Origin of the sequence: Massilia soli (genome assembly GCF_016809835.1) — a bacterium.
Taxonomy (GTDB): Bacteria; Pseudomonadota; Gammaproteobacteria; order Burkholderiales; family Burkholderiaceae_D; genus Telluria_A; species Telluria_A soli.
Genome location: NZ_JAFBIL020000002.1, coordinates 512,416 through 569,027 on the forward strand (window position 1 = coordinate 512,416; position 56,612 = coordinate 569,027).

The 56,612-nt window shown below is 62.5% G+C and carries 49 protein-coding genes, 1 tRNA gene, 1 other RNA gene and 1 riboswitch (2 of these 52 only partly in view); of the genes, 30 read left to right on the forward strand and 21 right to left on the reverse strand.

Annotated elements, in window-relative coordinates; genetic code table 11:
• Nucleotides 1-663, reverse strand: partial view of an SDR family oxidoreductase gene (locus tag I4X03_RS06790; protein WP_223467388.1) — the 5' portion only. 87 nt of this gene lie to the left of the window's left edge; 663 of the gene's 750 nt are visible here — the first part of the coding sequence; the start codon lies at nucleotides 661-663; its stop codon lies off the left edge, out of view.
• Nucleotides 664-791: 128 nt separating this feature from the next.
• Nucleotides 792-901, forward strand: a riboswitch (ZMP/ZTP riboswitch).
• Nucleotides 902-1,001: 100 nt separating this feature from the next.
• Here I4X03_RS06790 and glyA point away from each other — a divergent pair.
• The 10 genes from glyA (at nucleotide 1,002) to I4X03_RS06845 (ending at nucleotide 11,316) form a co-directional block, all read left to right on the forward strand.
• Nucleotides 1,002-2,249, forward strand: coding sequence for a serine hydroxymethyltransferase (glyA, locus tag I4X03_RS06795; protein ID WP_223467390.1), 1,248 nt, complete (start codon nucleotides 1,002-1,004; stop codon nucleotides 2,247-2,249).
• Between the two features lie 68 nt (nucleotides 2,250-2,317).
• Nucleotides 2,318-2,785, forward strand: coding sequence for a transcriptional regulator NrdR (gene nrdR / locus I4X03_RS06800; protein WP_223467392.1), 468 nt, complete (start codon nucleotides 2,318-2,320; stop codon nucleotides 2,783-2,785).
• Nucleotides 2,786-2,873: 88 nt separating this feature from the next.
• A complete protein-coding gene (gene pilV, locus I4X03_RS06805; RefSeq protein WP_223467394.1) occupies nucleotides 2,874-3,437 on the forward strand; it encodes a type IV pilus modification protein PilV in 564 nt (187 codons plus the stop codon).
• Complete coding sequence (locus tag I4X03_RS06810; RefSeq protein ID WP_223467396.1) at nucleotides 3,434-4,375, forward strand: PilW family protein; 942 nt, start codon at nucleotides 3,434-3,436, stop codon at nucleotides 4,373-4,375. The genes pilV and I4X03_RS06810 overlap by 4 nt, the downstream gene beginning before the upstream one ends.
• Nucleotides 4,372-4,998 (forward strand): pilus assembly PilX family protein, encoded by a 627-nt coding sequence (locus I4X03_RS06815; protein WP_223467398.1) that lies wholly within the window; start codon nucleotides 4,372-4,374, stop codon nucleotides 4,996-4,998. The genes I4X03_RS06810 and I4X03_RS06815 overlap by 4 nt, the downstream gene beginning before the upstream one ends.
• Nucleotides 4,995-8,591, forward strand: a complete 3,597-nt coding sequence (locus tag I4X03_RS06820; protein ID WP_223467400.1) for a pilus assembly protein — start codon at nucleotides 4,995-4,997, stop codon at nucleotides 8,589-8,591. Before I4X03_RS06815 ends, I4X03_RS06820 begins: the two co-directional genes overlap by 4 nt.
• A complete protein-coding gene (locus tag I4X03_RS06830; RefSeq protein ID WP_267874031.1) occupies nucleotides 8,588-9,037 on the forward strand; it encodes a type IV pilin protein in 450 nt (149 codons plus the stop codon). The genes I4X03_RS06820 and I4X03_RS06830 overlap by 4 nt, the downstream gene beginning before the upstream one ends.
• Nucleotides 9,025-9,576 carry a GspH/FimT family pseudopilin gene (locus I4X03_RS06835; RefSeq protein ID WP_223467402.1) on the forward strand — a complete coding sequence of 184 codons (552 nt, stop codon included), beginning with the start codon at nucleotides 9,025-9,027 and terminating at the stop codon, nucleotides 9,574-9,576. The genes I4X03_RS06830 and I4X03_RS06835 overlap by 13 nt, the downstream gene beginning before the upstream one ends.
• 41 nt (nucleotides 9,577-9,617) lie before the next feature.
• The gene (gene ribD, locus I4X03_RS06840) at nucleotides 9,618-10,694 is read left to right on the forward strand and encodes a bifunctional diaminohydroxyphosphoribosylaminopyrimidine deaminase/5-amino-6-(5-phosphoribosylamino)uracil reductase RibD (RefSeq protein ID WP_229428109.1); all 1,077 of its coding nucleotides are present in this window, start codon (nucleotides 9,618-9,620) and stop codon (nucleotides 10,692-10,694) included.
• A 7-nt stretch (nucleotides 10,695-10,701) separates the two neighbouring features.
• Nucleotides 10,702-11,316, forward strand: coding sequence for a riboflavin synthase (locus tag I4X03_RS06845; RefSeq protein WP_223467407.1), 615 nt, complete (start codon nucleotides 10,702-10,704; stop codon nucleotides 11,314-11,316).
• A gap of 70 nt (nucleotides 11,317-11,386) precedes the next feature.
• Here the strand turns inward: I4X03_RS06845 and I4X03_RS06850 are convergent, their stop codons facing one another.
• Nucleotides 11,387-14,203: a M16 family metallopeptidase gene (locus I4X03_RS06850; RefSeq protein ID WP_223467409.1), complete on the reverse strand. Its 2,817-nt coding sequence runs from the start codon at nucleotides 14,201-14,203 to the stop codon at nucleotides 11,387-11,389.
• Between the two features lie 238 nt (nucleotides 14,204-14,441).
• Between I4X03_RS06850 and ribBA the strand changes: the two genes are divergently transcribed.
• From ribBA to nusB, 3 genes are read left to right on the forward strand one after another with little or no spacing between them, the layout of a single operon-like run.
• On the forward strand, nucleotides 14,442-15,551 hold the full coding sequence (ribBA, locus tag I4X03_RS06855) for a bifunctional 3,4-dihydroxy-2-butanone-4-phosphate synthase/GTP cyclohydrolase II (RefSeq protein WP_223467410.1): 1,110 nt from the start codon (nucleotides 14,442-14,444) through the stop codon (nucleotides 15,549-15,551).
• Between the two features lie 44 nt (nucleotides 15,552-15,595).
• Entirely contained in the window at nucleotides 15,596-16,075 is a 480-nt protein-coding gene (gene ribH / locus I4X03_RS06860) for a 6,7-dimethyl-8-ribityllumazine synthase (protein ID WP_223467412.1), read from the forward strand.
• A 30-nt stretch (nucleotides 16,076-16,105) separates the two neighbouring features.
• A complete protein-coding gene (gene nusB / locus I4X03_RS06865; protein WP_223467414.1) occupies nucleotides 16,106-16,573 on the forward strand; it encodes a transcription antitermination factor NusB in 468 nt (155 codons plus the stop codon).
• Between the two features lie 190 nt (nucleotides 16,574-16,763).
• Here nusB and I4X03_RS06870 read toward each other — a convergent pair whose 3' ends face one another.
• A complete protein-coding gene (locus I4X03_RS06870) occupies nucleotides 16,764-17,678 on the reverse strand; it encodes a transglycosylase SLT domain-containing protein (RefSeq protein ID WP_370660489.1) in 915 nt (304 codons plus the stop codon).
• Nucleotides 17,679-18,159: 481 nt separating this feature from the next.
• Here I4X03_RS06870 and ubiD point away from each other — a divergent pair, with 481 nt between their 5' ends.
• The 7 genes from ubiD (at nucleotide 18,160) to I4X03_RS06905 (ending at nucleotide 25,216) form a co-directional block, all read left to right on the forward strand.
• Nucleotides 18,160-19,644 carry a 4-hydroxy-3-polyprenylbenzoate decarboxylase gene (gene ubiD, locus I4X03_RS06875; RefSeq protein ID WP_223467416.1) on the forward strand — a complete coding sequence of 495 codons (1,485 nt, stop codon included), beginning with the start codon at nucleotides 18,160-18,162 and terminating at the stop codon, nucleotides 19,642-19,644.
• A 40-nt stretch (nucleotides 19,645-19,684) separates the two neighbouring features.
• An RNA gene (gene ffs, locus I4X03_RS06880) (signal recognition particle sRNA small type) lies at nucleotides 19,685-19,783 on the forward strand.
• Between the two features lie 252 nt (nucleotides 19,784-20,035).
• The gene (locus tag I4X03_RS06885; RefSeq protein WP_223467418.1) at nucleotides 20,036-22,192 is read left to right on the forward strand and encodes a DNA polymerase III subunit gamma/tau; all 2,157 of its coding nucleotides are present in this window, start codon (nucleotides 20,036-20,038) and stop codon (nucleotides 22,190-22,192) included.
• A gap of 56 nt (nucleotides 22,193-22,248) precedes the next feature.
• Nucleotides 22,249-22,575, forward strand: coding sequence for a YbaB/EbfC family nucleoid-associated protein (locus I4X03_RS06890; RefSeq protein WP_223467420.1), 327 nt, complete (start codon nucleotides 22,249-22,251; stop codon nucleotides 22,573-22,575).
• A gap of 8 nt (nucleotides 22,576-22,583) precedes the next feature.
• A complete protein-coding gene (gene recR, locus I4X03_RS06895) occupies nucleotides 22,584-23,174 on the forward strand; it encodes a recombination mediator RecR (protein ID WP_223467422.1) in 591 nt (196 codons plus the stop codon).
• A gap of 160 nt (nucleotides 23,175-23,334) precedes the next feature.
• Nucleotides 23,335-24,474 carry a glycosyltransferase gene (locus I4X03_RS06900; protein ID WP_223467425.1) on the forward strand — a complete coding sequence of 380 codons (1,140 nt, stop codon included), beginning with the start codon at nucleotides 23,335-23,337 and terminating at the stop codon, nucleotides 24,472-24,474.
• On the forward strand, nucleotides 24,461-25,216 hold the full coding sequence (locus tag I4X03_RS06905) for a DUF2334 domain-containing protein (RefSeq protein ID WP_223467426.1): 756 nt from the start codon (nucleotides 24,461-24,463) through the stop codon (nucleotides 25,214-25,216). Before I4X03_RS06900 ends, I4X03_RS06905 begins: the two co-directional genes overlap by 14 nt.
• Here I4X03_RS06905 and I4X03_RS06910 read toward each other — a convergent pair.
• Nucleotides 25,207-25,494, reverse strand: a complete 288-nt coding sequence (locus I4X03_RS06910; protein WP_223467429.1) for a hypothetical protein — start codon at nucleotides 25,492-25,494, stop codon at nucleotides 25,207-25,209. The genes I4X03_RS06905 and I4X03_RS06910 overlap by 10 nt on opposite strands.
• Nucleotides 25,495-25,686: 192 nt before the next feature.
• Between I4X03_RS06910 and I4X03_RS06915 the strand changes: the two genes are divergently transcribed.
• Nucleotides 25,687-28,089: a penicillin acylase family protein gene (locus I4X03_RS06915; protein WP_223467431.1), complete on the forward strand. Its 2,403-nt coding sequence runs from the start codon at nucleotides 25,687-25,689 to the stop codon at nucleotides 28,087-28,089.
• Nucleotides 28,090-28,122: 33 nt separating this feature from the next.
• On the opposite strand, the gene I4X03_RS06920 is transcribed toward I4X03_RS06915, so the two are convergent.
• The 4 genes from I4X03_RS06920 to I4X03_RS06935 form a co-directional block, all read right to left on the reverse strand.
• Nucleotides 28,123-30,231: a putative bifunctional diguanylate cyclase/phosphodiesterase gene (locus I4X03_RS06920; protein WP_223467433.1), complete on the reverse strand. Its 2,109-nt coding sequence runs from the start codon at nucleotides 30,229-30,231 to the stop codon at nucleotides 28,123-28,125.
• A 1-nt stretch (nucleotide 30,232) separates the two neighbouring features.
• Nucleotides 30,233-33,064 (reverse strand): hybrid sensor histidine kinase/response regulator, encoded by a 2,832-nt coding sequence (locus tag I4X03_RS06925; protein WP_223467436.1) that lies wholly within the window; start codon nucleotides 33,062-33,064, stop codon nucleotides 30,233-30,235.
• 339 nt (nucleotides 33,065-33,403) lie between these two features.
• The gene (locus I4X03_RS06930) at nucleotides 33,404-33,601 is read right to left on the reverse strand and encodes a YbdD/YjiX family protein (protein WP_169466982.1); all 198 of its coding nucleotides are present in this window, start codon (nucleotides 33,599-33,601) and stop codon (nucleotides 33,404-33,406) included.
• Nucleotides 33,602-33,604: 3 nt separating this feature from the next.
• Nucleotides 33,605-35,659, reverse strand: coding sequence for a carbon starvation CstA family protein (locus I4X03_RS06935; RefSeq protein ID WP_223467438.1), 2,055 nt, complete (start codon nucleotides 35,657-35,659; stop codon nucleotides 33,605-33,607).
• Between the two features lie 205 nt (nucleotides 35,660-35,864).
• On the opposite strand from I4X03_RS06935, the gene I4X03_RS06940 reads away from it, so the two are divergent.
• The 3 genes from I4X03_RS06940 to I4X03_RS06950 all read left to right on the forward strand — a co-directional run bounded on the left by I4X03_RS06940 (nucleotide 35,865) and on the right by I4X03_RS06950 (nucleotide 38,022).
• Complete coding sequence (locus I4X03_RS06940) at nucleotides 35,865-37,232, forward strand: cache domain-containing protein (protein WP_223467440.1); 1,368 nt, start codon at nucleotides 35,865-35,867, stop codon at nucleotides 37,230-37,232.
• The gene (locus tag I4X03_RS06945; RefSeq protein ID WP_223467442.1) at nucleotides 37,229-37,864 is read left to right on the forward strand and encodes a response regulator transcription factor; all 636 of its coding nucleotides are present in this window, start codon (nucleotides 37,229-37,231) and stop codon (nucleotides 37,862-37,864) included. Before I4X03_RS06940 ends, I4X03_RS06945 begins: the two co-directional genes overlap by 4 nt.
• A gap of 68 nt (nucleotides 37,865-37,932) precedes the next feature.
• Nucleotides 37,933-38,022: transfer RNA gene (locus I4X03_RS06950), tRNA-Ser, on the forward strand.
• Between the two features lie 55 nt (nucleotides 38,023-38,077).
• Here the strand turns inward: I4X03_RS06950 and I4X03_RS06955 are convergent.
• From I4X03_RS06955 to I4X03_RS06975, 5 genes are all read right to left on the reverse strand, one after another.
• Nucleotides 38,078-38,410 carry an antibiotic biosynthesis monooxygenase family protein gene (locus tag I4X03_RS06955; RefSeq protein WP_223467444.1) on the reverse strand — a complete coding sequence of 111 codons (333 nt, stop codon included), beginning with the start codon at nucleotides 38,408-38,410 and terminating at the stop codon, nucleotides 38,078-38,080.
• A 21-nt stretch (nucleotides 38,411-38,431) separates the two neighbouring features.
• On the reverse strand, nucleotides 38,432-39,427 hold the full coding sequence (locus tag I4X03_RS06960) for a zinc-dependent alcohol dehydrogenase family protein (protein WP_223467446.1): 996 nt from the start codon (nucleotides 39,425-39,427) through the stop codon (nucleotides 38,432-38,434).
• Nucleotides 39,428-39,488: 61 nt separating this feature from the next.
• Nucleotides 39,489-39,791, reverse strand: coding sequence for an ArsR/SmtB family transcription factor (locus I4X03_RS06965; protein ID WP_223467448.1), 303 nt, complete (start codon nucleotides 39,789-39,791; stop codon nucleotides 39,489-39,491).
• 246 nt (nucleotides 39,792-40,037) lie between these two features.
• Nucleotides 40,038-41,945: a glycoside hydrolase family 13 protein gene (locus tag I4X03_RS06970; protein WP_223467450.1), complete on the reverse strand. Its 1,908-nt coding sequence runs from the start codon at nucleotides 41,943-41,945 to the stop codon at nucleotides 40,038-40,040.
• Nucleotides 41,946-42,150: 205 nt separating this feature from the next.
• On the reverse strand, nucleotides 42,151-42,552 hold the full coding sequence (locus I4X03_RS06975) for a VOC family protein (RefSeq protein ID WP_223467452.1): 402 nt from the start codon (nucleotides 42,550-42,552) through the stop codon (nucleotides 42,151-42,153).
• A 125-nt stretch (nucleotides 42,553-42,677) separates the two neighbouring features.
• Between I4X03_RS06975 and I4X03_RS06980 the strand changes: the two genes are divergently transcribed.
• Nucleotides 42,678-42,992, forward strand: a complete 315-nt coding sequence (locus I4X03_RS06980; protein ID WP_223467455.1) for a hypothetical protein — start codon at nucleotides 42,678-42,680, stop codon at nucleotides 42,990-42,992.
• Between the two features lie 90 nt (nucleotides 42,993-43,082).
• Here the strand turns inward: I4X03_RS06980 and I4X03_RS06985 are convergent, their stop codons facing one another.
• The 4 genes from I4X03_RS06985 to I4X03_RS07000 are packed head-to-tail and all read right to left on the reverse strand — an operon-like array spanning nucleotide 43,083 to nucleotide 47,409.
• Nucleotides 43,083-44,411 (reverse strand): M24 family metallopeptidase, encoded by a 1,329-nt coding sequence (locus I4X03_RS06985; RefSeq protein WP_223467457.1) that lies wholly within the window; start codon nucleotides 44,409-44,411, stop codon nucleotides 43,083-43,085.
• Between the two features lie 19 nt (nucleotides 44,412-44,430).
• Nucleotides 44,431-44,631: a hypothetical protein gene (locus tag I4X03_RS06990; protein WP_223467459.1), complete on the reverse strand. Its 201-nt coding sequence runs from the start codon at nucleotides 44,629-44,631 to the stop codon at nucleotides 44,431-44,433.
• Between the two features lie 7 nt (nucleotides 44,632-44,638).
• A complete protein-coding gene (locus I4X03_RS06995) occupies nucleotides 44,639-46,069 on the reverse strand; it encodes an aldehyde dehydrogenase family protein (RefSeq protein WP_223467462.1) in 1,431 nt (476 codons plus the stop codon).
• Nucleotides 46,066-47,409: an alpha-amylase family glycosyl hydrolase gene (locus tag I4X03_RS07000; RefSeq protein WP_223467464.1), complete on the reverse strand. Its 1,344-nt coding sequence runs from the start codon at nucleotides 47,407-47,409 to the stop codon at nucleotides 46,066-46,068. Before I4X03_RS07000 ends, I4X03_RS06995 begins: the two co-directional genes overlap by 4 nt.
• 267 nt (nucleotides 47,410-47,676) lie before the next feature.
• Between I4X03_RS07000 and I4X03_RS07005 the strand changes: the two genes are divergently transcribed.
• Together I4X03_RS07005 and I4X03_RS07010 are read left to right on the forward strand one after the other, a co-directional pair.
• Nucleotides 47,677-48,528, forward strand: coding sequence for a porin (locus I4X03_RS07005; protein ID WP_223467467.1), 852 nt, complete (start codon nucleotides 47,677-47,679; stop codon nucleotides 48,526-48,528).
• Nucleotides 48,529-48,603: 75 nt separating this feature from the next.
• Nucleotides 48,604-49,023 carry a hypothetical protein gene (locus I4X03_RS07010; RefSeq protein ID WP_223467470.1) on the forward strand — a complete coding sequence of 140 codons (420 nt, stop codon included), beginning with the start codon at nucleotides 48,604-48,606 and terminating at the stop codon, nucleotides 49,021-49,023.
• Between the two features lie 100 nt (nucleotides 49,024-49,123).
• On the opposite strand, the gene I4X03_RS07015 is transcribed toward I4X03_RS07010, so the two are convergent.
• Both I4X03_RS07015 and I4X03_RS07020 read right to left on the reverse strand, forming a co-directional pair.
• On the reverse strand, nucleotides 49,124-50,008 hold the full coding sequence (locus I4X03_RS07015) for a dienelactone hydrolase family protein (RefSeq protein ID WP_223467472.1): 885 nt from the start codon (nucleotides 50,006-50,008) through the stop codon (nucleotides 49,124-49,126).
• Nucleotides 50,009-50,147: 139 nt separating this feature from the next.
• Entirely contained in the window at nucleotides 50,148-50,360 is a 213-nt protein-coding gene (locus I4X03_RS07020) for a hypothetical protein (RefSeq protein WP_131422779.1), read from the reverse strand.
• Between the two features lie 141 nt (nucleotides 50,361-50,501).
• On the opposite strand from I4X03_RS07020, the gene I4X03_RS07025 reads away from it, so the two are divergent.
• Both I4X03_RS07025 and I4X03_RS07030 read left to right on the forward strand, forming a co-directional pair.
• Nucleotides 50,502-51,215, forward strand: a complete 714-nt coding sequence (locus I4X03_RS07025) for a phosphatase PAP2 family protein (protein ID WP_223467474.1) — start codon at nucleotides 50,502-50,504, stop codon at nucleotides 51,213-51,215.
• Nucleotides 51,216-51,309: 94 nt separating this feature from the next.
• Nucleotides 51,310-52,146: a metallophosphoesterase family protein gene (locus tag I4X03_RS07030; RefSeq protein WP_223467476.1), complete on the forward strand. Its 837-nt coding sequence runs from the start codon at nucleotides 51,310-51,312 to the stop codon at nucleotides 52,144-52,146.
• Nucleotides 52,147-52,203: 57 nt separating this feature from the next.
• On the opposite strand, the gene cls is transcribed toward I4X03_RS07030, so the two are convergent.
• Nucleotides 52,204-53,598: a cardiolipin synthase gene (gene cls, locus I4X03_RS07035; protein WP_223467479.1), complete on the reverse strand. Its 1,395-nt coding sequence runs from the start codon at nucleotides 53,596-53,598 to the stop codon at nucleotides 52,204-52,206.
• Complete coding sequence (locus I4X03_RS07040; protein ID WP_223467589.1) at nucleotides 53,595-55,688, reverse strand: site-specific recombinase; 2,094 nt, start codon at nucleotides 55,686-55,688, stop codon at nucleotides 53,595-53,597. The genes cls and I4X03_RS07040 overlap by 4 nt, the downstream gene beginning before the upstream one ends.
• A 180-nt stretch (nucleotides 55,689-55,868) precedes the next feature.
• Between I4X03_RS07040 and I4X03_RS07045 the strand changes: the two genes are divergently transcribed.
• Nucleotides 55,869-56,612, forward strand: partial view of a branched-chain amino acid aminotransferase gene (locus tag I4X03_RS07045; RefSeq protein ID WP_223467481.1) — the 5' portion only. It continues 93 nt past the right edge of the window; the window shows 744 of its 837 coding nt (coding positions 1-744); its start codon is at nucleotides 55,869-55,871; the stop codon falls past the right edge of the window.

Sequence of the window (56,612 nt, forward strand, 5' to 3'; positions counted from 1 at the left end):
GGTCGCGATCCAGTAGGCGGTGTCGGCGATGTCCTTGGCGGTGAGCGGGGTCGTGCCTTCGTAGACCTTGGCCGCGGCGGCGTCGTCGCCCTTGAAGCGCACGTTCGAGAACTCGGTGCCCCCGCATAGCCCCGGCGCCAGGTTGGTCGCGCGTACGCCGGTGCCGACCAGGTCGGCACGCAGGTTCAGCGTGAATTGTTCGACGAAGGCCTTGGTTGCACCGTAGACGTTGCCGCCCGGGTAAGGGTAGTGGCCTGCCACCGAGCCGAGGTTGATGACCAGGCCGCTGCCGCGCTCGACCATCGCCGGCAGCACCGCGCGCGTCAGCCGGACCAGGCCGGTGCAGTTGGTGCCGATCATGGTTTCCCAGTCTTCCAGCGGCGCTTCGTGCGCCGGCTTGGTGCCCAGCGCGAGGCCGGCATTGTTGATCAACACGTCGATCTGCCGCCACGATTGCGGCAGCAGCGCCAGCGCGTTGGCGATCGAGGCCGGGTCCGTGACGTCGAGCGCGATCGGCAGGGCGTTTTCGCCCAGCTCGGCTGCCAGCGCTTCGAGCCGGTCAGTGCGACGCGCGCTGATGACGACCTGATGGCCATTTTTAACGAAGGTTCGCGCCATTTCTGCGCCGAAACCTGCCGAGGCGCCGGTGATAAATACGATCATGTCATTGTCCTGGAGTGGGATGGGCTTTCCAGATTGTAGCCGAACTGGCTATATAAGCTGGAAACCCTCTTGTTTGCTTGGCCATTCCTTGCCCTAATCATTGACTTAACTTACAATTTGGCCTCCATTTCGTCTCACATGACTGGCGAAAAGCCGCGGCATAACGTGCCTGTCGGCGAAAGGTGGACATCCACCGGGGAATGTGAGATTTCAAACGCCGTTCGCCTGGGCAGCCCGCGATGGAAGCGCACGACGAGGCTGTCCGCCGTCTTTTCCGGCCCCTCATTCGATCCACAATCAGCCAGGTGCAGCGCACCGTTATCGATTGGAGTTTTTTCATGTTTGCTAAAGATCACACGCTTGCCAATGTCGACCCGGATTTGTGGGCCGCTATTCAGAAGGAAAACACCCGCCAGCAGGATCACATCGAACTGATCGCGTCCGAGAACTACACGTCGCCAGCCGTGATGGAAGCCCAGGGTTCGCAGCTGACCAACAAGTACGCTGAAGGTTATCCAGGCAAGCGTTACTACGGCGGCTGCGAGTACGTCGACATCGCCGAACAACTGGCGATCGACCGCGTCAAGCAGCTGTTCGGCGCCGAAGCGGCCAACGTGCAGGCGAACTCCGGTTCGCAGGCCAACCAGGGCGTGTTCTTCGCCATGCTCAAGCCGGGCGACACCATCATGGGCATGTCGCTGGCCGAAGGCGGCCACCTGACCCACGGCATGGCGCTGAACATGTCGGGCAAGTGGTTCAACGTGGTGTCGTACGGCCTGACCGAACAGGAAGACATCGATTACGACGCAATGGAGCGCCTGGCGCACGAGCACAAGCCGAAGATGATCATCGCGGGCGCCTCGGCGTTTTCGCTGAAGATCGATTTCGAGCGCTTCGCCAAAGTCGCCAAGGCGGTCGGCGCATACTTCATGGTCGACATGGCGCACTACGCCGGCCTGATCGCGGCCGGCCTGTATCCGAACCCGGTTCCTCACGCCGACTTCGTCACGTCGACCACGCACAAGTCGCTGCGCGGCCCGCGCGGCGGCATCATCCTGATGAAGGCCGAGCACGAGAAGGCGATCAATTCGGCGATCTTCCCTGGCATCCAGGGCGGCCCGCTGATGCACGTCATCGCCGGCAAGGCAGTGGCGTTCAAAGAGGCGCTGAGCCCGGACTTCGTCGAATACCAGAAGCAGGTTGTGAAGAACGCCGACGCGCTGGCAAAGGCGCTGATCGCGCGCGGCCTGCGTATCGTTTCCGGCCGCACCGAGTCGCACGTGATGCTGGTTGACCTGCGCGCCAAAGGCCTGACCGGCAAGGAAGCCGAAGCCCTGCTCGGCGCCGCGCACATGACCTGCAACAAGAACGGTATCCCGAACGATCCGCAGAAGCCATTCGTCACCTCGGGCATCCGCCTGGGCAGCCCTGCGTTCACCACGCGCGGCTTCAAGGAAGACGATGCGACCATCGTCGGCAACCTGATCGCCGACATCCTCGACAACCCGAACGACGCCGCGGTCACCGAGCGCGTCAAGCAGGAAGTCAAGAAACTGACCGACAAGTATCCGGTCTACGCGTCGTAATCGCTGTACCAGCCGGGCCTTCGATGCCGAAGGCCCGGATCTAAATTGAGTAGTCCACGGCGGCCCCCATGAAATGTCCGTTCTGTCAGCATGAAGACACCCAGGTCCTCGATACGCGTGTATCGGAGGAGGCCGACGCCATCCGCCGGCGCCGGAAATGCGGCAAATGCGATAAACGATTTACCACGTATGAGCGGATCGAATTGTCGATGCCGATCATCGTCAAGAAAAACGGCAGCCGTACCGAATTCTCGTCGGCCAAGCTGCGCGGCAGCCTGATGCTGGCGCTGCGCAAGCGCCCGGTATCGGCGGAAGCCATCGACACCGCCGTCGCCACCATCGAAGAAAAGCTGCTCACCAGCGGCCGCCGCGAAGTCGACACCGTCTACGTCGGCGAACTGGTCATGCAGGAGCTCAAGCGCCTCGACAAGATCGCCTACATCCGCTTCGCATCGGTCTACAAAAACTTCGAAGACCTGGCCGAGTTCCAGGAAGCCATTGCCGAAGTCGGCCACGAACGCAAACCCCGCAAGTAGTTCCCCCGCATTGCCCCTGCACAGTTGAGGTAACTCAGGCGTGAGTTGACGCCGCCTGATAACTTGGGCCTTCGATACGGAGGCGCCGGTGCATTCACGTTACGTCAGCGGCTTTACGCTCATTGAAGTGCTGGTGGCCGTGTTCGTGCTGGCCGTAGGCGTGATGGGCGCGCTGGCGGCGCAAACCGTCGCCCTGCGCACGCGCCACGAATCGGCGCTGATGTCGCATGGCGTGCAGCTGGCCACGTCGTTCGCCGACCGCATGCGCGCCAACAGCGCGCAGATGCGCGTACCCGACGCCGTCAATCCATACCTGCGCATCGACTACGACGCGGCCAGTGACGGCGCGCCTGATGCGCCGGCGCAGCCTTGCCAGTACCGCGCGCCATGCGACAGCGCCGCCATGGCGTCGTTCGACACCTACGAGCTGCAGCGCGAATTGCACGCCGCGTTTCCCGCGCCGCGCCTGCTGGTGTGCCGTGACGCCGTAATGTGGAGCGAGGCTGAGGACAGCCTGTCATGGGACTGCACCGGCGGCGCCGCCGACCCGGTCGTCATCAAGCTAGGCTGGCGCCTTCGGCCGTCAGGCGAGGGTGCCGAGGCGGCCCATGTCCCCATCGTCGCCATTCTCGTATCGGGAGACCCGGCATGACATGCGCCCGCCAACGCGGCTTGTCGATGGCGGAGCTGATGGTCGCGGTCGCCGTCGGCTTGCTGGTGCTGCTGTTCGCCGGCGCCATGCTGGTCTCGGCCAACCGCGGCCACGCGGCGCAAGAGGAGTCCGCGCGGCTCGATGACAGCGGACGCTTCGCGCTCGAAGCGATCGCCCGCGCTGTTCGGCAGACGGCATACGTCAACTGGGACCGCGCCGACGCCGGCATTGCCGACGACCCCGCCGCGCCGGCGCGCATCGCCGGACTGGATAACCGGTCGCTGGTAAAGACCGCCGACTTCATTTCCGATCCGCGGCCGGATGTCGCCAATGGCAGCGATGTGCTCGCGCTGCGCTTCGCCGGCGCAGGGCCGGGGCCAGATGGCGATGGCAGCATGACCAGCTGCGCGGGGTTCGGCGTCAACGAGCTGGAAGATGGATGGAGCATCTTCTATGTCGGCCGCAGCGCGAGCGGCGACGCTGAACTGCGCTGCAAGTATCGCGGCAGCGCGAGCTGGGGCGCGGACGCCATTGTTGGCGGCGTCGATTCATTCCAGGTGCTGTATGGCCTCGATACCGATGTGCCGGAAGATGGCATCGCCAACCTGTTCGTCAACGCCAGCGTCGTCGCCGCGCTCGACGACGAGCTCGACCTCGACGGCGCCGACGAGGCCGAGCGCGAGCTTGACCTGCGCCGCAAAACCCACTGGAAGCGCGTCGCCAGCATCAAGGTCGGCCTGATCCTGCACGGGCAAAAGCGCGTGCGGGTCAACGCGCAGCCGGTCACCTTCGACGTGTTCGGGCCAGTGTACGCCGACGCCCATGGCAGTGCCGACCCCGGCACACGCATCAGCGAAAGCGATATGCCAGGCAGCCTGCGCGAGCGTGAGCGGCGCTTGTTCTCGTCAACCATCATGCTGCGTAATCCGCCCAAATGATCGCGCCAACGGTCTTTGCCCGCCAGGCGCGCGCCGGCGGCGCCGCACTGGTCACCGTGATGTTCGTCCTCATCGCGGTGCTGATCGTCGCGGTATCGGCGGCGACGGCGGCTTTGAACGCCGAGAAATCGGCGCGCAACGAACGTGACCGGCACATCGCCCTTCAAGCGGCGGAAGCGGCGCTGGCCGACGCCGAGCGCGATATCGCGGCGCTTGATCCCGCCTCTGCGCGCGCCGCGATGTTCGCGCCCGGCAGCGTGCTTGGATTCGTCGACGGCTGCGGCCAACGCGCGGATGATCCGAGCCTGGGCTTGTGCAGCCGGGTGGAGGCGCCTGGCGTACCTGCATGGATCGGCGCGGCGCTGGCGGACGGTGGCGATGGCGTCCCGTACGGCAGCTTCACCGGAGCGCTCATGCCCACGGGAGCAGGAACGCTGCCGGCGCGCCCGCCACAGTACATCATCGAACTGATGCCGTTTCCGCGCGCAGGCGAAGACGCCAGCGAGCCCGTGACTAACTTCTATCGGGTCACGGCCATCGGATTCGGCTCGCGCGATGCGACCAGGGTCGTACTGCAGTCGTTCTATCGCAAGCCCACGCCATCGGCGGGAGCGGCGCCATGAAGGCCGCCTTGCTGGTCCTGGCATCCGCCTGCGCGCTTGCCGCCCAGGCAGCGCCCCCGCTACTGTCCATCCCAGGCGGCCAGCTCGGCCTTCCTGGGAGCCGCGTTGCGCCAAACCTGCTGCTGCACTTGTCGCTGACCGTCGCCGACACCGGCGCTGCGTATCGGGACGCGTACCGCGGGTCGATCGAATACCCTGGCTACTTCAATCCGCGCCTGTGCTACGCCTATCCCTACAAGACCAAGGCCGGCGCGCAGCAGCCCGACCTTGGCGATAACAGCGGATACTTCTCGCCCGTCAAGCGCGCCGACCCGACGCGCCAGTGCGGCGGCGATTCCTTCAGCGGCAACCTGCTGAACTGGGCAAGCATGTCGCGCCTTGACCTGCTTCGCCTCGCGCTGACGGGAGGCGATCGGGTGATCGACAACAAGGACCTGACGGTGCTGCAGCGCGCATGGCTGCCCGAGAAGGTCGAGAACTTCCCGCCCAGGCCGATCGGCGCGGCGGACGCGGTAACGCCATTCGGCGCTGCCATGGTCTATGTCGCCTCGTGCCGCAATCGGCTGCTGTTCAGCGAATCGCCGGCCGAACCAGATTGCGGCGCGCCGCCGCCCCGTGAGTTCAACGCCCGTGTCAAGGTCTGCGACAAGGCCGACACCGAACTGCGTCCGCAACTCTGCGTCGCTTACGCAGGCGGCAACAAGCCCCAGGGCGCCGTCCAGGCGAACGCTGACCTGATGCAAATGGGTGCGATGGGCTACCTGTCCGAGCTGGCCGCTGACGACCCGAATTTCTACGGCGGCGTGCTGCGTGCGCCGCTCAAGTTGATCGGCCACCTTAAGGCCGGACCGCTTCGTCCCGAATGGAACCTTGCCACCGGCGTGCTTGAAGCGGACCCGGACAAGGCGGGCGGCGCCGCCAGTGGCCTGATCAACTTCATCAACCTGTCCGGAAGGCGCGGCGTCTACAAAGCTGCCGATCCGGGCGCGGAGCTATTCTACGAAGGATTGCGCTACCTGCAGGGACGCCAGCCCAGCACCGGCAGCGGCGACGCGGCGTCGGACGACGGGCTTGCCGTGTGGAGCACGCGCAATGACCCGTCCTCGCAAAGCTGCCAGCGCTCGACCGCGGCGGTGATCGGCCACTCCAGCTTTGTGCGCGACCGCTACCTGCCTGGGAATACCCGCGCCTTGCTTGGCGATGCCGTACGTGCCGCTGATGGTTTCAGCGGTACGTTCGACGCCATGCAGGCGACGCGGCGGATCGGCGCGCTGGAGGGCGGTGACCTGGCGAACCTGGACACGCAGGCCGATGGTCCCGGCGGCGAGGGCAGTTACCTGCTCGCGGGGGCCGCATACTGGGCGCATACCAATGCCTTCAGGGGCGACTCGGATGCGCGGCTCGATACCTTGACCCTCGAGCTGGATGCCGCCCTTAGGCCACTTGCCAGCCCGCTGTACCTCGCAGCCAAGTACGGCGCGTTCCTTGACCGCAATGGCGACAAGAACCCTTTCATCACAACGGCTGGCGAGGCCGCGGACAGCGAGTGGCGTTTCGAGGGGCAGGCCGCTGCCGGCTATTTTTCCGCCGCCGATCCGCATGCCATCGGGCCTGCTGTGCGCGAGCTGTTCGCGGCTGCGCGTCAGCCCCGTGGCGAGGTGATGGGGAAGGCCGCCAGCTCGGGCAGCTATTTGATACAGGCAAGCTACGACCGGCAGCAGTCGAGCGGCACGCTGCGGCGCTACGAGATCGGCAGCCCGAAGCCGGTCTGGGACGCGGCGCGCGCCATGTACGCACACGACAAGCGGAAAATCTACAGCGCGGCCGGCGACCCCGAGGGCCGCGCGACCACCATCGAGCTGACATGGACAAGCCTGACCGAGCCGCAGCGCGCACTGTTTGACCCTGCCGGCGATGGCCTGGGCGAAGCGCGTCTGAACTTCCTGCGCGGTGACAGAACCCGCGAGACGGGGCAGCCCGGCGGCGTGTTCCGCCGCCGCGCCAGCGCGCTGGGTGACATCGTCCACAGTGCGCCGGTGATCGTCAATGCGCCTTCCGTATCGGTGGTGGGGGCCCGGTACGCGCAGTTCCATGCAAGTGCCAGCAAGCGTCGCGGCGCCGTGTATGTGGGCGCGAACGACGGCATGCTCCATGCGTTTGACGTGGCGACGGGCGCCGAACTGTTCGCCTATGTTCCGCGTGCGCTCCTGCCGGATCTCGTCAAGCTAAGCGAACCAGGCTACATGCAGCGGCCTTACGTCGACGCCAGCCCCGGGGTCGGCGAGGCGCTGGTGGGAGGCACATGGCGCAGCATCCTGGCCTCCGGCATGGGAATGGGTGCGCGCGGCGTGTTTGCGCTGGATGTGACCGACCCTGCCAATTTCGCTTCGGGATCGGGCGCGCTGTGGGAATTTACCGAGCAGGATGATCCGGCGATCGGCCATGTGCGCGGCGCGCCGCTGATCGCCAAGCTGAAGGTCGCGGTGAAAGACCTTGTTCCCGAATACCGCTACTTTGCGGTCGTCGCCAGTGGCCTGAATAATTACACCGACGGCGATGGCGACAACGCGGCGCGCGGGGCCTTGTTTCTTCTCTCCCTCGATAAACCGGCATCCGAACGCTGGGAGCACGGCGTCAACTACTACAAGCTGGTGACGCCGCTGTCCGAGTCGAAGGTCGCAAATGCACTGGCGCCGCCTGCATTCGCGCTGGCGCCTGATGGAAGTGTCCGATTCGCCTATGCGGGCGATTTACAGGGCAATCTGTGGCGCTTCGACTTTACCGGCAAGCCGCCCTGGTCCAAAGCGGTGGGGCCGGGCGCGCTCGGGGAGCCGTTGTTCGTGGCACGCGACGATGCCGGCAATCGCCAGCCGGTTACCCACGCGCCGCGCGTGGTGCATGCGCCCGGCGGTGGCTACCTTGTCCTTTTCGGTAGCGGACGGTTGCTGGAGAATGCCGATCTTGAAGCGGCAAGCCACGTCGGGCAGGCGTTCTATGCGATCCGCGACAGCGTTGCCAAGCCCGCCGTCCTGGTGGCCGGCAGGAGCGAACTCGCATCCCGGAGCGCTGGCGGAACAGGGCCTTACCTCATCAGCGGAGATGCCCTGCGCTTCGACGGCAGCGGTGCCAAAAAAGGCTGGTACCTCGATTTTCCTAACTGGCGTACCGAAGGCGAGCGCGCGGCCGGGACGGCGTTCCTGGCCTCGGGCGCGGTGATGTTCGACTCCGTGGCGCCTGGTGCAAGTGCGTGCGCCGACATGCTTACCAGGTCGTACGTCGTCGACGCGCTGACCGGCTTGGCCTACACCAGTGCGGGCGTGTCCGGGGCCGGGCAGGTCACCGGCGAGGTGATTGAGAACGCAGCCTCGCTGTCGCCGCCGCTGCTGTTCGACATGGGCATGGTTGCCGGGCAGCGCAGTGCGACAGGTGCGAGCGTTGCCACCCATACGGTGAATATCGTCCGGATGCGCGGAGAGGGCAGGGCGCCGCTGTCCAGGCCAATCACCGTCAAGACCAGGTCCGGGCGGCTTAGCTGGCGCGAGGTCGCCAACTGGCTGGAACTGCACCAGGCAGCGAAACGGGAGAAAAAATGAAGCGCAACGGCGGGTTCACGCTGGTGGAGATCATGATCGTGCTGGCGATCATCGGCATCCTCGCCTCGATCGCCTACCCGGGCTACGCCGGCTACATCGCGCGCTCGCGGCGGATCGAAGGGCAGATGGCGCTGCTCGACATCATGCAGCAGCAGGAACGGTTTTACGCGCTTCACAACACGTATGTCGCGTTCTCGGCAGAATCCGACGACCCGGCAGCGCAGCGCTTCAAGTGGTGGTCGGGTGGCGAAGCATCCGCCAGCGCCTACGAACTGCGCGGCGAGGCTTGCCCGAACCGGGACATCAGCGATTGCATCGAGGTGAAGGCGATTCCGGGCACCGGGCAGGTCGATGCAACGTTCCGCGACGCGCAATGCGGCACCCTGACACTGAACAGCATTGGCAGGCGCGGGCCATCCGGCGGGTCGGTGCGATGCTGGCCATAAGTCGACGGCGCGGGTTCTCGCTGGCGGAACTGATGGTGGTCATCGCGGTGGCGGCCATCGTGCTGGGAATCGCGGTAAGCGACCTGAGAGGCATGCTCCGTCACCAGCAGCTCAAGGCCGCGTTATCCGACCTGTTCGGGGCGATCGACCTCACGCGGTCGCAGGCCATCACGCGCGGCGAGCGCGTCTTCCTGGTACCCGGGGACGATGGCTGGAGCAGCGGCTGGACCGTGTTCGTCGACCAGGACGGCGACGGCATGCCGGGCGATGCCGACGAGCTGATCGCGGTCCACGGAGCGCTCGCGGAGGGAATTGTCGTCACGTCTGGCTTCACGAGTCCCCGCACCCCCGATTACATTGCCTATAATGGCGGTGGGCGCAGCTGCAGTCATGCCAGCAGCATGGCAGCGCGCTGGGGTACGCTGTCGCTGACGCTGGACGGGCAAACGCGGCGTATCAAGATCAACATGCTTGGCCGTGCGCGCGCGTGCGACCCCGCCCGCGATGGCGCGAGTTGCACCGGCCCAGAGACACCATAAACATAGCAGGCACTGTGCAGATACTTAACGATACCGATGGCATGGCGCTTGCCCTGGCACTGGCAGCCAAGGGCATGTACACCACCACGCCGAACCCGCGCGTGGGCTGCGTGATCGTGCGCGACGGCGAAGTCATTGGCGCGGGCCACACCCAGCCTGCCGGCCAGGCGCACGCCGAGATCATGGCAATGCGCGACGCAAAGGAGCGCGGCCACGACGTGCGCGGGGCCACTGCCTACGTCACGCTTGAACCATGCAACCATCACGGCCGCACGCCGCCATGCTCCGATGCGCTGGTGCGCGAAGGCCTGGGCCGCGTGGTCGCCGCGATCGCCGATCCGAATCCGCTGGTGGCGGGGCAGGGCATGGCCAAACTCGCTGCGGCGGGCATCGCGGTCAGCGCCGGCCTGCTGGCCGACCAGGCCTACGAGATGAACATCGGATTCTTCTCGCGCATGCAGCGCAAGCGGCCATGGGTACGCATGAAGGCCGCAGCAAGCCTCGATGGCATGACCGCGCTGCACAGCGGCGAGAGCCAGTGGATCACCGGGCCGGAAGCACGCGCGGATGGACACGCCTGGCGCGCCCGCGCCTGCGCCATTCTTACCGGGATCGGCACCGTCAAGGCCGACGATCCGCAGCTGAACGTCCGCGCGGTGGATACGCCGCGCCAGCCGCGCCGCATCGTCGTCGACAGCAAGCTGGACATCGGCCTGGACGCGAAGGTGCTCGCCGGTGGCGGCACCTGGATCGTCGCCGCGGTCGGTAATCCCGACAAGGAAGCGGCGCTGGCCGCCGCCGGCAACGAAGTGATTTTGTTGCCGAATGCTGCAGGCAAAGTGGACCTTCCGGCCCTGATGCTCGAGCTTGGGCGGCGCGAGATCAACGAGCTGCATGTCGAAGCCGGGTCCAAGCTGAACGGCTCGCTGGTGCGCGAAGGCTGCGTCGACGAGCTGCTGGTGTACATCGCGCCGTGCCTGATTGGCGACGCGCAGGGCATGTTTGCGCTGCAGGCGCCCGAGCGGCTCGACGCGAAGATCACCCTCAAATTCCACGAGGTTCGGCAGGTTGGCGACGACTTGCGTATCCTTGCAAGATTCACCCCACAACAGGATTAAAAGCCGCATGTTTACTGGAATCGTCGCCGCTGTCGGCAAAATTACCTCCGTTACCCCGCTCGAGGGCGGCCAGGATGCGGGCGTCCGTCTCGATATTTCGTCCGGCGGCCTGCCGCTGCAGGACGTCGCGCTGGGCGACTCGATTGCGATCAATGGCGCCTGCATGACGGTGGTGTCGAAAACCGAACAGGCGTTCAGCGTCGATGTCTCGCGCGAGAGCCTGAACTGCACCGCGGGGCTCGATGCCGCCGGTGAAGTAAATCTTGAAAAGGCGCTGACCCTGGCCGAGCGGCTGGGCGGGCACCTGGTGTCAGGTCACGTCGACGGGTTGGGGCAAGTGCACCGGTTCGAGCCGGTCGGCGAGTCGTGGGAGCTGGTGATCGATGCGCCGCGAGACCTGGCGCGATTCCTGGCCTTCAAGGGATCGGTGGTCGTCAACGGCGTGTCGCTGACCGTGAACCGGGTTGAGGATATCGACGGCGCTTGCCGATTCTCGATCAACCTGATTCCGCATACGATTTCGGTGACGACGCTGAAGCATCTCCGTGCCGGCAGCAAGGTGAATCTGGAGATTGACCTGATTGCCAGGTATGTCGAGCGGATGTTGTCGTTGAAGTCGTAGCGGCAACCGGGCGTACATCGCAGGGCGGATGACGCTTCGTCCTTCCGCCCTGCACGACTGCATGTACGCTTTACTTCTCCGGGTACAGCACCACCTGCACGTAATTGTTCATGTTGAAGTACCGCTTCGCCGCTTCCTTCACCTGCGCTGGCGTAATCGCCGCCACCTGCTTCTCGTACGTCAGGATCGACCCCGGGTCGGTCTCATGCAGCAGCGCCGTCTGCAGGTGATTGATCCAATAGCCGTTCTCGCGCAGTGATTTCTGGTGGCTCTGGATCCAGTTCTGCTTCACCTTGTTCAGGTCCGCCACGTCCGGACCCTTTTCCTTGATCTGCTCGATCTCCGCGAAGGTCGCGGCCAGCACCTTGTCGACATTGTCCGGGCCGGTCGGCAGCGATACCGCAATCGCGTAGTTCTCGTACGGGATCTTGCTCAGGCTTCCGTTCATGCCGCCGCCGTAGATCAGCGCCAGCTTCTCGCGCAGGATATCGGTGATCCGGATATTCATCACTTCAAGCAGCGCGTGGAAGCGCAGTTGCTCTTCTTCCGAGAACTGCGCCTTGCCGGTGAAGTTGATCGATACATTGCTCTTGGCCTCGGAGCCGCTTCGCACATCCTTCTTGACGATGCCGGCCACCGGGCGAACGCCGGTATCCCTCGCTTCAACCGGAATGTCGGGCGTCGGCAGGCTCGCGAGATAGGTGGCCAGCAGCGGCTTGATGCGCGCGACGTCGAAGCTGCCGACCAGGATGAAGGTCAGCCCCTTGGCACTGCCGAAGCGCGCCTTGTAGATCTCGATCGCGCGGTCCAGGTTCACCTTCGCAAAATCTTCCGGGCGCGCGGTGCGTGCCACGCGCGGGTGGTTGTTGTACAGCGTGGTGATGATCGCGTCGCGGAACACCATCTCCGGCTGCGTCATCGCGTTGCGCGCGGCGTCGACCTGGCGCGCGATGAACGACTTGTACAAATCCGAGTCGCGGCGCACGCCGTTGAACTGCAGGTGCACCAGCTGAAGCATGCTTTCAATGTCGCTGCTGCCGGCGCTGCCGCTGACGATATCGGTATTGCTGCCCAGGCCCGCGCGCACCGTGGCTGACTTCCCGGCCAACACCTTTTGCAGGTCAAGCGGCGAGTAGTCCTTCAGGCCCATGCTGGCGATGATCGAGCTGGCGTAGCGCGAGTTGTAGGCGTCGTTTTCGTCGAACAGCATCTGGCCGCCGAAACGCACCGCGCTCATGAGCACCTGGTCGTTGCGGTAGTCGGTCGGCTTGAGGATCACCTTGACGCCGTTCGACAGCGTCAGGCGGGTGAGACCCAGCGCGGCGTCGTGCGATTCGCTGGCGATGCTGCCGGGTTTCGGCAACTGGTCCATCAGGTCGGCGGCGACGGCCTTGTCGTCACGCGCGCTGACCACGGTCTTCTCGGCCGCCGCGACAGCCGAGAGCAGCTGCGCGCTGGTCGGGATCGGCGCGTCGCTATTGGTGTTCCCCATGTAGACGACCAGCTTGGCCGAGCTGTCTGGAATGGTCTCGCGCGTGTATTTGTTGATCTCGTCGAGCGTTATGCCCGGCACCATCTCCTGCACGTAGCGGTATTCGCTTTCGATGCCGGGAATGCTTTCCTGCTCGAGGAAGTTGCGCACGTACTCGCCGACATAGCTGGCAGAGTCGGTCTTGTCCCGCTCGTTGTAGGCGCGTTCGTAAAAGCGCATCAGGTTCTTTTTGGCGCGTTCCAGCTCGCCCGCGCTGAAGCCGAACTGGCGCGCGCGTTCATTCTCCTGCACCAGTGCGTCGATGGCGGGCGTGGCGCCGCCTTTGCCGAGCGCGGCAAACGCGGTGTACGATTTGTAGCGCGCGGTCAGGCGGCTGATGTTGCTGCTGCCGCCGATGAAGGGCGGGGCGGCTTGCTGCGACAGTTCCTGCATGCGCTGGCTCAGCATGCCGGTAAACATGCCTTCAACCAGTTTTTCGCGATAGTCGCCGAAGGTCGGTTTCTCGATCGATTCCTGCACCGGATAGCGGATCAGCAGCGAATCGTTGCTCGCCTCCTTGTCGGTGATGACCAGCGCTTCGGTCTCCGAACGCGCCGGGATCGTGGCGTACTCGCGCGGGCGCGGGTTGGCCGGGTTCTTCAGGGCGCCGAAGTGCAGCTTGATCAGGCGCTCGGCTTCCTTCGGTTCGATGTCGCCCACTGCGATCACGGCCATCAGGTCGGGGCGGTACCAGTCGCGGTAGAAGCGCTTGAGGGCGTCGTATTTGAAGTTCTGCAGTACCGCCTCGGTGCCGATCGGCAGGCGGTCGGCATAGCGCGAGCCGTTGAACATCTTCGGCAGCAGGACCTTGTTCATGCGGTCGTTCGCGCCCTTGCCGAGACGGTGCTCTTCCAGCACGATGCCGCGCTCCTTGTCGATGTCGTCGTGGTTGAAGGTCAGGCCGCCGGCCCAGTCCTTCAGCACCAGGAAGCCTTTGTTGACGTTGGCCTTGCGGTTGGTCGGAATCGGCAGGATGTAGACCGTTTCGTCGAAGCTGGTGTAGGCGTTCAGGTCTGCCCCGAACTTGACGCCGATCGATTGCAGGTACGAGACCAGTTCGTGCTTCTTGAAGTTGGCCGAGCCGTTGAAGGCCATGTGCTCGGTGAAGTGGGCGAGGCCCAGCTGGTCTTCGTCCTCGAGGATCGAGCCGGCTTTCACGACCAGGCGCAGTTCGAGTTTCTTTTGCGGCTTGTCGTTGTTCTGGATGTAGTAGGTCAGGCCATTGGGCAGCTTGCCGACCTTGACCTGCGGACCGACGGGGATGGTGTCGGCCAGGTTGATCGCGGCGTGGCCGGCGATCGAATACAAGAGCAGGAAAGCGCTAACGCATACGGTCTTGACGAAGTTGGTGGTCATCGGCACATCTTCCTGGCATCGGTATCGGTGCCGGAATTCTACTCCTTATGGCCGGGCGATCGCTGTAGCGTCCGAATGCCACCTCAGCATGATCTGTTGTTGATTTGTAACAACAACGATGCGGGGGATGCGCTGGCCGAAGCCGATCGGGGTATTGCTGGGCCTAATGCCGGTGGGAAGCTGGTAAATCCTTTAAAATAGCGGATTACGCTTTACTTGTCCGTCTTGAGGAACATTCATGTCTATCTCCACTACCCAGGAAATTGTTGCCGAGTTGCGCGCAGGGCGCATGGTCATCCTGGTCGATGAGGAAGATCGCGAAAACGAGGGAGACCTGGTTCTCGCCGCCGATTTCGTGACCCCGGAAGCAATCAATTTCATGATCAAGCATGCGCGCGGCCTGGTCTGCCTGACCTTGACCGAGGAGCGCTGCAACCAGCTCGACCTGTCGATGATGACGACGCGTAACGGCACCTCATTCGGCACCAACTTCACCGTGTCGATCGAAGCGGCCGAGGGCGTGACCACCGGTATCTCCGCCGCCGACCGCGCCAAGACCATCCAGGTGGCGGTCGCCAAGGGCGCGGTGCCGAACGACATCGTCCAGCCGGGCCACATTTTCCCGCTGAAAGCGCAAAAGGGCGGCGTGCTGATGCGCGCTGGCCATACCGAAGCTGGCTGCGACCTGACTGAAATGGCTGGCTTGACGCCGGCGTCGGTGATCTGCGAGATCATGAAGGACGACGGCACCATGGCGCGCCTGCCAGACCTGCTGGAGTTCGCCAGGGAGCACAACCTCAAGATCGGCACCATTGCCGACCTGATCCACTACCGCAGCGAGAACGAATGCCTGGTCGAGCGCGTGGCCGAGCGTTCGATGAGCACGATTTTCGGCGACTTCCGCCTGATCGCCTTCCGCGACAAGCCAAGCGGCAGCGCCCACCTCGCCATGGTCCATGGCGACCTGGCGCCGAACCTGGAATGCCTGGTGCGCGTGCACCAGCCTGTTTCGGTGCTCGACCTGCTGGAAAGCAAAGCCACCACCCACTCGTGGACGATGGCGTCGGCAATGCAGGCAATCAAGGATTCCGAACGCGGCGTGATGGTGCTGCTCAATTGCGGCGAGACGGCCGAGCAGCTGTTCGCCCAGTTTGCGGCGCTGGACACCGAAGCGCGCCCGCAGGGCCGCGCGGCGTCGATGGACCTGCGCACCTACGGTATCGGGGCGCAGATCCTGAAAGACCTCGGCGTCGGCAAGATGCAGTTGCTGGCAAGCCCGCGCAAGATGCCGTCGATGACAGGTTTCGACCTGGAAGTTACCGGTTATCTTGCCAAACCGGCCGCCTGACGCGGTACTATTCATCACTAACCACAAGACAAAAGGGGCCGACCATGACCGTAGGAACTTATGAAAGCAATCTGACAGGGGCTGGCCTGCGCATCGGTATCGTCCAGGCACGCTTTAACGCCGACGTGGGCCACGGCCTGCTGTCGTCCTGCCTGGCAGAGCTGAAGCACCTCGGCATCAGCGACGAAGATGTCCTGCACGTGACCGTGCCGGGCGCGCTGGAAATTCCACTGGCCCTGCAGAAAATGGCAGAGACCCAGCAGTTCGACGCCTTGATCGCGCTCGGCGCGGTGATTCGCGGCGAAACCTACCACTTTGAACTCGTGTCGAACGAATCGGGCGCTGGCATTACCCGCATCTCGCTGGACTACGGCATGCCGATCGCCAACGCGGTCCTGACCACCGAGAACGACGAGCAGGCCGAAGCACGCATGGCAGAGAAGGGCGCCGATGCGGCGCGCGTGGCCGTTGAAATGGCCAACCTGCTGCTGGCGCTGGAAGACCTGCAAGCCGACGAAGACTAAGAAGAACAGTAATAGAACAGGTAAGAAACCATGACTGACAAATCGATCCACGCCAATCCCAGCAAGAACCGCACGCCGCGTCACCGGGCGCGCGAGTTTGCCTTGCAGGGCCTGTACCAGTGGCTGCTGAATAATGAACCAGCGACCACGGTCGTCAACAATATCCGCGCCGCGCACGGCTTCGAGAAGGCCGATGCGGACTATTTCGCGGCATTGCTGTATGGCGCGATCCAGGAGTCGGTGGCCTTGCGTGAAGCATTCGCGCCGCTGATCGACCGCGGCGTGGCCGAACTGTCGCCAATCGAGCACGGCGTGCTGCTGATCGGCGCGTATGAGCTGAAGAACAACCTGGACATTCCTTACCGCGTCGTCATCAACGAGGCGGTCGAGCTGACCAAGTCGTTCGGCGGTATCGACGGCCACAAGTATGTGAACGGCGTGCTGGACAAGCTGGCGCCGGTGTTGCGTGCCGATGAAGTGGCGGCGACGCGCCGTTAAGCTGCGTTTGGCCCACAAGAAAGCCACCGTGCGCTGCACTGGTGGCTTTTTTTACGTCCTTCCCGCGCAGGTGCGCCTCCATGCTGAAGCCGGGCGCAGGGCTTGGGTTTCGCGGCTGCGACGGCGGCACAGGCAAAAAAAAGCCACCGCAATCCGCGGTGGCCTTCTTATATATATAGATCGCGGCTGATTACAGGCCGGCGATCGCCTCGTTCGGCGCCTCGGTGACAACCGGCGCTTCAACCTTTGGCGCTGGCGCTACCGGCGCCGCTGGCGCCGCCTTGTCCGCAACCATGGTCGCTGGAGCAGGGCGGGTGAAGGTCGGTACGTTCTTGCCGCGAGCAACTAGCTTCAGGCGCTGGTATTCAGCCAGTACGCGCGAGCCATAGCCCGAATCGGTCTCGAAAGCCGCCGCGCCGACATACCGCTTCAGGCCGGCTTCGACCGAACCGCCACGCGTCACGTACTCTTTCAGGATCTGCGAACCGACGCGGATGTTGGCGACCGGGTTTAGTGCTGCCTGGGTGCCGCCCATCGAGTGGAATTTATCCTTGTGTACCTTGGACATGACCTGCATCAAGCCTTGCGCGCCCACTGGGCTCTCCGCAAACGGATTGAAGCGCGATTCGATCGCCATCACGGCCAGGATCAGCAGCGGATCAAGTTTCATTTCGCTGGCGGTCAGGTATGCCGTCGATACCAGCATGTCGGCCGCGTCGCCGGCGACGCGATAACGCTTGGCCAGCCACGAGGTAACGAATTCCTGCTGCTTGCGGGTGCCTTCAATCGCTTTGTGGTGCACCGATTGCGGTTCTTCTGCCTCTTCGGCCGGCGCCGCGGCCATCAGTGCGGACGTCTGCGGTGCTTCGATCTTAGCCACCGGCATTGGTTCCGGCGCCACGAATTGGTAGAACTGTTTCGCCAGGTCCGGGTTGGCGTAGAGCAAAGCCAATACCGCTACTGCCGAGAGACCGAAAATGGTCAGGGTGTGTTGTGCTGTAGTCAGCACGCCACGGGCCGCCTTGGTCACGGAAACCCACGTGATCGGCTGAATGGCCATGGTTTGGGCGAGCTTAGCTGTCGCCCCGTTGAAACGATTTGTCATCGAATTCCCCTTTGTCGCGGAAAAAGTGATCCCGTCGCTGCCGTATAGGGCAACGGTCTGACTCTTGCCGTGCATCAGAAATATCGTCCATCATCCCGTTCGCGGGTGCCGCGATCCGGTCGATTTACGCCGTCATTGCTTGCTACAGCTGGTGGTTCCCTAAGGTATTTGACCAGTGGCTAAACAACTTTTTTCGGGGGAGTTAGGCAGACGCCTGTAGAAAACACTCCATTAAATGTCATTGGGGCCCCGACCCCGTGAAAGTATGAGAACAGGCTAAAATCATGTCTTTCGACGCCCTGACTCATCAATTTAGAGCAAATTGTAGGGGCTGCCTTATATCAAGTCAATACTAACACGATTGGTCTTTATTACTTTTAGGTATGACTTTCTGTGCTGCGACGCAACAATTCCCTGATAAATCAACAACTTGCCGTAGCTATTTCAACAACTCCGTTGTTCTCAAAAAAAGAAGAAACTGATGAAATACTCTGATTTACGCGACTTTATTTCCCAATTGCAACAAATAGGCGAATTGAAACGGGTCACCGCGCCGGTGTCGACCTATCTCGAGATGACCGAAATCTGCGATCGTACGCTGCGCGCGGAGGGGCCTGCGCTGCTGTTCGAGAACCCCGCCGGCCATACGATCCCGGTGCTGGCCAACCTGTTCGGCACCCCGCGCCGGGTGGCGCTGGGCATGGGCGCGGACGATATCTCCGAGCTGCGCAAGATCGGCCACGTGCTGGCGCGGCTGAAGGAGCCCGAGCCGCCGAAGGGCTTCAAGGACCTGATGGGCATGGGCTCGCTGGTAAAGGCGGTGTGGGACATGTCGCCGAAAGAGGTGCGCGGCGCGGCGTGCCAGGAGATCGTCTGGGAGGGTGCCGACGTCGACCTGGCGCGCCTGCCGATCCAGCATTGCTGGCCGGGCGATGTGGCGCCGCTGATCACATGGGGGCTGGTGGTCACCAAGGGCCCGCACAAGAAGCGCCAGAACCTCGGCATCTACCGCCAGCAGGTGATCGGGCCGAACAAGGTGATCATGCGCTGGCTGGCGCACCGCGGCGGCGCGCTCGACTTCCGCGAGCACGCGATCCAGACCAAGGGCCAGCCGTATCCGGTGTGCGTGGTGCTTGGCTGCGACCCGGCGACCATCCTCGGCGCGGTGACGCCGGTGCCGGACAGCCTGTCCGAGTACCAGTTCGCCGGCCTGCTGCGCGGCAGCCGCACCGAACTGACGAAGGCGATCGGCAGCGAGCTGCGGGTACCGGCGAATGCCGAGATCGTGCTGGAAGGGCATATCTATCCGGACCAGAACCACCCAAGCGGCTATGAGCACGCGCTGGAAGGCCCGTATGGCGACCATACCGGCTATTACAATGAGCAGGACAGCTTCCCGGTGTTTACCATCGACCGCATCACGATGCGGCGCGACCCGATCTATCACTCTACCTATACAGGCAAGCCGCCCGACGAGCCGGCGGTGCTGGGTGTTGCGCTCAACGAGGTGTTCATCCCGCTGCTGCAAAAGCAGTTCAGCGAGATCACCGACTTCTACCTGCCGCCGGAAGGCTGCAGTTACCGCATGGCCGTGGTGCAGATGAAGAAGCAGTACGCCGGCCATTCGAAGCGCGTGATGTTCGGGGTGTGGAGCTTCCTGCGCCAGTTCATGTATACCAAGTTCATCGTGGTGGTCGACGAGGACGTGAATATCCGCGACTGGAAGGAAGTGATCTGGGCGATCACCACGCGGGTCGACCCGGTCCGCGATACCGTGATGGTCGATAACACGCCGATCGACTATCTCGATTTCGCCTCGCCGGTCAGTGGGCTGGGCAGCAAGATGGGTATCGACGCGACCAACAAGTGGCCGGGCGAGACCAATCGCGAGTGGGGCACGACGATTTCGATGACCGATGAGGTCAAGAAACGGGTCGACGCGATGTGGCAGGAGCTGGGAATTTAAGTGACCCCATAAATCCCGCGGGTCGGTTATAATGATCGCTGGCGGGCCCCTGCGCATTGTGGCACGGCTAACCTGGTCAGGTCCGGAAGGAAGCAGCCACGGCTGTTCACCATAAGTGCCGCAGATCAGGCTCGCCTCTTTCGTTTTCTCTTCTTAGTATCAAAATCTCCTCGGAACAGCTCAGCGTCGTTCCCGGCATTGCCGGAACCGACTTCCCGTGAAAACGGGAACCCATGCTCATTTTGCGTTTCCCCTACTGCTAGCCCAGCATGGATCCCCGCTTTCGCGGGAACGACGTTTGGCAAATTGCCCCAATTATCGGTCTGATACAATGTCGTTTTGCGCGATTCGTCGCGACGACCCGGCAAGCCACATACGGTAAAATCCAAGCATGTCCTATCAAGTCCTCGCCCGTAAGTATCGCCCCAAGAATTTCGAAACGCTCGTCGGCCAGGAGCACGTAGTGCGCGCCCTGACGCACGCGCTACAGACTGGCCGCCTGCATCACGCCTACCTGTTTACCGGGACCCGCGGTGTCGGCAAGACGACGCTGTCGCGCATCCTCGCCAAGTCGCTTAACTGCATCGGGCCTGACGGCAGCGGCGGCGTGACCGCGCAGCCCTGCGGCGTGTGCGACGCCTGCACCGCCATCGATGCCGGCCGCTTCGTCGACTACATCGAGATGGATGCGGCATCGAACCGCGGCGTCGACGAAATGGCGCAACTGCTCGAACAGGCCGTGTACGCGCCATCGAACGCGCGCTACAAAGTCTACATGATCGACGAGGTGCACATGCTCACCAACCACGCCTTCAACTCGATGTTGAAGACGCTGGAAGAGCCGCCTGCCCACGTCAAGTTCATCCTAGCGACCACCGACCCGCAAAAAATTCCCGTCACCGTGCTGTCGCGCTGCCTTCAGTTCAACCTGAAGCAGATGCCGCCGGGGCACATCATCGGCCACCTTGAAAACATCCTCGGTCAGGAAGGCATCACCTTCGAACAGCCGGCGCTGCGCCTGCTGGCGCAAGGCGCGCACGGTTCGATGCGCGATGCGCTGTCGCTGACCGACCAGGCCATCGCGTATGCGGCAGGCCAGGTCACGCTCGAAGCGGTGCAGGGCATGCTTGGCGCGCTCGACCAGTCTTACCTGGTTCGCCTGCTCGACGCGCTGCTTCAACAAGATGGCGCCGACCTGATGGCGGTGGCCGACGAAATGGCCAGCCGCAGCCTGTCGTACAACGGCGCGCTGCAAGACCTGGGCACCTTGCTGCACCGGATCGCGCTGGCGCAAAGTGTGCCGTCGGCGGTGCCGGCGGACCTGCCGGAGCTGGCCGACATCCAGCGCCTGGCCACGCAGTTCGATGCCCAGGAAGTGCAGCTGTATTATCAGATCGTGGTCCATGGCCGCAACGAGATCGGCCTGGCGCCCGATGAATACGCGGGCTTCACCATGACGCTGCTGCGGATGCTGGCTTTCCGCCCGGGCAATGGCGGCGCCGACGGCGTGGCGCCAGCCGCACCGGTCACCGCGCGCCCAGCGCCGCAAGCGCCGCGCGCACCGACGCCGCCGGCCCGCGCCGAATCGGCCGCCGTGGCAAGCCATGCGGCAGTGGTGCCGGTACCAGCGGCGCCGCTGCAGCAAGCAGCGCCCGCAGCGCCCGCAGCGCCCGCAGCGGCGCCGTCGGCCCCGGCACCTGCAATGAGTTCCGCGCGCGCCGCGATCAACGCCGCGCTGGAAGCGGCCCGTTCCGCCAGCCGCGGGCAGGGCGGCGGTCAGAAACGCCCGACCGCGATGTCGATCCAGGCCGACCAGAACAGCGCGCAAGCGGCGCTGGCGGCGCCAACCGCGCCGCCAGCGCCTGCGCCGGTGGAAGCGCCGCCGGCAGTGCAAGCCGCGCCAGGCGCGCCGCCGCCGTGGGAGCAGCCATCCGCCCCGGCCGCGCCGCCCCGGCAGCAGCCGCAGGCGGTCCAGCAAAGTGACAACCAGCCGGAACCCGACGATGGCCCGCCATCGTGGGTGATGGAGTTTTCCGACGACACCGCAGTAGCGCAGGAAGCGCCAGCCGTCGCCGCCGCGCCGGCAGCGGTGCGCGCACCGGCAGCGCCGCGCCATGCGTATGTCATCACGCCGGTGCCCGAGATCGACTGGGACGGCAACTGGCCCGGCCTTGCGGCCGGACTGGCGCTGCGCGGCGTCGCCCAGCAATTGGCGTTCCAGACCGAACTGGTCGACTGCACGGTCGACGGCAACGTCACCACCTTCAAGCTGCGTGTGCCGATCGACACCCTGCGTGCCAGCGGCAACAGCGACAAGCTGGCCGCGGCCCTGCAGGAACGCTTCACCGGCACCAAGGTTGCGGTCGATATCGAGATCGGCCACGTCTGGTACACGGCTAGCGCCGAAGCCCAGGCATTCCGCGAAGAGTGCCAGCGCAAGGCCGAGGAAACCGTGGTCAACAACCCGTTCGTCAAGGACCTGATGCGCGAGTTCGGCGCCTTCGTGGTCCAGGGTTCGATTCGCCCGCCGCCTGCCGCAGCGGCTTGAACACAGAATTTTCACACCAATATTTGTCCTACTCTTAGATTTCGGAGAACACCACCATGATGAAGAACCAGCTCGCAGGCTTGATGAAACAGGCGCAAGCCATGCAAGACAACATGAAAAAGGCGCAGGAACAGCTGGCCCTGATCGAAGTCGAAGGCCAGTCGGGCGCCGGCCTCGTCAAGGTTGTCATGACCTGCAAGAACGACGTCAAGCGCGTATCGATCGACCCGTCGCTGTTGGCCGACGACAAGGACATGCTGGAAGACCTGGTCGCCGCCGCCTTCAACGACGCGGTGCGCAAGGCCGAGACCACGTCCGCTGAAAAGATGAGTGGCATGACCGCAGGCATGAACCTGCCAGCCGGCTTCAAGATGCCGTTCTAAGCGTCTTAATGTCCAGCTCGCTAGATTTCCTCACCGAAGCCTTGCGCCGTTTGCCCGGCGTCGGCCCGAAATCGGCGCAGCGCATGGCATTCCACCTGCTGCAGCACGACCGCGAAGGCGCCACCATGCTGTCGCGCGCGCTGTACCAGGCGGTCGACAACGTGCATCACTGCGCGCTGTGCAATACCTTCGCCGAAACCGAAATCTGCGACACCTGCCTGGATGAACGGCGCGACAAGGCCATGCTGTGCGTGGTCGAAACGCCTGCCGACCAGCTGATGATCGAGCAGACCCTGACTTACAAGGGACTGTATTTTGTGCTGATGGGAAGGCTGTCGCCGCTGGACGGCATCGGCCCGAAAGACATCCATCTGGAAAAACTGGTGGCGCGGGCAACCGACGGCGTCGTCGGCGAAGTGGTGCTGGCCACCAACTTCACCAACGAAGGCGAAGCGACCGCGCATTACATCAGCGAAATGCTGAAGGCGCGCGGGCTCAAAGTGAGCCGGCTGGCGCGCGGCGTACCGGTGGGCGGCGAACTGGAATATGTCGATGCCGGCACGATCGCGCGGGCCATGCTCGACCGCCGCAGCACCTGACGCGGCGCCACGCTTTCAAGCGAGCTCATCTACACCATATTCACCGCGGCGCCTTGCGCCAGCGCTATTCCTGCGTGGAACGGGTCGGCCCGTTTGCGTGCGCTCAAACCCCGCAACGACCGCGCTGATATCGTGGTTTCTCAATTTGTGAAGCCAATGTATGCATATCGCCGACATCACGATGTTCTACGCCGCCCGCGGTGGTGGCGTCAGTACATATCTCAACGCCAAGGCGCGCTGGCTCACCCAGCGAACGCGCATCCGCCATACCATCGTCAGCCCGAACGTCCCGACCACCAACGGCAAGACGCGCTCGCTTGTTACCGTTCCCTCCTTCCCGTTTCCTGGCATTCACGGCTACCGGATGCCGTGGTCGATCGCGGCAACGGCGCGCATTTTGCAGCGCCTGCAGCCTGACCTGATCGAGGTGGGCGACGCCGGCCACTGCGCGTGGGCGGCGTTGCGGGTCAAGCGCAGGTTGAACATTCCGGCGGTCGCCTTTTATCACTCCGACCTGCCGCGCCTGATCGGCGACCGCATCGGCAGCGCGGCGGCCAGGGCGGCGGGCGCCTACCTGTCCCATCTCTACCGCCAGTTCGACCTGGTCGTGGCGCCCAGCAAACACATGGTGCAGCAGCTTGACAGCCTGGGCGTGCGCGGCGCGTTTCACCAGCCGCTGGGTATCGATGTCGGCACCTTCTCGCCACGGCGGCGCGTCAATTCATTGCGCGAGCACCTGAAGCTGGCGCCGGACACCCGGCTGCTGGTCTATGCCGGCCGGTTTACGGCCGAAAAAAAGCTGCACCTGCTAATCGAAGCGGTGCGCCGGCTTGGCCATCCCTACCACTTGCTGCTGATCGGAGGCGGCATGAAACTGCCGCCGCTCGACCGGATGACCTGCATCCCGTTCAAGCGCAACCAGCAAGACCTGGCGCGGCTGATCGCCAGCTGCGACGTGCTGGTGCATCCCGGCGACCGCGAAACCTTCGGGCTGATCGTGCTCGAAGCGATGGCATGCGGCATCCCGGTGGTCGGGACGACCGGCGGCGGCGTGGCGGAGCTGGTGGAACCGTCGACCGGAATCCTGGTCGAACCGAACAGCGCCGCGCATCTTTGCGAGGGTATTGAGGCGATCTACCGCTGCGATATGGCGCAGCTTGGCAAGAACGCCATGCGCCGGGCGCGCGAGCAGTACGACTGGAACCACATCATGCCGCAACTGCTGCAGCGCTATGCCGGCTTGCTCGCCTCGCGTGAACGGGCGGAACTCGAAGCGGAGCGAATCATTGTTGCAGAATGAAGAGCATGACCCGGGCAGCGTTTGTGTTTCAATTCATGACGTGGCGCCCGATACCTGGGCCGAGTGCGAAGTACTGATGCAGGCGGTGCGCGCGGTGGCGGACATCCCGCTGACCTGGCTGGTGATTCCCCATTACCGGGGAAGTGGCAGGCGTTCACAGGCGCTGGAAACCACCCTCGAACGCATGCTGGCGCACGGCCATGAGCTTGCCTTGCACGGGTATACCCATATCGATGACGGCGCGGCGCGCGCCGGTCCGTTCAGCGCGCTGCTGCGCACCGTGTACACCGAAGGCGAAGGCGAGTTTGCCGCCATCGACGAGCAAGATGCGCGGCGCCGCATCGCGCTGGGGCTGGAATGGTTTCGCGAGCGCGGCTGGCCGGTGCACGGCTTTGTTGCGCCGGCATGGCTGATCGGCCCCAAGGCATGGCAGGCCGTCCATACTTTCCCTTTTCTTTATACGACGACCTTTGCGCATTTCCACCTGCTGGAGCGCGACAGGCAGGTGTTTTCGCCCAGCCTGGTGTACGCGGCGCGCAACAAGGGGGGCAGGGCGTTGTCGCCGATGGCCGCTTCCACCACGGCCTATCTGCTCAGATGCGCGCCGTTGGTGCGCCTGTCGCTGCATCCACGAGACGCACACCACCCTGCGCTGGTGCGCCACGCCCAGGGCCTGATCGCCCGCCTGCTCGACTCGCGCATGCCGCTCACCAAGGCGGCCTTTGCCCGGACCTACCAGTAGGGCCCCCACCCGGCGCCCACACTCCAGTGGCGGCGCGACAATCCGCCGTAATAGTATGGGTGGTAGCCATAGCGATCCATGTCGTCTTTGGCGCTCAGCTGCAAAACGCAGCCGCGCCATTGATCGGTATTGGCAGAAAATCCCAGTCTGGCGCAGGCGGGACCGTAAACCCGCATCATGCGCTCCATTTCGGCCTGCATGCTGGCGGCGCGCTGCTCAGGGGTAGCGCACCCGGCTGCCAGCAGGGCCGTGACTAATAAAACGGTGTAACGAAGCATGGTGGTCTCCTGAAAGCATCGACAGACGCCTGCGCGCCAGCTTCCTCCAAGCTTAAAAGCCCTACATTAACCACGTGTGATTTACATCAAACCGATTCGGGGAACCTGTGTTTGCGCCGCGCCCGAACGTTCTCATTTTGCGCGTCGGGTTTTTCTGGCAATATCGCTGCCGGAGACAAAAAAAGGATAACGATGGCAAAGCGTGGCGTAAAGATCTGGACAGTGCGGGTAGCGCTGACACTGGTGGCTCTGCTGGTACTTGGCATGGTGGGAGTCTGGCTGTTCCTGCGCGGCGGCCTGGCGCAGCTCGATGGGCGCCGCCCTGCTGCGGGCCTGTCGGCCGAGGTGACTATCGTGCGTGATGCCCAGGGCATTCCGACCATCAGCGGAAACCACCGCGAGGATGTCGCCTATGCCACCGGCTTCGTCCATGGACAGGAGCGGTTCTTCCAGATGGACTTGCTGCGCCGCGTCGGCTCAGGCGAGCTGGCCGAGCTGTTTGGTGCGCGCGCGATACCGGTCGACAAATCGCACCGGCTGCACCGCTTCCGCGCCCGCGCCGACGCCGCGCTGGCGAAGATGACGCCGGCCGAGCGCCGCTTCCTCGAGCGCTACACGGCCGGGGTCAACGACGGCCTTGGCGCGCTGGCGTCGCGGCCTTTTGAATATGCGCTGGTTGGCGCGGCGCCGCGGCCATGGGCGCCGGCCGATTCGCTGCTGGTGGTGTGGGCGATGTACTTCGACCTGCAGGGCATGCTCGAACCGCGCGAACTGGCGCGCGGCTGGATCCGCGATAACACAAGCGCGGCGCAGCTGGCCTTCCTGCTGCCGGAAGCGACCGCTTGGGACGCGCCGATCGACGCCGACAGCATCGCGGCGCCTGCCGTGCCGCTGCCTGAACGCGCGCCCGCTTGGTGGGGCAAGCCGCCGGGCGGCAAGCCGGCCCGCATCGCCGCCGTCGATTTCGTCGACTCGGTCGGCAGCAACAACTGGGCGCTGGCGGGCAGCCGCAGCAAGCATGGCGCCGCGATTGTCGCCGACGACATGCACCTCGGGATCCAGCTGCCGAATACCTGGTACCGGCTGGCGCTGCGCTTCCCGTCAGCCGACGGCACGATGCGCCGCGTTTCCGGCGTCAGCCTGCCCGGCGCGCCGCCGCTGGTGGTCGTTGGCAGCAATGGCAAGGTCGCGTGGGGATTCACCAACAGCTATGGCGACTACCTCGACCTGGTGGAAGTCGGCACCGACGCTGCGCGGCCGGGTGAAGTGCAGACCCCGTCGGGTTGGGAAAAGCCGGAACGGCATGTCGAGACGATCCTCGTGAAGGGCGCTCCCGCCGAACAATTCGAGGTCCGCAGCACGACGTACGGGCCGCTGCGCGAGGCGGGCGGCAAGAACTATGCGATCCACTGGATCGCGCATGCCGATCAGGCCATCAACCTCAACCCGATGAAGTTCGAATCGGCCGATACGCTCGACGCGGCGCTGTCGGCGGCGGCGACGGTGGGTATCCCGGCCCAGAACTTCGTCGCCGGCGACGACCAGGGGAACATCGGCTGGACCATCGTCGGCGCGATGGCGGGCCGGGCGGAGCCAGGCATCGCATCGACGTTCCCGATGGCCGCGGGCGACGCGGCGGCGGGATGGCAAACGGCGCTTGCGCCAAGCGACTACCCGGTGCTGCGCAATCCGGCGGGCGGCCAGCTGTCGACGGCCAACAGCCGCCAGTTGAACGGAGCGGGCGCGCAGGTGATCGGCGACGGCGGCTTCGATATCGGCGCGCGCAACCGCCAGGTGCGCGACCAGCTGAGCGCATTGGGAACGGGAGCCGATGTCGCCGGGGTGTACGGCATTGCGATGGACGACCGCGCTATTTTCATGACACCGTGGCGCGAACGCGCGCTCAAGGTGCTCGATGCTGCGGCGCTGGAAGGCAAGCCGCAGCGGGCCGAGTTCCAGCGCCTGCTGAAGCAAAGCTGGAGCGGACGCGCGAGTGTCGACTCGGTGGGCTACCGGCTGGCGCGCCATTTCATGTGGTCGCTGCACGAAGTGCTGTATGGCGGCGCGAATGCGCAGATGGCGTCGCTGGATGAAAAGGCGACGGCAGGTAGCGCCAGTTCGCGCTGGCCGGCGGTGGTGGCGCGCTTGCTCGACGAGCAGCCGGCCGGGTGGCTGCCGTCATCGTACCGGAGCTGGAAGGACGTGCAGCTGGCGGCGATCGATGCGGTGATTGAGGATCTGACCGAGGACGGCAAGCAGCTGTCGGCGGCGACGTGGGGCGAGCGGAATACCGCGACCATCGTGCATCCGATCGGCAATGCGGTGCCGTTCCTGAAGCGCTGGCTGTCGGCGCCGGCGGACATGCTGCCCGGGGACGCCAACATGCCGCGGGTGGCGGGAGCCAAGTTCGGGCAGTCGCAGCGCATGACGGTGTCGCCGGGACGCGAGGAGGAGGGGGTGTTTAACATGCCCGGCGGGCAGAGCGGACATCCGTTGTCGCCGTTCTTCCTCAGCGGGCATCAGGATTGGGTGGCGGGCAAGGCGACGCCGTTTTTGCCGGGGGCGGCGAAGCATACGCTGGTATTGGCGCCGTGATTCGGCGGGTGCGCCTGCGGCCTACCCGCCGAGCTACTTCGCCGGAGCCGCGATCGCGCAGACCTTCTGCAGCATCAGCGCGATCGATTCATGCGGCGACGGGTGCCCCAGATAGAAGCCCTGCACCATGTCGCAGCCCAGCTGCTGCAGCAGCACCAGCTGTTCATCGGTCTCGACGCCTTCGGCCACCACCGCCATTTTCAGCCCATGCGCCATCGCGATGATCGCCCGCGTGATCGCCGCATTCTCGGAATCCTGCGGCAGCCCGCTGATGAAGCTCTTGTCGATTTTAAGCGCGCGCACATCGAAGCGCTTCAGGTAGTTCATCGACGAATACCCGGTGCCGAAATCGTCTATCGACAGATACACCCCTATCGCCCGTAGCTGTTCCAGCGTGACCATGGTCGCGCGCGCATCGTCCATCAGCGTGCCTTCGGTCAGCTCCAGTTCCAGCAGCTTCGGATCGAGCCCGGTGTCGTGCAGCGCCGAGATCACAATCTGCGTCAGGTTCTCGTCCTTGAACTGCTTTGCCGATAAATTTACCGCCATGCGCACCAGGCGCTGGGTCTGGCGCTGCCATAGCTTGGCCTGGTGGCAGGCGGTGCGCAGCACCCATTCCCCGATCGGCACGATCAAGCCCGTTTCTTCGGCCAGCGGGATAAACTCGTTGGGCGAGATGATGCCGCGCTCGGGATGGCGCCAGCGGATCAGCGCTTCGACGCCGACGATTTCGGTGGTGCGCACGTCGATCTGCGGCTGGTAGAGCAGGTATAGCTCATCGTTCTTGAGCGCCTTGCGCAGCCCGACTTCCAGCTTCACGTGGCTCATGATCTGCATGGTCAGCGACGAGCTGTATAGCTTGGCGTTGTTCTTGCCACAGTTTTTGGCGTGGTACATCGCGGTGTCGGCGTACTTGAGCAGCGAGTCGCAGTCGTCGCCGTCTTCGGGGAACAGCGAGATGCCGATACTGGCGGTGACGAAGATCTCGTTGCCTTCGATGATGAAGGAGCGGCGCATCGCTTCCTTGACACGGTGGGCGACATTGAGCGCGTTCTCGACCCGTTCCAGGTCAGGAATCAGGATCGTGAACTCATCGCCGCCCAGGCGCGCGAGGTTGGTGGCCTGGTCGCCGCGCGATACCAGGTCGCTGGGGCGGATGGTTTCGCGCAGGCGTTCAGACACGATCTTGAGCAGCTGGTCGCCGACGTTGTGGCCGAGCGTGTCGTTGATGCGCTTGAAGGCGTCGAGATCCATGAACAGCACCGCGAACTTCTTGTTGCCGACCTTTGAGCGATGCAGCTCGCGCTCCAGCGTTTCAAGGAATGCCTGGCGATTTGGAATGCCGGTGAGGCTGTCGCAATAGGCCAGGCGCCGGATCTGTTCTTCGGTGCGTTTGCGCTCGCTGATGTCGCGCACCAGGCCGAGTACTTCCTCGGGTCCGGTGGCGACCAGGCGCGCTTCGAAGTGCTGCACCGCGCCGAAGCGGATCAGTTCATAGTCGACCGAACGGATATGCTGGGTCTCGAGCACGGCGCGCATCTGGTCGAGCAGGCGTTCGGCGATCTCGGTCGGGAACACGTCGGTGATGTGCTTGCCGACGCAGTTCTCGGTGGGGAAGGCGGCCGAGGCGTCGTGGCCTTGCTCGTAGTCGAGGTAGAAGCCGTCTTTGTTCAGGCGGAAGAAGGTGTCGGGAATGGCGGCGAGCACCGCGCGGTTGTGGGCGTCGGCGATGCGCAGCCTGACGATGGCGTCGCTGGCGCGCAGCACGTACAGCACGCGGTGGCCGAGGATTGGCCAGTTGATCGGCTTCGAGACGAAGTCGGTGGCGCCGACTTCGTAGGCGCTGGTGACGGCTTCGATGTCGTCGCCGCCGGTGACCATGATGATCGGGACGGCGGAGCCGGTTTCAATGCGGCGGATTTCGCGGCAGGCCGCGAAGCCGTCCATGTTGGGCATGTCGACGTCCATCAGGATCAGGTCGGGCGTCATATTCTGGAACAGCGATACGGCCTGGCGGCCGTCCTCGGCTTCCACCGCGTCGAGTCCGACCTGGCCGAGCATCTCGAGCATCAAGAGCCGCATGACCGGATCGTCGTCCGCAACGAGGACGACACCGCGCTTGGCAGGTTTGGATACGGGCATGTCAATGTTCCTTCTCTAGGATGGCACTGAGAGAATCCCGCACTGCCTGGAATTCCAGCTCCATGTCGGTGAGGATGCTGGAGGCGCCTTCGGTGGTGTCGATGCGCCCCAGGTTTTCCATTTCCTTGCACAGCTGCGCGAGCGCTTCGGCGCCGACATTGGCGCTGCTCGACTTCAGGCTGTGCGCGGTCTTGCGCAGGTTGTTCGCATCGACGGTTGCGATGGCACATCGCAGCGCCTGCAACTGCTGTGGCGTGTCGCCGACAAAGGCCTCGACTACCTTCTGCACCAGCGCGTCGCCGCGGTCGCTGGATAGCGCGCGGATGTTGTCGAGTGCGTGGCGGTTGATGACGTCGCGCTCCGTCACCGAAGGAGCTGCCTTGGGGGGCGGCGCGAGATACGATGGCTCGTCGTCGTGGTGCACCGTCGATGGCATCGGCAGCACGACCCAGCGGCCGATGACGGCGCCCAGCTGCTGCTGCGTGAATGGCTTGCTCAGGTAATCGTCCATGCCGGCAGCCAGGCAGGCTTCGCGGTCGCCCTGCAGCGCATTGGCGGTGATGGCGATGATCGGCAGCGTGCGCGAGCGGCTGTTCTGGTGCTCGCTGCGGCGGATTTCGGCGGTGGCCGCGAAGCCGTCCATCACCGGCATCTGGCAGTCCATCAGTACGATGTCGTACTCGCCGCTGCGCGCGGCCTTGACGGCCTCCTGGCCGTTCGAGACGCAGTGGACGTCGAGCCCCAGGCTGTCGAGCATGGCGGTGGCCACTTCCACGTTGACCGGATTGTCTTCGGCGAGCAGCACCTTGCGCAGGCGCGGACGCTGGTTGACGTGGGGCGCGGAAGGCGGCGGGGAGGTGATGCCGCCCGGCGCGGTCACCGGCATGCGCTGGCGCGTGGCGAGGCATTCAAACAGGTCGCCGGCACGCACCGGACGGATCATCTGGTAGGCCACGCCGGCCTCGCGCCGCTGCACCGGATCGGCCGCCAGCCGGTCGCTGCTCAGAAGCAGGATGCGGGTGTTGCGGGTGGCCGGATCGGCCTTGATGCCGGCGGCCATGGCGAGGCCGCTGGTGCGCTGCAGGTCCATGTCGATGATCGCCACTTCGTAGGGCGTGCCGTCGCGCGACGCGGCGAGCAGGCGGTCGATCGCTTCGGTCGCGCTGGCGGCGCTGTCGGTGCGCACGCGCCACGCGGCGAGCTGGTGTTGGAGTTCCTGGCGGCTACTCTGGTCTTCGTCAACGATCAACACGCGTAGTCCCTCGATGGTGTGCAAGCCTGCACCAGGCTCGTCCGGGTCGACCCGGCGCTTGTCGAACGGTACCGTGAACCAGAATATCGATCCTTGTGATAGAGCATTGTCGACCCCGATTTTGCCGCCCATTAGCTCGACCAGCTGCTTCGAGATTGCCAGGCCCAGCCCGGTGCCGCCGTACTGGCGGGTAGTTGAACTGTCCGCTTGCGAGAACGCTTCGAAGATGCGGGTGCGCGCCTCACGCGAGACGCCGATGCCGGTATCGTGGACTTCAAAGCGCAGGGTCACCGCCTGGGGATCTTCCGAGACGACCTGGACCTTTGCGAGGATATTGCCGCGGTCGGTGAACTTGAGCGCGTTGCCGAGCAGGTTAGCCATGATCTGGCGCAAGCGGTTCGGGTCGCCGCAGATGGCGATCGGGATATCGTTGGCGATGGCGAAGTCCAGCGCGATGCCCTTGGCCTGGGCCTGCGGCTTGTAGACCGTGTTGATATCGTCGAGCATGTCCCACAGGTTGAAATTGATGTATTCAACGCTGAGCTTGCCGGCCTCGATCTTGGAGAAATCGAGAATGTCGTTGATGATCACCAGCAGGTGCTCGCCGGAGCGCTTGACCAGCTTGGTGAAATTGCGCTGCGTGTCATTCAGCGGCGTGCCGAGCAGCATTTCTGTCATGCCGAGCACGCCATTCATCGGCGTGCGGATCTCGTGGCTCATGGTGGCGAGGAAGGCGCTCTTCGCGCGGCTGGCAGCCTCGGCCGCATTCTTGGCCTTCTCCAGTTGTTCGGTGCGCACGCTGACCTGGCGCTCCAGTTCGTCGCGATGGTTGGTCAGGGCGGTGCCGCGGCCCTCGATCTGCGCCAGCATGTCGTTGAAGCTGTCGATCAGGCTGCCGAGTTCATCGGTGCGGTCGTGCTGGATGCGCAGGCTGTAGTTCTGGCTGGCCGACACGCGCTGGGCTGCGTTGATCAGCTTGGTGACGGGATCGGCAATGCTGCCTTTGAAGCGGCTGGCCAGCAGCAGCGCCACCACCAGCGAGCAGCACATGGCGGAGGCGATCACGGACAGGCTTTTCAGGACATCGAGCCACATATTGGTGAGGTCGGCCTCGATCATCACCACGCCGACTTGCTGGTTGGCGGCGGGAATCGAGCGGTACAGGCGCATGCGCGTCGTCCAGATCGTGGTGCTCTGGGCGTTGTAGGCGGCCAGCGAATCTTCGTCGGTATCGAGCATGGGGACCTCTTCGTCCTCCTGCTCAAGATGGCCGGGCGGCAGGTAGCGCGCGAAAGGTTTGCCGTTACGGTCGTACAAAATCGCGTCGGAAATTTCCACCTTCGCCTTGAGTGCGGACAAGGTCGCCTGCGCCTGCTTGCGGTTCTTGAAGAGCAACGCATCGACACTGTTTGCGCCGATTACGCCGGCGAAGGAGGAGAGCTGCATGCCCTCGTCCTTTCGATGATTCAAGACCGATGTGACGGCGAAGGCAACGAACACGAACAGCAGTGCCGTGCCCGTCGACAACAGCGAAATGATGGTCAATTTCTTGTTCAGACTGGAGCGCTCAAAGTTCAGCATGTGTTTTCCTGCGAAAGCACGACGAGTGGGCAGGCGGATGAGCTATTTCACTACGTAAAGTATTGCAATTCCATCAGGAAAAATATACGGGGAAAGATTCCGGTCAACTTTGAGCGGGCGCAAGAGAGGGGGAGGGTGCGGCTGGATGGGGACAATGCGCGGCTGCAATCTGCGCAGTTGCAAGCTGTTCCGGGTGCGGAACGTGCGTCGTTCCCGCGCAGGCGGGAACCCATACGCAACTGAACTGTCGTGAGGATGGGTTCCCGCTTAAGCGGGAACGACGGTGATCCGGAACTAAATAGAAAAAGGACGGCGTGCTGCCGTCCCCGGTGCTGGCAGCTAGCAGCAGCCCCCGCTTCGGGCACTGCCGTAGCGCGCTTCCTGCCGTTCGCGGAAGAACTCTTCGTACGTCATCATGGGTTGTCCCGGATGGGTGGTCTCCATGTGCGAAACGTAGGTGTCGTACTCGGGCAGGCCAACCATCAGGCGCATGCTCTGCCCCAGATAGCGACCCGCCTGTGCCAGTTTATCGAACATGCCTTATGCCGCCGCTGCCGTAAACGGCGTCTCTTTGGTTGTCGGCAACGCGTTCGCACGTGCCGCCAGCGCAGCCTTGATACCGAAGATGAGCACCGACACCACCACGACCATGAAGAACATCGCCAGGCTCGAGTTGAGGTAGTCGTTAAACACGATACGCTCCATTTCCATCATGGACTTCGCTGGCGCCAGCACGGTTCCCTGGTCAATCGCCGCCTGGAACTTGTTAGCGTGCGCCAGGAATCCGACCTTGACGTTTTCGCTGAACACTTTCTGCCAGCCTGCGGTCAGCGTGCACACCAGCAGGAACACAGTTGGCGCCATCGTCACCCACGCGTACTTGGCACGCTTCATCTTGAACAACACCACGGTTCCCAGGATCAGCGCGATACCCGCCAGCATCTGGTTTGCGATGCCGAACAGCGGCCACAAGGTATTGATGCCACCCAGCGGATCAACCACGCCCTGATACAGGATGTAGCCCCAGGCCGTGACGCACAAGCCAGTCGCGGTCAGGTTGGCCACCAGCGAATCGGTGCGCTTGAACGATGGCACGAATGCGCCCATCAGGTCTTGCAGCATGAACCTGCCAGCGCGGGTGCCGGCGTCCACCGCTGTGAGGATGAACAGCGCTTCGAACAGAATGGCGAAGTGGTACCAGAAGGCCATCATGGCCTTGCCGCCGATAACTTCCGACAGGATGTTCGCCATGCCGACCGCCAGGGTAGGGGCGCCACCGGCGCGCGAGATGATGCTGCTCTCTCCCACGTCCTTTGCGGTTTGCGTCAGCATTTCTGGCGTGATGTAGAAGCCCCATTGCGAAATCGCAGCCGCTGCCGATTCCGCCGTCGTGCCGAGCACTGCCGCCGGACTGTTCATGGCGAAGTAGATGCCTGGCTCGATGGTTGATGCCGCCACCAGCGCCATGATCGCCACAAACGATTCCATCAGCATCGCGCCATAGCCGATGAAGCGGGCGTGCTGCTCATTCTCGATCATCTTCGGCGTTGTTCCCGAAGCGATCAGTGCGTGGAAGCCCGACACGGCTCCGCAGGCAATGGTGATGAAGAGGAACGGGAACATGTTGCCCGCCCAGACCGGGCCGCTGCCATCAATAAATTGCGTTACCGAAGGCATCTTCATGTGCGGCGCAACGAGCACGATACCGATCGCCAGGCCGACGATGGTGCCGATCTTCAGGAAGGTCGACAGGTAGTCGCGCGGCGCCAGCAGCAGCCACACAGGGATGACGGAAGCGACGAAACCGTAGCCGATCAGCATCCAGGTCAGCTGGGTGCCGGTGTAGTCGAACATCGGGCCGAGTACTGGCGACTCTTGCACGAACTGTCCGCCGATGATGGCAAGCATCAGCAGCACGAAGCCGATTGCCGATACCTCGCCCACGCGGCCAACGCGCCAGTAGCGCGAATACAAGCCCATGAACAGCGCGATGGGAATGGTCGCCATGACGGTGAAGCTGCCCCACGGCGAGTGCGTCAGCGCTTTCACGACGATGAGGGCCAGCACGGCCAGGATGATGACCATGATCATGAACGTGCCGGTCAGCGCGATCAGGCCGGGAATTTCGCCCAGTTCCGACTTGATCAGGTCGCCCAGCGAGCGGCCATCGCGGCGCATCGACAGGAACAGCACGATGAAGTCTTGCACAGCGCCGGCAAACACCACGCCGGCCAGAATCCACAGCATGCCCGGCAGATAACCCATCTGCGCGGCAAGCACGGGACCGACCAGCGGCCCTGCACCGGCAATCGCGGCGAAGTGGTGGCCGAACAGTACGTTCTTGTTCGTTGGTACGTAATCGAGGCCGTCGTTGTTGCGGTAGGCCGGGGTCTGGCGAGTCTCGTCCAGGGACAAGACTTTGGTGGCGATGAACAGGCTGTAGAAGCGGTAGGCGATCAGGTAAACGCAGACCGCCGCGGCGACGATCCACACTGCGTTGATCGACTCGCCGCGCTTGAGCGCAATAAATGCTAGCGAGCCGGCGCCCGCAACGGATAGCGCAGCCCAACCGAGCTGGCTTGTAAGACGTTTCATATTGGATCCTCCAAGGATTGTGCGGGCTCTGCGGGGACGGACCGGTCAGTGCCAGTTTGGTGCGCAGCGTGCACCGAAGTATTGAAGAACGCACCACTTCGATCAAGCGCACCACTACGCAGAGGGTGTACGTAGTACCACGTACACACGAATGGCCGAAGGCACGTAAAATCTTATGGATCGGTTAAAAGGAAAGTCGGCAAGCATGAAGTTAAGGCAGAAAGTGATAGTCCTCGCGATTACGCCGCTCATTGTTGCCCTGTGCGCGATCGCGCTGTTCGTGCGCCAGGAGGCAGTCGCGCTTGCTCAGCAGCAAAGGGCGACGATCCAGCATGCTTACCTTGCGAGCAAGGAAGCCGAGCTGAAGCATTACGTAGCGCTGGCGTCGCGGTCCATCGCGCACCTGTATGAGTCGGGACGCACCGACGAGGCAACGATGGAGGAGGCCAAGCAGATTTTAGGCAGCCTCAGCTACGGTAACGACGGCTATTTCTTTGTCTACGACATGCAAGGAAAGAACCTGATGCACCCGCGCCAGCCCGAACTGGTGGGACAAAGCCTGTGGGAGATGCGCGACGCCGCGGGCGTGCCGACGATTCAGCGCCTGATCGCGAGGGCGAAGGCGGGCGGAGGATTCCAGCGCTACAGCTGGTCCAAGCCCTCGTCGAAAAAGGAAGCGCCCAAGCTCGGCTATGTGATTCCAATGAACAACTGGGGCTGGATGATTGGCACCGGAATTTACCTCGACGACGTGGAGGCTGCCCTGGCCAAGATCGACGCCCAGCAGTCCGAGCATATTCGCGGCACCATGATGTGGATTGCGGCGCTGGCGATTGTCAGCGCGGTGATCGTGGCTGTCGGCGGGCTGGCGCTGAATATCAGCGAGCTGCGCGTGGCCGATGCCAAGCTGAAAGTGCTGGCGCAGCGGGTGGTGGAGTCGCAGGAATCGGAGAGGGCGCGGCTGTCGCGCGACCTGCATGACGGTATCAGCCAGTGGCTGGTGTCGATCAAGCTGCAGATCGAGGCAGGGATCATCCGGTTGTCTGGTAATGCTGAACAGCAGCAGAAGGCGCGCAGCAGTTTTGAACACACGGCGGAGCAACTCAACGATGTGCTTGGCGAGGTGCGGCGCATTTCGCACAACCTGCGGCCGGCGATTCTCGATGACCTTGGCCTGGCCGCGGCGCTAGACTACCTGGCGCATGAATTTACCGAGCACAGCGCCACGCCGGTGCATTTCTCGGCCAAGGGCAATACCGACGGCCTGCCGCATGTGGCCAACACGGTGTTGTTCCGCATCGCGCAAGAGGCGTTGACCAACGTCGAACGCCACGCGCACGCGCAGCGGATCGATATGGCACTGGTACGAAAGGGCAAGACCATGACATTGATTGTGAGCGACGACGGCAGCGGCTTCGATTCGAAGCGGGTCGCGCTGCACCCAAAACGCGGAATCGGGCTGCGCAATATGATGGAGCGGATGGACGCGATCGGCGGGCGCCTGGATATTGCATCCTCAACTTCAGGAACAACGGTGAAAGCCTCGGTGGAAATCGACGGATTGAAAACATGACGACAGACATCATCAGGATCATGCTGGTTGACGACCACCCCTTGGTACGCGACGGACTGCGCGCGCGGCTGGAGGCAGTGCCGCATTTTCGCGTTGTGGCGGAAGCCGATGGCGCCGACGACGCGCTTAGGCAGGCGGGAGCGGAGCAGGTGGACCTCGTCCTTATGGACATCAACATGCGTGGCAGCAACGGTATCGAGGCGACCAGCAGGTTGTGCGCCGCGGTTCCCGGTATTGCCGTGCTCATCCTGTCGATGCACGACAAGCTGGAATACGTCAGCCAGGCGATGCAGGCCGGCGCGCGCGGCTACGTGCTGAAGGACGCTCCGGGCAAGGACATTGTGCTAGCGATCGAGACGGTGATGTCCGGCGGAATTTACTACAGCGCTGCGCTGGCGCGGCAACTCGCGCACCCGATGGCGCAGGACAACCAGCTGACGGTGCGCGAGCAGGAAGTGCTGCAGCACATTGCTGCGGGCCAGTCGAACAAGCAGATCGCGAGCGACCTGGATTTGTCAGTGCGCACGGTGGAGACGCACCGGCTGAATATTAAGCGCAAGCTGGGGATTGAAGGCCAGGCGGAGCTGATCAAATTTGCTGTGCAGCATGCGCACTTCGAGGGCGGGCGATAGATGGACACCCGGCAGGATGGCGGCCCGCTGCCCATTCGGGGATGATTTATGTATAATGCGGGCCAGCAGGAAGCGTGGCCGAGTGGTTGAAGGCACCAGTCTTGAAAACTGGCGACGGGTTAAACTGTTCGTGAGTTCGAATCTCACCGCTTCCGCCAGGATAATAAACAAAAGCCCCACAAGTTGGGGCTTTTGTTCGTCTGGCAGGGTGCCTTAGCCGATCATCTCCTGCGCAGAGAGGTCCATTCCTTGGTGGGGAAAGGCCGCTCGAACGTGGCACACAGAAGGTTCCGCGGCGAAGTACGCTTGCAGCCCCGTCATGAAGACCAGGTGGTCTTCACTTGGTTCGAATACTTGCGTATGGTCCTCGAGCGTTTGCCACTGCACGATCAGACTGAACAGCGATGGCGTCTCGACTCCCTGTGTGAGCAGATGCCCCTCGTAGCCCTTCGCGCGCGCAAGCAGGTGCGTGACCTCGCCGAACGCGGTTTTGAATGCGTCGATCTGATCGGTTCTGACAGGTATCGATGCAATTTCGTAGATCATGACATCCTCCGTAATCGGTGCTTATGACTGGGCTTGGGTAGCGTTGGTATTCGCCGACGGAACGACGGCGATAGCGATTTTTCCGCGCAGCCCGTTATCACGACTTTCGAGACGAGCATGAGCAAGCGGAATGTCGGCCAATGAGTAAGTCGCCCCGACATGCGGCCGAAGCTGACCGCGTTCGACCAACGCGCTCAGTTCATCGAGCTTGCCACGATTCTGTCGTGTGAACACGAAGTGATAACTCGCATTCTTGCCCCAGGCTTGAATGAGGTTCTGCGGCTTCGCGAGATCGACGATCGAGACGACCCGGCCGAGCTGGGCAAGCGCGTCAGGAGAACGGGTGAGGGTGTCGCCACCAATCGTGTCGAAGACAACGTTGACGCCTTGGCCGGCTGTTTCACGCATGATGACGTCGACATAGTCTTCCTTCTGATAGTCGATAACGACATCGGCGCCCAGGCCTCGGACGAAGTCGAACTGTTCCGCACGTGCCGTCGTGAATACCCTCGCACCGATAGCCTTCGCAACTTGAATTGCCACATGGCCCACACCACCCGCGCCGCCGTGCACCAAAATGCTTTCCCCGACTCGCAGTTGCGCACGGCCGACCAGCGCTTCCCATGCCGTCCCGCCAACCAGGGTCAAGCTGGCAGCTTCAAGATGGCTGAGAGAAGCAGGCTTCTTCCCGACGATGTTTTCGGCCGCAACGTGGTACTCCGCATAGCTTCCTGGGCCATCGAAGATCTGGGGCGTGTACCAAACCTCGTCACCTGGGACAAAGGCCGTTACACCTGGTCCGACTTCTTCGACCACGCCGGAAACATCGTGACCGGTAATGGCCGGGAGTGGCACGTAGTCCTGGTAATCGCCGCGACGGACCTGGTAGTCCAAAGGGTTGATGGAAGTAGCGTGAACTCGAACCAGCACTTGTCCTGCTCCAGGCACGGGTTTGGGTACTTCACGCAGTTCAAATGCATCGATACCGCCAAAAGTATTAAGAGTCATTGCTTTCATTTCATCCTCACTTCGTCAAAAAGAGATATCGAGGAATTTCGATATATCATATCAAAAAAATTTACAAGTCTTTGCCAATCAGTTCCGCGAGTGACCTGATCGCTTCTTCGTTCCGCTTATAGTATGTCCACTGACCAACGCGCTGGACTTCAACCAAACCAGCTCGCTGCAATGTTGCAAGATAGTTGGAGACCGTCGACTGCGACAATCCGACGCCCTCCTGGATACTGCTTACACAGACGCCTACCTTATGAACGTCTCCTTCATCTTGCGGTGGAAAGTTGTTCTCAGGATCTTTCAGCCGTTCCAAGATGTCGAGGCGGGTACGATTCGAGAGTGCTTTGAAGATTTCAAGTAAGTTCATCAGCACATCATATCGATATTTCGCGATATGTCAAGTTGGGTCGTTAATCTGGCAACGGGTCGGGCGCCGCGTTGCGCGGCTCAGGTCAGGACAGTTCTCGCGGTTGCGGCCTTTGAACAAATCAGACTGTCCTGCGCGAGCTAGGGGCGTGCCACACGCGGCTGTCATGGCAACTTATTTTCGCGATTGACAGACGGCGTTGCCGCCGCTGTCAGTCTTATCGCGCGACGTCAGACGCCGGACTGGTTACCACGCGAGTACAACGGACGTCATTGCAGGTAGGGTCAGCGGTGAGCGCAGGTCCACGGTCGCGCCGGTCAGCACGTCCTTCGCCGTGAGCGCGTTCTTGATCATCCCGGCAAAGCGCTTGAGGTCCAGTTGGCTCGCGCCTGGATTTTTGTTCAGCACCACCATCACCGTCTGCTTGCCATCATGGCGGAAATACACGTAGGTATTTTCATGCGGCAGGTAGTGGGTCAATTTGCCGTGCTTTACTGCCGAACTCGTTTTACGCCAGTTGAACAGCTTGCGTACCAGGTTTTGCATGTCGCGCTGGCCGTCGGACAGGCCGGCGCCGCTGAATGCATTGACCTTGTCGCCGGCCCAGCCACCTGGCATGTCCGCACGCAGCACACCGTCGTCGCGCTGCTTGGGGCTGCCGATCATGATCTCGGTGCCGTAGAACATCTGCGGAATGCCGCGCGTTGTCGCCATGAGGATCAGGTTGGTCTTCATCAAGTCGACGTTGTTGTCGACCTGCGCCAGAATCCGAGGCCGATCGTGGTTGTCCGGGAACACCATGAGTTTCATCGGGTCGGCATACAGATAGTCCGCAGCGAGGATCTCGTAAATCTTGATCAATCCCTGGCCGCTCGATTCCGGCGCCGTCAGGGCCAACGGCGCCGTGTCCGACAGCGGGAAGTCCATCACAGTAGGCAATTCCGACTTGTAGCCGTCGCGATTGATGACACCTTTTTGCCAGTAGGCGACCATGTGCGGGCGCGCATCCATTTCCTCGCCGACGATGTTCATCTTTGGATATTCTTCGACGACGGCGCGGTTCCAGTCATTCAGGAATGCTGGATCCGAGTAGGAGTACGTGTCTTCCCGGATGCCGGACAAATTGGCGTACTCAATCCACCACAGCGTGTTCTGAATCAGGTACCTGGCTACCAGTTTATTGCGTTGATTCATGTCGGGCATCGTCTCGACGAACCAGCCGTCGAAGAAGCGCGCCTTCTCTTCAGGGGCGACATGGATGTCTTGGGCAACCGTATGCTGGTTATTCGTCGGCAGGAAGGTTTTTCCGTGGTTGATCCAGTCGGCTGCCGGCATGTCCTTCATCCACCAGTGTCCAGTGCCAATGTGGTTGAGAACGATGTCGTGGATCACGCCAATGCCCCGGGCGTTGGCCGCAGCGACATAGTTGCGGAAATCTTCATTGCTTCCGAAGCGGGGATCAATCTTGTAGTAATCAGTCAGCGAGTAGCCGTGGTACGAGTAGGTCGGTTGGTTATTTTCGAGCAGGGGAGTCGGCCAGATCATCGTAAAACCGAGGTCGCGCACGTAGTCAAGCTGCGCCTGCATTCCTGCCAGGTCGCCGCCGTGGCGCTTGGTCGGGTCCTTGCGGTCGCTGCCTTCCAGCATGCCGGCAACATCATTGGTGGCATCGCCGTTCGAGAAGCGGTCCGGCATCAGAAGATAGATCGCATCGCTCGAGTCAAAGCTGGTCCTTTGCGCCGATTGTGGACGGCGCGCTTCCAGCCGGTATGGCTGGCTAACCACGACTTGCTTGCCGCGCTTGAACTGCAGCTTTAGTTCGCCCGGTTTCGCGTCTTTGCTGATCTTCAGGTTGACGAACAGGTAGTTTGGATTGTCGGTGCGCTCCACACTGGCAACCCGCACGCCCGGATAGCTCAGCGCCGCCTCGAGTTCGCCGATTTTCTCGCCATGCACCATTACCTGCAGGTCGGGACGCTTCATGCCAACCCACCAGTTCATTGGTTCGACATGCTGGATTTGATAGGGCGATGCACTTGCCCACATCGCGGGAATCCAAGCTGAGATAGCGAGAACGATTTTGCGCACTGTGTCTCCGGATATTTTTGTTAATGTAGTAAAGTAACAGACAAAAATACCGGAAACAAGCCTCAAGTGCTTATTGATGTAGTTTTATTTCAATGCTATTCGGACTCAGTCATATTTGCACAACCGGCTGCCGAGGAATCAGTGAACACGGTCGTTCCCGCGGAGGCGGGAACCTATGCTTCATTTTGAGCGGCTGTCGGATGCGCAGTATGGGTTCCCGCTTTCGCGGGAACGACGGGAGGTGACTTAAGCGGGAACGACGGGCGGTGACTTATGCGGGCTCGCCGCTCATGTAGACAAGCTCCCAGGTGTGTCCGTCCAGGTCGTCGAAACTACGGGAATACATGAAGCCGTGGTCCTGCGGCGCGCGTGGCGACGTGCCGCCGGCGGCCAGTGCCTTTGCCACCATGCTGTCTACCTCGCCGCGGCTTTCGCACGACAGGCAGGTCAGCACTTCCGTTACCTCATTGGCCTTCGCGATCTGCTTGTCGGTGAAGGTCTTGAAGAACTCTTCCGTCAGCAGCATCGCGTAGATGCTGTTGTCGGAAATTACCATGCAGGCGCCTTGCTCGTTGGTGAACTGCGCATTGAACGTGTAGCCCAATGCGGAGAAGAATTCCTTGGACTTGTTCAGGTCTTTGACTGGCAGGTTGACGAAGATTTGCTTGTTCATGGTGTTCCCTCGTGTTGGTTGATTGGGTGCTTCTTCACTTTCGACGTTTCAGCTGCTGGAAAATCGACAGAGTTGCAGAGTTTTTTTGGCGGAGTGTATTATCTGCAAAAAACCTTGGAGCGAATATGAAGAAACTGATGATTTTGGGCGTCATTGCTCTGGCCGGATGCGGCAAAAGCGGTGACGCGCTCACCCCGCTTGACGCTGCCGCCCGTCAAACCTGCATGAATACCATCGAGTCGCGCGCGACAAATGCCAAGTCGGTTTCCTACATTAACAAGGACCCGGCCATCACCAAGGATCCCCAAGGGCAGTTGCAGGTGTCGATCGACTTCTCGGCGAAGAATGAGATTGGCATGGCCTCGAGAATGGTGGCGAAGTGCGTGGTCAGTGCCGATGGCAAGACCCTGGTGGATATTGCTGTCAGAGAGAACCGCTAGGCATCATCCGTCGTTCCCGCGAAAGCGGGAACCCATGCTGAATGCTCACCACGCTCCGTATAGGTTCCCGCTTCCGCGGGAACGACGAGGCTAGTAGCCGATCTGCGTCGTTGCGCGCGGGATCGTGTAAATCTGCTTCTGCCGCCCGTCAATGTAGCGGAAGCCTGTTTCATCGAAGTAGCCATCTTCCTCCAGCATCACACGTACCTTCTTGCCCCATTCCGGCACAGTCGATTCCGCGTTAAGCTCAATTGAATACGCGGTCTTGTAGTGCATCGGGAAATCACCGCTGCCGGCCACACCGCCCTGGGCGTCCCACATGCCAATCGTCGGGCCGGCCGCGTGGCCGTGCAGCCCAAGCGGGTGAGTGTAGATCGTCGCGCCGATGCCTTCGGTTTTCGCTTGCGCCAGCGATGCCGCCAAAATCTCGTTGCCGCTGCGTCCTTGCTTGAAGTGGCCGGTCAGAATGTCCTGCAGGCGGTTGCCGTTGGCGAAGGCTGTCTTTAGCGATGCCGGCACGTCTTTCTCGCCAGGCTTCAGAACATAGGCATGCTGTTGCACGTCGGTGTTCAGGCGCAGGTAGTTGATGCCGATGTCGACGTGCAGCAGGTCGCCAGGAACGATCACGTCGTTCTTCGGACGCGATGCGAAGTCCTTGGCTTCGCCAGAATCTTTTCGCTGGATCGATACCGTTGGGTGGAACCACGTGTCGTAGCCGCTGTCACGAATTTTCTGGCGGAACCACCATTCGACATCCGCAGTCGTTGTTATGCCCGGCGTAATCACCTGTTCGGAAAAGCCCGTGGCAATAATCTTGTGCGTCGCGCTGACCAGCTGCGGGTAAAGCTGCATCTCGCGTTCGGTGCGCGCTTCCAGCCACATGACGGCCAGTTTCTCGGCTGACACGACTTTGTTCTTGAAGCCGGCAGGCAGCGTACGCATGAACTCGGCATGGTCGGTCTGGTCCATGCCGTCAGCGTGGCCATACGACATCGACGTGTTGATGGCAATCTTGTTCGGATTGCGCGTCTTGATCACGTCAGCCAGCGCGTCCCACTGATCGGGGAAGCGCTTCATGTCCCACGCGCCTTTGATGGCCGTGCCGACGTCGTAGCGGGCCACGGCCAGCTTCTCGTATTTGGATGTTGTCGGGTTTTGGTAGAACACCAGGATGGTCCGGCGGCGGGCATTGAGCCATTCCGCCGGCAACATGGTCTTCAGGACCGGGTCTTCATTGTATTCGCGCGAGATCAGCACCCACATGTCGACGTTGTTCTTCTTCATCAACTCGGGCAGCAGAACATCCAGGCGTTCCGCCAGAATTTCGTTGACGACCCGCGCTTGCTCGCGAACCGGTATGGCCTGCGCGTGCGCGAAGCCTGCTGCGGTGAGAAGTGCGGCTAACAGAAGTTTTTTCATTGATATCCCGGCGCGGTGTTCAGTTCTGGTGGGTGAAGAATACGAAGATAAACGCGATGAGTCCCAGCACGATCAGGCCGATGATGAAGTAGCGCATGGTTGTCGCCAATGACTTCACCGCCTTGTTCGCGCCTTCGTTGAGCTTGCCTCGCTTGCTCGCCTTGTTCATGATCGTCCAGAACAAAAAGAACAGCGCGGCAAGCGTGATGACGTATTTCATATGGTCCTTAAACGCCGCAGTACGCGGTCTTCACCGTGGTGAAGAATTCCGCTGCATAAGTGCCTTGCTCACGTGAACCGTAGCTGGAGCCTTTGCTGCCGCCGAAGGGCACGTGGTAGTCGACCCCGGCGGTGGGCACGTTGACCATCACCATGCCGGCCTGGGCGTGGCGCTTGAAGTGGGTGGCGTGCTTCAGCGATTGCGTCACGATGCCGCTCGACAGGCCGAACTGCGTGTCGTTCGCCAGCGCCAGTGCGTGTTCGTAATTATCAGCCGGGATTACGCTCGCGACCGGGCCAAAGATTTCTTCGCGGCTGATGCGCATGTCGTTGCTGCAGTCGGTGAACAGGGCAGGGCGCAGGTAGAAGCCTGGCGTCGCGCCGTCGATACGTTCGCCGCCGAACGCCAGCGTCGCGCCTTCGTCGCGGCCGATGCGGATGTAGTCCAGGTCCTGGTCGAGCTGGCTCTGGTCGACGACCGGGCCGATGTCGGTGCCTGCCGCGAGCGCGTCGCCAATGGTCAGGCTGGCCAGCTTTTCTTTTACTGCGGCCACAAATGCGGGGTAAATATCTTTCTCGACAATCAGGCGGCTCGATGCGGTGCAGCGCTGGCCGGTGGAGAAGAACGAGCCTTGCACGGCGCAGTTGACGGCCGTCGCCAGGTCGGCGTCGTTGAGCACCACCAGCGGATTCTTGCCGCCCATTTCCAGCTGCATCTTGGCGAGGCGGCCAATCGCGGCCTGCGCGACCTTGGCGCCGGTGCCGACCGAGCCCGTAAAGCTGATCGCATTGACGCGGCGGTCATTCAGGAACGCCTGGCCGACAACGCTGCCGCGGCCCATCACCAGGTTGAATACGCCGTTCGGCAAGCCGGCGCGGCTGATGATCTCGGCCAGTGCCCAGGCGCTGCCGGGCACCAGTTCCGCCGGTTTCAGCAGTACGCAGTTGCCGTAGGCGAGGGCAGGGGCGATTTTCCACGCGGGAATTGCGATCGGGAAGTTCCATGGGGCGATGATGCCGACCACGCCCACCGGCTCGCGGGTGATCTCAATGTCAAGGTTAGGACGCACCGAGGGCAGCTTGTCGCCGCGCAGGCGCAGGCATTCCTGGGCGAAGAACTTGAAGATCGCGCCGGCGCGGGCCGCTTCGCCGATGCCTTCGATGCGGGTCTTGCCTTCTTCGCGCGATAGCAAAGTGCCGAGTTCTTCCTTGCGGGCGATGATTTCGGTGCCGATCTTGTCGAGCGCGTCGGCGCGCATCTGGATGTTCGACAGCGCCCAGCCGGGCGCAGCCGCCGACGCGGCGGCGATGGCCAGTTCGGCTTGCTGCGCGTCGGCTTGCGCGTAGTGCCCGATGACGTCGCCTGTGTTGGAGGGATTGATGTTGGCGGTGCTGCTTGCACCGTTCAGCCAGGCGCCGTCGATATAGTTCTGTTTCATTGTTGTCCTTGTTTCTTGGTGTCGATTTTCCAGCTCCAGGCCGCCATCGTCGTGCGCGCCTTGGCGCCGCCGAGGGCATATTGCTGCGGGGCTGCAGAGACATTCGCGATGACGGTGACGCTGTTGCCTTCCCGCTTGCGGCGGTAGGCAATGACCTTGTCGTTGTCGGTATCGATGAATTCGAGCGCGCCGCCGTACTGGCCGTTCCACAGCGCTTGGTTATCCTTCTTCAGCTTCAGCAGGTCGCGGTAGAAGCCTTCAAACTGGTAAGTTTTCCATGCAATCTGGTCTTTCTCGAAGAACGCCAGGCGCTTGTCGAGGCCCGATTCCTGGCCGCTGTAGATCAGTGGCATGCCCGGGAGGGTGGCAGCGAGCACGGCCATCGTCTTGAAAGCCGGGCCGTAGAGCTCGGTATCGCTGCCTTGCCAGGAGTTGAAGTCGTGGTTGTTGGTGAAGCGCATGCGGTAAGCGTGCGCCGGGAACACCTTGTCCGGGTGCGTGAACACGCGCTTGAGTTCGTCGGCGTCGGCCTTGCCCTTGGCGACCTGTTTCATCACGTCGGCCAGGTCCCAGCCGTAGGTCATGTCGAACGCTTGTTCGTGCAACTTGGGTTCGGCCCATTCAGCCAGCATGAACATCGGCTTGATCTTGTCGAGCTCGGCGCGGGCCTGGTTCCAGAACGGAATCGGCAGCAGGCCGGCGACGTCGCAGCGGAAGCCGTCGATGTCGGCTTCGCGCACCCAGAAGGCCATCGCATCGGTCATTGCTTTCCAGACTTCCGGCTTGCTGTAGTCGAGTGCGACCACGTCGGTCCAGTATTCGGGTTCGGCGCCTTCGAGGAAGGTGACCGGATAGATTTCACCCTTGTCGTTCTTTTTGTACCAGTCGTTGTGTTCGCTTACCCATGGGTTGTCCCAGGCGGTGTGGTTGGCGACCCAGTCGAGGATGACGCGCATGCCCAGGCCGTGCGCCTGTTTCACCAGGCGCTTCATGTCGTCCATGGTGCCGAATTCGGGATTGACGGCGGTATAGTCGCGTACCGCGTAGTAGCTGCCGAGCTTCCCTTTGCGGTTCTTTTCGCCGATTGGTTGTACAGGCATCAACCAAAGGATGTCGACGCCCATTTTTTTTAGCCGTGGAAGGTGCGCAGCGAACGCATTTATCGTGCCTTCTTCCGTATATTGGCGTATGTTAACTTCATAGATGTTGGCGTCGCGCGACCAGGCGGGATGCTGCACCGCGGCGGGAGCGGCGGATCCGGAGGTTTGCGCATGGACAGGAAGGACGCCGGCGCACAGCGCGATGATCAGGTAAGCGAATGGGCGCGCGGTGAATTTCATCTGTGGCCTTCTGTCAGCAAGAAAAGAAATAGTTGCGGTGAGAATAATACACGGTGGCGTGCGCCGCCGGTACGCCCAAGGGCGTAGCAAGAGATTTTACGGGGCCGTCCGAAGAGCTTGGTTTAAAGCAAGCTGCGCTTATGTGTGGTAACGGACGGAACGAGAGTGAAAATCAGAGGATAAAGAGTCATGTCGAAAGATTAACTCCGGATCAAAGTCATGAAAGCATCCTGCCTCGTTGTCGTTGCCCTTAGCGCTTGCGCCGGGATGGCGCATGCCCAACCACCTGTGTCGGTCTACGGCACGCTGGAAACAGATGGCGTGATCGATACCGTTTGCTCCGATTGCGTGCCACACAGTGATGGCCTTTCAGTGTTGAATCCGTACAGCTTCCGCTATCTCAGTTTGCTGGAAGTCGGCGAGGCCTTCGACGGCGTCGCCGAAGCGCCTTTCGCGCTCGGCGCCAAGCGCGCCGGCAAGCAGATTACCGGCAGCGTCCAGTATTACAGCAGGTCCGATGACGAGGTATCGCCCGCTTCCCGGCATGCCGTCATCGATTCGCGCGGCAGGGCTTTCGGCCATCGGGCCTGGGGCATGTCGCTCGGCCTGGAGCGCGGTGGCTTCACCCTGCGTCTCGCACATCAGAACAAGAACGTCGCCAAGGTCATTCCCAACATGCATTTGGGGAATAATCTGTCTGCGAAGAACAGTGTGATCGCCGCAAACATGAAGGTCGGCTTCGCCAAAGTGTATGCCGCCTACAGCGCCAGCCGCGGCTGGGGCAGCTCGCCACTGTGGAATCCAGACAATCCTTATGGTGCGACACTCAGCGCCACGCCGTCGACCGACAGCCGCGACAAGCTGGTCGGCATCGCAGTGCCGATGGGCAGAACCACTTTCCTCGCTTCGTTCATCCGCAAGAACGACCGTGACCTGGCCAATCACGATGCCGACCAGCTCGGCATCGGCGCCACGTACGCCATGTCACGGCGCACAGACTTCTACACCACCTGCTCGGTGACCAAGATCCGCAACATCGCGGGCCAGGCCATCGACAGCTCCGTTATGGCGGGCAGCAAGAACGCCGCCATCAACGTCGGCATGCGGCACGCTTTCTAATTGCCTTGTGCGCCGCCTCGCGGCAAGAAAGCGTAGCCTCTTCATACACACCCACTCACCATCGTTGGAGGCACTATGTCTGGCAATAGCACATTAGATCCTGATAATTTCCCGGACAGCCCGGACCGTGTCGTTGGACGCGGCCATGGAACCGGCGCACTTGGACCGAGCGATTCGTCCGATAGCGGCAGCGATATCTCCGGCGGTCCAGGCCTTGGCCTGGACCTTGAGCGTACCGAATCGCTTGACCTGGGCGGGGGCACCACGTCCGACCTGGACACCAGCAGCGCAGGCGGCTCTGCCGGCCCTGACGTTGGCGATGCCAACCTGGACAGCGACAGCGATTCCGGCGGTACCGGCGAGCGCGCCACAGCTGGCCGCGACAGCGTCGTGCGCGACGGCGCCGATATCGATGTCGACCATATCGAAACGATGCCGGGCGACGCGCTGGACGAAGAGGATATTGATTTCCTTGGTAGCTCGCCACCGGGCTAGAAACAAGGACGCCGCGGGGACGCGGACCGTCATTAACGCCATACGTAACAACGCCGGGCCGCGCATGATTGCGCGGCCCGGCGTTGTTACGTATGGCGCTTTAGCTCAAGTGCTTCTTGAAAAAGTCCATCGTGCGCTGCCAGGCCAGCTTGGCGGCGGCCTCGTCGTAGCGCGGCGTGGTGTCGTTATTGAAGCCGTGCTGGGTGCCCGGGTAGATGAAGTGCTGGTAGTTGACCTTGTTTTCCTTCAGCGCCGCTTCATACGCCGGCCAGCCCGCCAGGATACGCTCGTCCTTCTCGGCATCGTGAATCATCAGCGGCGCCTTGATTTTTTTGGCGTCCGCCGCTGGCGCTTGCTGGCCATAGAAAGGCACGGCCGCGTCAAGGTCGGGCAGCACCGTTGCAAGATAGTTGGCAATGCCACCGCCGTAGCAGAAGCCGACCACGCCAACCTTGCCGGTGGCGTTCGGCAGCTTTTCCAGCATCTTGGTCGCTTCCACCATGTCGGCCCGCGTTTTGGTCTGGTCGAGTTTGCCGAACAGTTCGCGCGCCTTGTCTTCGTCCCCGGGGTAGCCGCCCAGCGGGAACAGCGCGTCGGGCGCGAAGGCGATGTAGCCTTCCAGAGCGACGCGGCGGGCGATGTCTTCGATGTGCGGATTAAGGCCGCGGTTTTCATGCACCACCAGCACCGCCGGCAGCTTGCCTTTGGCATTGGCCGGCTGGACCAGGTAGCCACGCATTTCGCCGTAGCCGTTAGGCGACGGGTAGGTGACGTAGCTGGTCTTGATGCGGGAGTCGGTTGGCGCTACCTGCTGGGCAGCCCAGCTTGGCGACAGGGCGGTAAGCAGGCTCGCTGCAGTGACACCGCCGACCGCGTAACGGCTGGCCGAGGAAAGGAAGCTGCGGCGGTCAATCACGCCGTGTACATACTGGTCAAACAGCTTCAGTACTTCTGGGTCGAAATCGTTTGCGGTCTTGCGCGTCATTGCCGGTCTCCTTGTTATTAATCGAAATCTCGGTACTGCAGCATTGCTTGAGAAAGCGATAATAACGCGGTTTCAAAACGCCCGCGCACGGTAGGCGGGACAGCCTGAACCGGGTTTGTGTTCTACTGTGGCCGACGGGTCAGTGTGCCTTCGACAAGATCAGCAACCAGCGGCTGAACAGCAGGATCTCGACGTGGCCAGGCTCGACGCCGGTATCGCATTCGATGAACGGGTTGACTGCATAGAAGCGCTTGCGGAAGTCACGCGTGACCAGCATTTCACGGCGGCCGAAGCGCATCATGAACGGGGTTGGGGCGTATTCCATACCGAAGGTGCTATTCAATGTGGTCATGACAAGGTCCTTAAAGGTTTGCGTTGATCGAGTGGTTCCAGAATAGCACAACCACTGTATAAATCTACAGTTACTGTACGAATAAACAGGTATTTTCAAGATCTGTGGTTTTTTGACCAACAACACGATATCGATGGCTATATGAAAGAACTCTACCCCCGGGTCCACAAATTCGTCGCCGCCCGGCTCACGCCCGGCGAGGCGCTTGGCCTGCATTTCACGGTAGGCATCGCCATCATGCTGGTGGCCGTGTGGGTGTTCGGCAGCATCGCGGAAGAGGTCATCGAGGCCGAGGAGCTGGTCTTCATCGACGACTGGATCGCGCGCTGGTTCAACGCCCGCGCCACCCCGGCGTTCACCCGGGTGATGTTGGTGATTACGCATGCCCACAACACGGCGGGTATGCTGATCCTGGCTACCGTGCTCGGCATCTATTTCAGCATCCGCAGGGCGCAGTACTGGCTGCTGGCGCTGCTGGTGTCGGTGCCCGGCGGCATGCTGCTGAACGTGGCGCTGAAGCACATCTTCCAGCGCGCGCGCCCGAGCCTGGACAACCCGCTGCTGACACTGAGCACCTACAGTTTCCCGAGCGGGCACACGGTGGCCGCGACGCTGTTCTACGGGCTGCTCGCGGCTTACCTGGTGTGCCTTCCGGGCAAATGGAAGTACCGCTTCCTGATCATGCTTGGCGCCTGCGTGATGGTGGGCCTGGTCGGCCTGAGCCGCATGTACCTTGGCGTGCATTACCTGAGCGACGTGATGGCCGCCATCGCGGTGGGGTGCGGCTGGCTGGCCATTTGCATTACCGGCGTGTCGACCCTGCGCCGGCGCCGCGCGGCGCGCGCAACGCGCTGACCCTGCCTGCTGTGTGGCCGCTCGGGCCAAACTCCCTGTAATGTGGACACGTTGCGCAGGCGGAAATTCGCGAGGCGCGTCCTGAGGAGTTCACATGCGTACCCTGGTTCACTTGTCCGACCTGCACTTCGGCCGGGTCGATGAGGAATTGCTTGGCCCCCTCCATGACCTGGTGCACCGGATCGCGCCGCACGTTGTGGTGGTCTCGGGCGACTTGACCCAGCGTGCCAAGAGCGAGCAGTTCGAACAGGCCAAGGCCTGGCTCGACACCTTGCCGGGACCGCAAATTATTGTCCCGGGCAACCACGACATTTCCCTGTACAACGTGTTCCGCCGTTTCCTGCTGCCGCTTGACCGCTACAAGCGCTACATCACCGACGACCTGGAACCGGTCTACTTCGACGACGAAATCGCGGTGATGGGCGTGAATACCGCACGCTCGCTGACGATCAAGGACGGCAGCGTCAATAAGGAGCAGGTGGCGGCAATCCGCTCGCGCCTGTGCGACCTGGACCGGCACATCACGCGCATCGTGGTCACCCATCACCCGTTCGACCTGCCGGCGCATGCCGACAAGGACGCGCTGGTCGATCGCGCGCCGATGGCGATGAAGGCGTTTTCCGAGTGCGGCGTCGACTTGCTGCTGTCGGGCCACATGCACGCCAGCCATTCCGGCAGCACGGCCGAGCGCTATGACATGAGCGAATACGCGGCGCTGGTGGTGCAGGCCGGCACTGCCACTTCCACCCGCGGACGCGGCGAGGTGAACTCTTTCAACGTCGTGCGGGTCGAACATGACAAGGTGGAAGTCGACCGCTACGGCTGGGACATGCTGGGGAAGGTATTCTCGGTGATGAGCACCGAGAAGTTCATGCGGTCAGGAAATGTCTGGGCAGCCCATACTGACGGGCTCTACGCGGCCGGATTGTAAGCGCGCGCCAGCGGGCAGGGCGGGTACGCGCGGCGCGCACCCGCCGTTTTCAGACGATCAGATCCAGTACTCGGTCAAGCGCGCAGCAAATTCCTTCAACCGGTCTGCCCACGGGCGCTGGCGCCATTGTTCCAGCGTCACCTGCTTCGAATCGCGCAGGTCTTCATTGAACGCGCTCTCCATCTCCATGCCGAAGGCCGGGTCCAGGATCACCACGTTCAGTTCATAGTTGTGTAGAAAGCTGCGGCGGTCGATATTGGCCGAGCCCACCGTCGACCAGCTGCCGTCGATGACTGCCGCCTTGGCATGCAACACCGCGATCTGCAATTCATAAATCTTGACGCCATTCTTCAGCAGCTCGTCGTAGAACGCGCGGCCCGCATGGAACACCAGGCCATGGTCGGTTACCCCCGGCAGGATCAGCTTGACGTCGACGCCGCGCCGCGCCGCGGCGCTCAGTTCCTCGACAATCTGCGGGTCCGGTACAAAGTAGGCCGACGTAATGTGGATCGATTTCTTCGCTTCCTGGATCGCCACCACGTACGACTTGTAAATTTCCGAATCGCGGCCCGGCTCCGAGGCCAGCACGCGCACCACCTTGTCGCCGGCCGGCGCAAGCTTCGGGAAGTACTCGCGCGGCGGCAGTTCGCCGGCTTCCTGCTGGATCCATGCATTGATGAAGTGATACTGCAGCGACGCGACGGCCGGGCCTTCGATCTTGATGTGCGTATCGCGCCAGCCGACATCTTCGGCAGCCACTTTTTCCGGTGGACGGCGCGAGCGGAAGAACGAGCTGTTGGCGTAGGTGCTGCTGATGTTCAGCCCGCCCGTGAATGCGACGCGGCCGTCGACAATCATCACCTTGCGGTGGTCGCGGTTATTCAGTTCCCACTTGCCGAGCCGTTTGGCCGGGTTGACCGGATTGAACGCAATCAGGCTGATGCCGGCTGCGCGCATGCGGTCGAAGAATTCCTTCGGCGTGCCGATCGTGCCGACGCTGTCGTACAGCACATTGACGGTAACGCCTTGCTTCTGCTTTTCAATCAGGATGTCGGCGAACTGCAAGCCGATTTCATCCTGGTCGAAGATGTAGGTTTCGAGGTTGATCGTGTTCCTGGCGCCCTTGGCCGCTTCCATCATGGCGCGCATGGTTGCCGGGCCGTCGAACAGCAAGGTGACCTTGTTGCCGGCGATGAGAGGCACGCCGGTGGCGGCTTCTTCCAGCACCGCCAGCTCCTTCAAATCGGGCGCGGCGGTCGCCCAGCGCCGTTTCAGCAGTGCTGCCGCCTGCTTTCCCTGCAGCCTGCCTTTGGGGGTGGCGACTGTCGGGTTGGCCTTGGCAACCGGCGTCTGGTTGAATTCGGATGAATCGGGCAGCGAGGCACATGCCGCCATGCTTCCGCCAAGTACCAGTGCTGCCAACGATGTGGCCAGCCAGCGCGCGACGTTCATTTTGTTCCCCTTGCTTGTATGCCAGATTCGTCTGGCCCACGATCTTTTGGCCCGATAAAAAACTGGATCGGCGCGGCCACGAAGCGCCGACCCAGACTGCTGAGTAATTGAATGCCCTGGTCGAAATGGATTTCACGGGCGCGCAGCGCGACCCACAATGCCAGTCCGAAGCTGACGACAAGATTGACGGTGCCGATGGCAAAGAAGCCGGCCACGGACAGCGCCACCAGGCGCCACGTCACGTTGTAGTCGAGCGCCACCATTGCTGTAGAGAAGTTGGCGGCGGAGAAGGTGACATGGCGGATATCCAGCGGCAGGCCGAGCAGGTAGCCGACGGTGGGCATCGTGCCGAGCAAAATTCCGAAGAAGAAGTTCCCCATCAAACCGCCCAGGTTGTTCTCGATATAGGCGGCAAAGCGCCCCAGGCGTTCACGCCCCAGCCGGCGTCCGAGCCAGCGCAGCTGCGACACGCGCTGCGCCATCCGGGTGTACAGCGCCTTGTTGTCGTAGTAGCCGGAAATCAGGCCGGCAACAAACAGGCACACGCCGGCGATCGCCGCGTAGAACAAGGCCAGGCTGTTGAGCGGATCGATGTCGTGCAGCAGGCCCAGCGCCTTTTGGGTCGACACCAGGTGCTGCCCTGTCATGTACTGCCAGCCTGAAGAAATGGCCCATGCGGTTGGAATCACGGTGGCCAGGTTGCCGAGCACCGCCACGGTCTGGGTGCGGAACACCTTGTTGACCAGCTCGGCCATGCTGTCGATGTCGAGGTTGCGTCCGTCCTTGGCCGACAGCTCGCTGGCGATCCGCGAGGCCGTCATCGCGGGCTGCTTGGTAGCAATCGTAAAGTGCAGCACGTGGATCAGCACGAAGCCGACCGAATAATTCAGGCTGACCAGGAAGGCCTCGACCAGCGGCGCGGCGCGCAGGTAGCCGAACAGAATCTTGAACAGGGCCATGACGCCGACGATCAGGCCGGCGCCGGCCGAGGACACGAACATGCTGCCAAGCTGGCGGCGCGTGTCGGCAACGTAGTGCTCGCCGGTACGGCTGGCGTTTTCGGTCACGTTGCGCGCCAACAGGTCGATATTGTCGGCGACCAGGTCGCGCACCGCGTACTTGTTGTTGTGCGCCTCGACCAGTTCGCGCGCCAGCGACATGGCGGCGGCGCGATGCTGGCCGGGAGGCGCAACGCCGGCCAGGACGGCGTCGCTGGCGATCATCTCCAGGTCGCGGGTCGGCGCGGCGGGCACTTCGCCGCTGACGTCCACCAGGAACAGCAGCTTGCGCAGGCGGTCGATGCTCTGGCTCAGCGCCACCAGCAAATAGGTCAGGGCGACGCTGGTGCCGTGGTTCATCGCATTGCGGCGGATCTTGGCCACCACGGCGTCGCACTGGTCCAGCATCACCAGCAGGTGCCGCGCGTCATCGAGATCGCCCTCGGCGCCGTCCAGCAGGCGGGCATAGCCGTCGAGATAGTCGTTGACCTCGATGTTTTGCATCAAAAACGGCGAGTCGAAATCTTCAATCTCGGCATGGCTGCGAAGCAGGCGCGGCTCCAGCCCCAGCGCGCAGACGCGGCAGGAGAGGGTGCGGATCGCTTCAAGCATGCCCAGCGCCGTGGTCCGCTTGACGTGGGCAGGCGGCGCACCGGCGGCAGGCGCGGCGTCATGCACCAGGTCGTACAGCTGCAGCCAGTACACCGCCGGCACCGCTTTCACCCACAGGTAGTCGGTCTCGCAGTACAGCACCTGGTCGATGGCGTCGGCCAGGTAGGTGTCGCCCAGCGCGGGCGGCAGGAAACGGTAGGCGAAGCGCGTTTTCAGCTCGGTGAAGAAGCCGTCCGTCGACAGGATGCCGATGTCGGTGTACAGGCTGGCGTGGCGGCGGCTGTCGAGCAGGCGCGCCATATAGCTGTGCAGTGCGGAGGCGCGGTTGGGATTGGCTTTTAACAGTTGACAGAGCAAGCGCAGGCGCGCGGTCGCGTAGTCGGCATCGCGTGACTGGCGCGGGCGCAACTGATCCACCAGCTCGACGAGAACGTCGATGCGGCCATCATGGGGATCGATGCGCTCAAGGGTGGACAGCATGGCTTGCGAGACGTTTGGTACGAAAGGCACAGTGTACTTCTGTTATTCCGGGAACTTTGTACGGTACCGAACAAACTCAGCCATAGTTGGGCATTCAGCGGGCGCTGTGACAGTTCGGGTACACTTTACGCGCCGCCACCACAGCGGCGCGCAGTTGGCACATTACCGGGGATGATGAATATGTACCTGACTTATTTTAAAGGGCAATGGGCAGAAGGCAATACGCCCTTGTTTGGGGCGATGGATCACAGTGTCTGGCTGGGCTCATCGGTGTTTGACGGCGCGCGCGCGGTGCGCGGCCACATGCCCGACCTGCGCCTGCACCTGAAGCGGGTGGTCCAGTCGGCCGAGCAGCTGGGCCTGGCCTGCCCATACAGCGTCGATGAGATGGAAGCGCTGGTGCGCGAAGGCGTCGCCAAGTTTCCGCCCGATGCCGAGCTGTACATACGCCCGCTGGTGTATGCGGCCGATGGATTCCTGATCCCCGACGCCGACAAGAGCGGCTTCGCGCTGACCCTGTTCGATGCGCCGATGCCGGCATTTACCGGATTCTCGGCCTGCCTGTCGACGCTGAAGCGTCCCGATGCGAGCATGGCGCCGACCGATGCCAAGGCGTCGGCGCTGTACGCCAACACCACCCGTGCCTTGCGCGAAGCAAAGGCGCGCGGCTTCGATAACGCCATCGTGGTCGACAGCAAGGGCAACGTTGCCGAGTTCGCCTCGTCCAACTTGTTCCTGGTGACGGGTGCCGGCGAAGTCGTCACGCCGATACCGAACGGAACCTTCCTCGCGGGAATCACACGCGCGCGCGTGATCGCCTTGCTGGAAGAGGCGGGCGTGAAGGTCGTTGGACGCACGGTCGGCACGGCCGAGCTGGATACGGCGGTGGAAATCTTCAGCACCGGCAATTACGGCAAGGTGACG

Excerpts from the sequence above, each read along its gene's own strand:
- I4X03_RS06830 (WP_267874031.1), top strand. The coding sequence starts at position 8,588 with ATGAAGCGCAACGGCGGGTTCACGCTGGTGGAGATCATGATCGTGCTG.
- ubiD (WP_223467416.1), top strand. The coding sequence starts at position 18,160 with ATGAAATACTCTGATTTACGCGACTTTATTTCCCAATTGCAACAAATA.
- I4X03_RS07000 (WP_223467464.1), bottom strand. The coding sequence starts at position 47,409 with ATGAAATTCACCGCGCGCCCATTCGCTTACCTGATCATCGCGCTGTGC.
- I4X03_RS06925 (WP_223467436.1), bottom strand. The coding sequence starts at position 33,064 with ATGCTGAACTTTGAGCGCTCCAGTCTGAACAAGAAATTGACCATCATT.
- recR (WP_223467422.1), top strand. The coding sequence starts at position 22,584 with ATGTCCAGCTCGCTAGATTTCCTCACCGAAGCCTTGCGCCGTTTGCCC.
- cls (WP_223467479.1), bottom strand. The coding sequence starts at position 53,598 with ATGAACGTCGCGCGCTGGCTGGCCACATCGTTGGCAGCACTGGTACTT.
- I4X03_RS07025 (WP_223467474.1), top strand. The coding sequence starts at position 50,502 with ATGAAAGAACTCTACCCCCGGGTCCACAAATTCGTCGCCGCCCGGCTC.
- I4X03_RS06900 (WP_223467425.1), top strand. The coding sequence starts at position 23,335 with ATGCATATCGCCGACATCACGATGTTCTACGCCGCCCGCGGTGGTGGC.
- nrdR (WP_223467392.1), top strand. The coding sequence starts at position 2,318 with ATGAAATGTCCGTTCTGTCAGCATGAAGACACCCAGGTCCTCGATACG.
- I4X03_RS06920 (WP_223467433.1), bottom strand. The coding sequence starts at position 30,231 with ATGCCCGTATCCAAACCTGCCAAGCGCGGTGTCGTCCTCGTTGCGGAC.
- I4X03_RS07010 (WP_223467470.1), top strand. The coding sequence starts at position 48,604 with ATGTCTGGCAATAGCACATTAGATCCTGATAATTTCCCGGACAGCCCG.
- I4X03_RS06810 (WP_223467396.1), top strand. The coding sequence starts at position 3,434 with ATGACATGCGCCCGCCAACGCGGCTTGTCGATGGCGGAGCTGATGGTC.
- I4X03_RS06850 (WP_223467409.1), bottom strand. The coding sequence starts at position 14,203 with ATGACCACCAACTTCGTCAAGACCGTATGCGTTAGCGCTTTCCTGCTC.
- I4X03_RS06820 (WP_223467400.1), top strand. The coding sequence starts at position 4,995 with ATGAAGGCCGCCTTGCTGGTCCTGGCATCCGCCTGCGCGCTTGCCGCC.
- I4X03_RS06965 (WP_223467448.1), bottom strand. The coding sequence starts at position 39,791 with ATGAACTTACTTGAAATCTTCAAAGCACTCTCGAATCGTACCCGCCTC.
- I4X03_RS06945 (WP_223467442.1), top strand. The coding sequence starts at position 37,229 with ATGACGACAGACATCATCAGGATCATGCTGGTTGACGACCACCCCTTG.
- ribBA (WP_223467410.1), top strand. The coding sequence starts at position 14,442 with ATGTCTATCTCCACTACCCAGGAAATTGTTGCCGAGTTGCGCGCAGGG.
- I4X03_RS06845 (WP_223467407.1), top strand. The coding sequence starts at position 10,702 with ATGTTTACTGGAATCGTCGCCGCTGTCGGCAAAATTACCTCCGTTACC.
- I4X03_RS06935 (WP_223467438.1), bottom strand. The coding sequence starts at position 35,659 with ATGAAACGTCTTACAAGCCAGCTCGGTTGGGCTGCGCTATCCGTTGCG.
- glyA (WP_223467390.1), top strand. The coding sequence starts at position 1,002 with ATGTTTGCTAAAGATCACACGCTTGCCAATGTCGACCCGGATTTGTGG.
- I4X03_RS06960 (WP_223467446.1), bottom strand. The coding sequence starts at position 39,427 with ATGAAAGCAATGACTCTTAATACTTTTGGCGGTATCGATGCATTTGAA.
- nusB (WP_223467414.1), top strand. The coding sequence starts at position 16,106 with ATGACTGACAAATCGATCCACGCCAATCCCAGCAAGAACCGCACGCCG.
- I4X03_RS07005 (WP_223467467.1), top strand. The coding sequence starts at position 47,677 with ATGGCGCATGCCCAACCACCTGTGTCGGTCTACGGCACGCTGGAAACA.
- I4X03_RS06975 (WP_223467452.1), bottom strand. The coding sequence starts at position 42,552 with ATGAACAAGCAAATCTTCGTCAACCTGCCAGTCAAAGACCTGAACAAG.
- I4X03_RS07015 (WP_223467472.1), bottom strand. The coding sequence starts at position 50,008 with ATGACGCGCAAGACCGCAAACGATTTCGACCCAGAAGTACTGAAGCTG.
- I4X03_RS07030 (WP_223467476.1), top strand. The coding sequence starts at position 51,310 with ATGCGTACCCTGGTTCACTTGTCCGACCTGCACTTCGGCCGGGTCGAT.
- ribD (WP_229428109.1), top strand. The coding sequence starts at position 9,618 with ATGGCGCTTGCCCTGGCACTGGCAGCCAAGGGCATGTACACCACCACG.
- I4X03_RS06870 (WP_370660489.1), bottom strand. The coding sequence starts at position 17,678 with ATGACAAATCGTTTCAACGGGGCGACAGCTAAGCTCGCCCAAACCATG.
- I4X03_RS06885 (WP_223467418.1), top strand. The coding sequence starts at position 20,036 with ATGTCCTATCAAGTCCTCGCCCGTAAGTATCGCCCCAAGAATTTCGAA.
- I4X03_RS06890 (WP_223467420.1), top strand. The coding sequence starts at position 22,249 with ATGATGAAGAACCAGCTCGCAGGCTTGATGAAACAGGCGCAAGCCATG.
- I4X03_RS06995 (WP_223467462.1), bottom strand. The coding sequence starts at position 46,069 with ATGAAACAGAACTATATCGACGGCGCCTGGCTGAACGGTGCAAGCAGC.
- I4X03_RS06930 (WP_169466982.1), bottom strand. The coding sequence starts at position 33,601 with ATGTTCGATAAACTGGCACAGGCGGGTCGCTATCTGGGGCAGAGCATG.
- I4X03_RS06815 (WP_223467398.1), top strand. The coding sequence starts at position 4,372 with ATGATCGCGCCAACGGTCTTTGCCCGCCAGGCGCGCGCCGGCGGCGCC.
- I4X03_RS06985 (WP_223467457.1), bottom strand. The coding sequence starts at position 44,411 with ATGAAAAAACTTCTGTTAGCCGCACTTCTCACCGCAGCAGGCTTCGCG.
- I4X03_RS06955 (WP_223467444.1), bottom strand. The coding sequence starts at position 38,410 with ATGATCTACGAAATTGCATCGATACCTGTCAGAACCGATCAGATCGAC.
- I4X03_RS06940 (WP_223467440.1), top strand. The coding sequence starts at position 35,865 with ATGAAGTTAAGGCAGAAAGTGATAGTCCTCGCGATTACGCCGCTCATT.
- I4X03_RS06915 (WP_223467431.1), top strand. The coding sequence starts at position 25,687 with ATGGCAAAGCGTGGCGTAAAGATCTGGACAGTGCGGGTAGCGCTGACA.
- I4X03_RS07040 (WP_223467589.1), bottom strand. The coding sequence starts at position 55,688 with ATGCTGTCCACCCTTGAGCGCATCGATCCCCATGATGGCCGCATCGAC.
- I4X03_RS06910 (WP_223467429.1), bottom strand. The coding sequence starts at position 25,494 with ATGCTTCGTTACACCGTTTTATTAGTCACGGCCCTGCTGGCAGCCGGG.
- I4X03_RS07020 (WP_131422779.1), bottom strand. The coding sequence starts at position 50,360 with ATGACCACATTGAATAGCACCTTCGGTATGGAATACGCCCCAACCCCG.
- I4X03_RS06990 (WP_223467459.1), bottom strand. The coding sequence starts at position 44,631 with ATGAAATACGTCATCACGCTTGCCGCGCTGTTCTTTTTGTTCTGGACG.
- I4X03_RS06835 (WP_223467402.1), top strand. The coding sequence starts at position 9,025 with ATGCTGGCCATAAGTCGACGGCGCGGGTTCTCGCTGGCGGAACTGATG.
- I4X03_RS06980 (WP_223467455.1), top strand. The coding sequence starts at position 42,678 with ATGAAGAAACTGATGATTTTGGGCGTCATTGCTCTGGCCGGATGCGGC.
- ribH (WP_223467412.1), top strand. The coding sequence starts at position 15,596 with ATGACCGTAGGAACTTATGAAAGCAATCTGACAGGGGCTGGCCTGCGC.